The following is a 57,671-nucleotide window of genomic DNA, read 5'->3' on the forward strand; positions in this document are numbered from 1 at the left end:
CCGCCGGTCAAAATCCATTTGCCTTTGAGGTTGCCGTTATAGTGCTGGCGACCAGCTTCAACAAAGGTTTCGTAAGTGCCCTGCACGATGCCCTGTGTGCCTATGTAGATCCACGAACCGGCAGTCATTTGGCCGTACATGGCCAAGCCTCTTTTATCCAGCTCGTTGAAATGATCCCATGTTGCCCAATGCGGCACCAGATTTGAGTTGGCAATGAGAACTCGGGGGGCATCCTTGTGCGTGCGGAACACGCCAACCGGCTTGCCGGATTGCACGATCAAGGTTTCTTCTTCCGTCAGCGTCTTTAGAGTTTCGACAATTTTGTCGAAATCGTTCCAGGTGCGGGCGGCGCGGCCTATGCCACCATAAACCACCAGATCATGCGGACGTTCTGCGACATCGGGATCGAGATTGTTCATGAGCATGCGCAAAGGGGCTTCCGTCATCCAGCTTTTGGCGGAAAGCTCTGTTCCAGTCGCGGCGCGAACTTCACGAATGTTATGGCGTGGGTTGGTCATGGTCGTGTTCCCTGGATTTTAAGCTCAAGCGCTACGGCTTCCATTTTTCGGAGAATGAGTGAGAGGTGCTCGCGGAGCCGTTCTGCTTTCGCGCGATCATAGGTGAAGGGAGGTGCCTCCCTGACCAAATGGGTGATCTGCGCTAGCTCCATTTGAATGGCGTGAATGCCTGCTTGCGGCTTGCCATAGTGGCGCGTTGTCCAGCCGCCTTTGAAACGGCCATTCACAACTGAGGTATAGCCTTCCGCATCGGCAGCAATCTGGCTGGCCGCTTCTTCGATACGTCGATCACAGGTCCGACCTGAGTCCGTTCCGATGTTGAAATCTGGCAATTTGCCGTCAAACAAAAACGGGATGTGGGAGCGGATCGAATGGCAATCATAGAGTACGGCAATGCCATGCTCAGCTTTAACGCGCTCAATCTCAGCCGAAAGAGCCGCGTGATAAGGCGTGTGGAAGGTTTCGATGCGTCGGGCTATATCCTCCGCAACCGGTTCCTGACCATCGACCCAGATCGCTACACCGTCGAAATCTGTAGTTGGAACAAGTTCAGTGGTATTCTGACCTGGATAAAGGCTCACGCCGGAAGGATCACGGTTTGCATCGATCACATAGCGATGAAATGTGGCGCGCACCGCTGTGGCATCTGCCAAAAGCCCTGAATAAAGCTCATGGATATGCCAATCGGTATCGGCAAGCAGCTTGCCGTTGTCGTTGAGCCGATTCCAAATCTCCGAGGGAACGTCTGTTCCCGTATGGGGGAAGGCAAGAATAATAGGGGAGGAGCCCTGCGTGATTTCAAACACCGCCACGACACTCAGCCCTCCAACTTGGGCAGGATGTCAGCTGAAACACTACCCGTCAGGCCTCCGTTAGCGACAAGGCGGCTCGCCGTCTCCAAATCGGGCGCCATGTAGCGATCTTCTTCCAGTGTCGGGACGACAGAACGCAGAGCAGCAATCGCTTTTTTCAATTCCGGGCTGGTGGAGAGTGGAGCACGAAATTCCACGCCTTGCGCCGCCGTCAGAGCCTCGATACCGACGATGGAGAAGAGGTTATCCGTCATCTGAAGCAGGCGGCGCGCACCATGGCAGGCCATGGAAACGTGGTCTTCCTGATTGGCCGATGTTGGCGTGGAATCAACCGATGCCGGATGGGACATCTGCTTGTTCTCGCTCATCAGGGCGGCTGACGTGACTTCGGCAATCATGAGGCCGGAATTGAGGCCAGGTTTCTTGGCTAGGAAGGCAGGAAGACCGTAGGACAGGGCGGGATCGACCAGCAAAGCGATCCGGCGTTGAGCAATCGCTCCGATTTCACAAACGGCAATGGCAATCTGGTCCGCCGCGAAGGCAACAGGTTCCGCGTGGAAATTGCCCCCAGACACAACGCTGTCATCCGATAGAACAAGAGGGTTGTCGGTAACTGCATTGGCTTCGATTTCAAGCGTTCGGCCAGCCATGCGCAGGAGGTCCAAGCATGCGCCGTCCACCTGTGGCTGGCAGCGGATGCAGTAAGGGTCCTGTACGCGTTCATCGCCTTCGAGATGGCTCTCGCGGATGACCGAACCCTCCAACAGCCGGCGGAGCGATGCGGCCGTGTCGATCTGCCCCTTATGGCCACGAAGTGTGTGAATATCTGCGGTAAATGGCGCAGAAGATCCCATGGCTGCATCAGTGGATAAGGCACCAGTGACGAGCGCTGCCTGAGCAGCGCGGTGTGCACGGAACAGACCCGCAAGCGCGAGTGCAGTCGAAGCCTGTGTGCCGTTGATGAGTGCAAGCCCTTCTTTCGCTGCCAGCACAACGGGTGTTAACCCCGCCCGTTTCAATGCCTCGCCGCCCGAGAACTTCTCACCTTGAAAGAACGCTTCCGCCTCACCCATCATGACGGCTGCCATATGCGCTAGCGGTGCGAGATCTCCCGACGCACCGACCGAACCCTTTTCAGGAATGAGCGGCGTGACGCCTTTTTCCAACATAGCTTCGATCAGGCGGATGAGTTCCAGCCTTACACCAGATGCTCCGCGACCAAGTGATATCAGCTTAAGCGCCATGATCAGGCGAACGATATTTTCCGGCATCGGCGCGCCCACGCCGCAGCAGTGCGACAGAATGAGGTTGCGCTGCAGCGTTGCGGTGTCTGCCGCGTCGATTTTAATGGAGGCAAGTTTGCCAAAGCCAGTATTGATGCCATAGACAGGCGCATTGCCTGCAGCGATTGCAGCAATACGGGCCGCCGCCTTTTCAATTCGCGTATCAAAGCTGCGATCGAGAACTGCTGTCTCGCCATCCCAATAGATGCGGGCAAGGTCGGCCAGTTCAACGCTGCCTGGGTGGAGAACAATGGTCATTCAAATCGCTCCTGACATGAAATTGGATGAGATGTGGCCGTTAAAAACCCTGGCTTGAAGTGGGTTGAAGCCCATCCGGTAAACAAGCTCTGCGGGACGCTCGATGTCCCACAGGGTAAAATCGGCGGCCTTTCCAGCCTCCAGCGTTCCAGTCTCGCCGGAAAGCCCCAGTGCAGTAGCTGCTTCACGGGTTACGCCAGCCAAACATTCTTCAACCGTCAGCCCGAACAGCGTTGCACCCATGTTCATGGTGAGAAGCAGGGAGGTCAGCGGAGATGTTCCCGGATTGCTGTCCGTTGCCAGTGCGATGGATGCGCCTTCTCTTCGAAGGGCCGCGATCGGAGGATACTGCTTTTCCCGCAGCGTATAGAAAGCGCCGGGTAGCAGCACTGCAACGGTCGCTGCTTCAACCAAGGCTGCTACATCGCCATCCGCGAGATATTCCAGGTGATCGACAGATAGAGCACCATAGGACGCCGCAAGTTTGGCACCCTTGAGATCGGACAGTTGTTCCGCATGGAGTTTTACAGGCAGGGAAAGCCTTCGCGCCTCATCGAATACGAGTGCGATTTCAGCAGGCGAAAAAGCTATACCTTCGCAAAAGCCATCAACCGCATCGACCAGACCTTCCGCATGCGCAGCAGCCAAGCCGGGGAGCACAACGTCGCGTAGATAGTCGTCGTTGCGCCCTTTATATTCCGGCGGGGTGGCGTGTGCTGCAAGCCAAGTCGTCGCGATGCGAACCGGCCGAACGTCTTGCAATTCGCGCGCAGCGCGCAGCATATTCAACTCGCCCTCAATATTGAGCGCGTAACCGGATTTGATTTCCACGGTAGAAGTGCCCTCGGCGAGCAAGGCATCGAGTCTCGGCAGGGCTTGCTCGACCAGTTGCTCGACCGTGAGTGCGCGAGTCGCCTTTACTGACGAGATAATACCGCCGCCAGCGCGAGCCACGTCTTCATAGCTTGCTCCGGCAAGCCGCATTTCAAATTCCATGGCACGGTTGCCGCCATAAACGAGATGGGTGTGGCAATCGATAAAGGAAGGCAAAATCCAACGGCCCTGGCAATCGATCCGGCGGATATCTGCAGGGAGCATGGTAGGGAGATCATTTTCCGAACCAACGTAGATCAAACGGCCATTCTCAACAAGAATGGCTCCCTTTTCTATCGGTGCGGCCCCTTTTACCATGGTTGCGATATGCGCATTGACCCACAAAGAAGAGGTTCGCGTCATGGCCTCCCAAGCCTGCTTTGAGCGTTCTTTTTCCATCGGCTTCACCTTCCATTTGCGGATAATGTATAGACATGATAATGCTGTGCGCAAGTCAATTTTTTTTGCGTCATTGCCGGAGATGCCCGCCATGGACATAAGCCTTCACATCGAAAATCTATATTGTTCAGAGGGTTGGAGAAAAAATGTGAGGCTTCGTATTGTAAAGGGGAGCATCGCTGCGATCAAAGAAGGTGTGCCGGTTGAGAAGGATGATGAGCGCCATCACACCGTAGTTCCAGCCATGCCCAACCTGCACAGCCATGCGTTTCAACGCGCAATGGCGGGTCTGGCTGAAACAAGAGGTCCGGGCAGTGATAGTTTCTGGAGTTGGCGCGAGCTTATGTATCGGCTGGCGCTCAACTTCACGCCGCAACAGGCTGAGGCCGTGGCTGCTCAACTGTATATGGAGATGCTGGAAGCCGGTTTCGGGCGGGTAGGTGAATTTCACTATCTGCACCATGATACCAATGGTGCGCATTATGCGAACATCGGTGAAATGGCTGAACGGATCGCGGCCGCAAGCGAAGCCGTTGGCATATCGCTGACGCTGCTGCCGGTTTATTATGCCCATTCCGGTTTTGGCGGTCAGGCACCCACAGAAGGTCAGCGCCGTTTCATTCATTCCATCGATGAATTCGACAAACAGATAGACGCATGCAAGCACATCGTCTCGCACTTGCCGCAGGCGAAGCTTGGCATTGCGCCCCATAGCCTGCGCGCCGTAACTCCTGAGGAGTTGAGGAGCATATTGCCGCTAGCTGAAGGCGGACCGGTCCATATCCACGTGGCAGAGCAAACGCGAGAGGTTGACGATTGCCTTCTCCATTTGGGCAAACGTCCGGTTGAATGGCTGCTTGATACCATGCCGGTTGATGCCCGATGGTGCATGATACATGCAACGCATATGACAGCATCTGAAACCACGGCTCTTGCTCAAAGCGGTGCGGTGGCAGGTCTCTGCCCCATCACAGAGGCAAATCTTGGCGATGGCATTTTTGATGGCATCCGCTTTGAGAATGCGGGTGGAGCATGGGGCGTGGGTTCTGACTCGAATGTTCGGATTTCAGTTGCGGAAGAGCTCCGCCAATTGGAGTATTCGCAGCGCCTGGGTGAGCGTGTGCGCAATGCCATGGCAAAACCAAACGAATCCACGGGTCGGGCGCTTTTCAATGCCGCGCTCAATGGCGGGACACGAGCACTGGCTGGTGCAAAGCCATTGGAAATAGGTTCACCTGCCGATTTGGTCTCTCTCAATAGCACTGGCGCACCCTACCTAAACGGCGACCAGATTCTGGACGGATGGATTTTTGGGCAGGGTGTATGCGTGGACCGCGTGTGGGTGAATGGCATTGAACGTGTGCGGCAGGGTCGCCACCTCAAGAGAGAAGCGATAAGCAGGAACTTCAAGACAGCCATGCAGGAGCTTTTGCAAACATGACCGCAGATAAGGAAGGAACGCTGCACAGCCGAATTCTGGGCGACATTGAGCAGAAAATCCTATCTGGCGAGTGGCCACCCGGACATCGCCTGCCATTTGAGGTGGACCTTGCCGCGCAATATGGTTGCTCGCGCATGACAGCAAACAAGGTGCTGACGCAGCTTGCGCGTGCCGGAATGATTGAGCGGCGGAAAAAGTCCGGCAGTTTCGTTTCACAGCCGATTGCGCAAGCAGCAGTTCTGGAAATCCACGATATAGAGACCGAGGTTCGGTCTCTCAAACAAGCCTATGGCTACAAGCTTCTTTTGCGTGAGGTAAGACAGGCTGACAAGGCTGACCTTACGAAGCTGGATGTGGAGGAGGGTTCGCCCCTTTTGCAGTTGTGCTGCCTGCATTACGCCGGGGCCAGTATTTTTTGCGTGGAAGATCGACTGATCAATCTTTCTACGGTTCCTGATGCAGAAACGGCAGATTTTGAAAACAATGTTCCCGGCCCCTGGCTTCTAGCCCGCGTTCCGTGGAATGCGGCGGAACATCGCATCCAGGCGACTGCCGCTAGCGCTGAAATGGCTAAGCGTCTTCAAATCGTCAAAAATGCGCCGTGTCTCGTCATTGAACGCCGCACTTGGGGTGCTACCGGCCCCGTAACTCAGGTCCGGCTAACCTACCACGGTGAGCGGCATCAACTGGTAGCCCGGTTTCAGCCGGGTGAATCCGACCGAGCCGGATGATCGGATCTACCCCGATTAGCTAAACAGACCGACAAGATAATAAAAGCTGGCGGAAATCAGCGCGGCTGCGGGCAGGGTGACAATCCATGCAATGACGATGTTGCCAGCCAGTCCCCAACGCACTGCCGACACCCGGCGCGCGGCCCCGACACCAATGATCGCGCCCGTGATTGTATGCGTTGTCGATACAGGTATCCCAAGCCATGTTGCGCCAAACAGCGTCAAGGCGCCGCCGGTTTCCGCGCAGAATCCTTGCATTGGGTTCAGGCGTGTGATCTTCGAGCCCATGGTGTGTACAATGCGCCAGCCGCCGAAGAGCGTGCCAAGCGCCATTGCGGACTGGCAGGAGATTACCACCCAGAAGGGTACATAAAACTTATCGCCCAACTGGCCCTGACTGAACAACAGGACTGCAATAATGCCCATGGTCTTTTGTGCGTCGTTGCCGCCGTGACCGAGTGAATACAGTGACGCTGACACGAATTGCATGATGCGGAATGTGCGGTCTACCGCAAATGGGGTCTGGCGTACAAAAAGCCACGAAACGATAAGCACCAGCACCAGCGCCAGGAAAAAGCCGATAGCGGGAGACATAAAGATGGCGCTGACCGTCTTCAACAGCCCGCTCCATACGATGGAGTTAAAGCCTACTTTGGCTAGCCCGGCACCCACCAGTCCGCCGACGAGTGCGTGCGATGAACTGGAAGGGATGCCGAAAATCCAGGTAACGATGTTCCAGATGATGGCTCCCATCAACGCGGCAAAAATAACCTGCGGTGAGACGATGGATGGATCGATGATGCCTGTTCCCAGCGTTTCGGCCACGTGAAGGCCAAAGAAGAGAAACGCGATGAAGTTGAAGAAAGCGGCCCATGCTACGGCATATTGGGGGCGCAATACCCGAGTGGAAACAATGGTGGCGATTGAGTTGGCAGCATCATGCAGGCCGTTGAGGAAATCAAAAAACAACGCGACTGCAATCAAGCCAGCAAGCAGGGGCAGGGCAAGTTGCGCGTCCATCACACGTTCTCGATCACGATGCCACTGATTTCATTGGCGACGTCTTCGAAACGATCAACCACCTTTTCAAGCTCTCCGTAAATTTCGCTGCCAATCATGTAGGCCATCGCGTTTCCGCTTGCGCCATGGCGTTTGAAAAGGTCCTTCAGTCCCTGATCATGCAGGTCGTCCGAACGACCTTCCACACGAGTGATCTCCTCGGTGATGGCCGCGAGCCGCTGCGCATTGCTGCCCACCTTGTCCAAAAGAGGAATAGCCTCAACGATGAGATGGGCGGCTTTGACGATTTCCTCGCCCATCTGCTGCATCAGGGGATCAAAACTTGATTGTTCGAACAGGCGGATCGTTTTTACCGTTTTGTGCATCATGTCGATCGCATCATCCATGGATTGGATGAGATCCTTGATATCGCCACGGTCAAATGGCGTAATAAAGCTGAGGCGGACAGCAAGCAGCACTTCGTGGGTAATTGCATCAGCATCGTTCTCGAGCTTGACGATACGCTCGCAATTGCCGCTGACATCCTTGCCGTGGAGAAGTTCGTTCAAAGCTTCCGCTGCGCCTACGACAGTTGTGGAATGCCGGCAGAACATGTCTAGAAACTTATCTTCGCGCGGCATCAACTTACGGAAAATGCTCATCATGACCTTCAACCTTTCCAGGGCGACTTGCTGTCTTAAATGTGTCATGAAGCAAAGGAGAGCAATCGCAGCTTGCACAGAATCTAGCGTTATCCAGTGATATGAACCCATCCAAGAAGACCCGGAAAAGCGGTCCAGCAAAGCCGCGCTCTCTCCTTCAGCAGCTTGCAGGCGTTTCCGATAAGCTTTTTACAGGCGGTTTTCGGCAACAATATGCGGCCCTTTGCTTTCGCCGTGTCGAGAAAGACATCGAAATCCTCTTGGTGACGACGCGGGATAGTGGACGTTGGGTAATTCCCAAAGGCTGGCCGATGAAAAACAAAAAGCCGCATCAGGCCGCAGCCACAGAAGCTTGGGAAGAGGCTGGCGTACGTGGTGAGGTGAAGAAAAAGCCCGTCGGTCGCTATACCTACCTTAAACTGTTGGACGATGGCGAAGTCGTGCCCTGTGTTGTCGATGTTTTCCAGGTTGAGGTTGAGGAAGTCGAGAGCGGCTTCAAAGAGAAGGGCCAGCGAACAATTGCCTGGGTAAGCCCGGACGAGGCCGCGCGCCGGGTGCGGGAAATTGAGCTGAAGTCGCTTCTCGTGGAATTCAAGCCAAAAAAATCAAAGCGCCCGGCTACACCTGCATCTTAATCTCGACCTCTGGCTTGCCGACTTTCGCCTCAGGCGCATTTTACCTATAAGCGAGAACGTCTCGTTAGACGCCATATGCATGAGCAGGAGAAATGTCATGGAGTTTCATTCGCCCTTCAGCCACGGCTTTGTGCGTTGTGCCACATGCACACCAGCCAGCGAAGTGGCTGACCCACATTTCAATGCAAACTCCATGCTGGAACTTGCGCGTGAAGGACACGAAAAACTCGTTTCGCTCATGGTTTTTCCGGAACTTGCGCTTTCAGGCTACGCCATAGACGATCTTTTCGGCCAGGATGCTTTACTTGACGCAGTCGAGGAAGCCATTGCCCGTATGGTAGAAGAAAGCCGGCGCCTGAACCCGGTCCTGCTAGTTGGCGCACCTTTGCGGCATGAGGGCCGGCTATTCAACTGCGCGGTTGTCATTCACTCCGGCAAGATTTTAGGCATCGTTCCAAAAACGCATTTGCCGAATTATCGGGAATTCTATGAGAAGCGCTGGTTTGCCTCAGGCAGATCGATCCGCGAAGCGGAGATGGTCATAGCAGGACAGGTCGCGCCATTCGGCATCGATCTGCAATTTGCTGCCAGCAGCGTGAAAGATTTCATTTTCCACGTGGAAATCTGCGAGGATCTCTGGGCTCCAGCGCCACCTAGCGATTTTGGCGCTCTCTCGGGTGCTCTTATTTTGGCTAATTTGTCTGCCAGCAACATTACTGTGGGCAAGGCAGAAACACGCCGTCTGCTGTGTTCAGCGCAGTCATCGCGCACATGGTCTGCCTATCTCTATTCCGCGGCAGGCCCTGGTGAATCGACCACTGACCTTGCCTGGGATGGACAAGCATGCATCTACGAACTGGGCGAACTGCTGGCCGAAACGGAGCGTTTCCCTTCCGGCTCGCAAATGTGTATGGCGGATATCGATCTCGAAAGGTTGCGCCTTGAACGGCTTCGCACCGGCACATTCAACGATGCGGCAACACTGCACTTGACGCCGGGCAAGACGTTCCGCCGCGTGATGTTTAACTTCGTCCCGCCGAAGAATGCGATGGATCTCATTCGTCCGCTAGCGCGCTATCCGTTCGTGCCTGCAGATCACACAAAGCTGGATCAGGATTGCTACGAGACCTTCAATATCCAGGTTCAAGGCCTGATGAAGCGACTGCGCGCAACCAACATTCGTAAACTCTGCATTGGCGTGTCGGGCGGCCTGGATTCCACCCATGCACTGCTGGTGGCAGCGCGCGCCTACGACCAACTGGGCTGGCCACGTTCCGACATTCTTGCATTCACCATGCCGGGATTCGCAACCGGCGATGAAACCAAGGGCAATGCCTGGGCATTGATGCGCGGCCTCGGCGTAACGGCGGAAGAGGTCGATATTCGCCCACTGGCGACCCAGCTTTTGAAGGATCTCAATCATCCATTCTCAAATGGTGAGCCTGCCTATGATGTGACATTCGAGAATGTTCAGGCTGGATTGCGAACAGACTTCTTGTTCCGTGCGGCCAATCAGCGAAACGCACTCGTGCTTGGCACCGGCGATCTTTCGGAAATCGCATTGGGGTGGTCGACCTATGGTGTCGGCGACCAGATGAGCCACTACAATGTCAATGCGTCGGTTTCAAAAACGCTGATCCAGCATCTCATCCGCTGGGTTATTCGCTCCGAACTATTTGACGAAGAGACCGGTGAAACGCTGGGTCGTATCCTGGATACGATCATCTCGCCCGAATTGGTGCCAAAGGATGAAAGTGGGGCGATGCAGAGCACGGAGGATAAGATCGGCCCTTACGATCTGCATGATTTTTTCCTGTTCTATATTACACGCTTCGGGTTGAAGCCGTCTAAGGTCGCTTACCTCGCGCTTCAGGCATGGCAGGACGCGGAACGCGGACATTGGCCTGCCTATTTCCCCGATGAAAAGAAGCGTGAATTCGATCTGGCGACCATTCGTCGGTGGCTGGAAACCTTCCTCTTCCGCTTCTTCACCATTAGCCAGTTCAAGCGCTCCGCCTCTCCCAACGGTCCAAAAGTTACATCTGGGGGATCGCTGTCGCCGCGTGGGGACTGGCGCGCTCCTTCCGATGGAAACGCTCGCATCTGGCTAAAAGAATTGCAGGATAACGTACCGAAGAACTGATCTTCGAACTTTCAACTCCCTTTCTGGTTTATGTCCGGCAAGGGAGTATTGGATGAAAATCAACGAAAATTGGCGCCATCTTTGTATCGACGTGCAGCGCATGTTTGCAGAAGAAACGCCTTGGCATGTGCCTTGGATGGGCAAGGTGCTGCCTCAGATAACTGAAGTCGCGGAGCGGCATAGCGAGCGCACAATCTTCACCCGGTTCATTCCGCCCCGCTCGGCCGAGGCTGCCGCTGGTGCGTGGTGTGATTACTATCAAAAATGGTGGATGATGACCGGCCAGCATTTGCAAGCCGAGATGGTAGAACTTGTGCCAGAGCTTCAATCCTTTGCACCGCCAGCCCGAGTTATAGACAAGATGGTCTATTCACCCTGGCTAGAGGGCGTACTCTATCAACAGCTGGTGCGTGAGCGGGTCAGCACGCTGGTCATTTCCGGCGGGGAGACAGATGTCTGCGTTCTCTCCACGATCCTTGGTGCAATCGATCTCGGGTTTCGCATTGTCGTCCTGACCGATGCCGTGTGTAGCGGCACGGACGAAACCCATGATGCGGCGATCGGCCTGTTGGCGCAGCGCTTTTCCGTGCAGCTACAAATGGTGACGACAGAGGAATTTCTATCGGTGCAAGAGGCACCAAGAACAACAAGTTAAATAAGGCGAATCTAATACTGGAACCATCTACCCGACTTTCCGTTCCTCCGGCGTTTTTCGCTCAATGCAGAGGCTCATCGTGACAGAGGTTCAGGACACTGGTTCCACAGCACATTCGCAATCCATAACTGAAACTCAGTCAAAAAACCCGAGTGAAGATAAAAAGGCCGACAAAACCCGGGATGAAAAACCGTCCATTCTTCGCAGACATCCGATAGCCATCCTTGGATGCGTTGTTGTGCTCATCATTCTTGGAGTTGTCGGCTACTTTCTCTGGCTAAACTACTCCTACCCGTACGAGTCCACTGATGATGCTTTCGTTGATGCGCGAAGCTATTCGGTTGCTGCAAAAGTTTCTGGTTATGTCTCGGAAGTTCGAGTCGGCGACAACCAGCACGTCGAGGCCGGTACTGTCATCGCAAAAATCGATGCCAAGGATTATCAGATCGCTCTGGATCAGGCCAATGCACAAGTAGAAGCGGCACAGGCAGGAATAGCCAATTCGGAGGCGCAAATTTCCGTCGCTCAAGCTTCTATCGATGAAGCACGCGCAAAGGAAACATCTGCACTGGCTGCACTTAAATTTGCGCAGGATGAAGCAAAACGACAAGAGGAATTGCAGAAAGGTGGCGCGGGCAGCCTTCAGACGCTTCAACAGGCGCAGAGCAACTTGAGGCAGAGCCAGGGGTCCTATGGTGAGGCACAGGCAGGCGTTATGTCTGCCATGAAAAACAAGGCCGCCGCCGAAGCCCAACTCAACAGTTCCAAGGCTAATTTGCGCCAAGCAGAAGCTCAGAAAGAAAGCGCTGAACAGAACCTGAACTACACCACGGTTACGGCGGCGGAACCGGGGCGGATCGTGAAGTTAAGCGGCGCAAAGGGCCAGCTTCTTGAAGCGGGGCAGGCGATTGCCACATTCGTTCCCGACGATATCTGGGTAACCGCGAACTTCAAGGAAACACAGCTTGTTTACATGCGCCCTGGACAGGAAGTGGACGTCACGATTGACGCTTATCCCGATCACAAGATGCGAGGCAAGGTAGATTCTATCCAGCCTGGCTCTGGCACGGCTTTCTCGCTGCTGCCTGCGGAAAATGCCACGGGCAATTACGTAAAGGTGACCCAGCGCGTTCCAGTCAAGATTACTGTTGAACAATGGCCGCAGGATGTATCGATAGGCCCAGGAATGTCGGTGCTGCCAACCGTAACCGTCCACCCGGATCGCTAACATGCCAGGATCGGCAGCTGCCAGAGGCGCTCAATCAACCCGCAAAACCAATCCTTGGATCATCGCGATTGTTGTCGCCGTGGCAGCATTCATGGAAGTGCTGGACACAACCATTGCCAACGTGGCGCTGCGTTACATCTCTGGTGGATTGGCTGTCAGCTCCGATGAGGCATCCTGGGTGGTAACCACTTACCTTGTTTCAAATGCCATTGCCCTTATCGCATCAAGCTTTATCGCTCAACGCTATGGCCGTAAGCGTTTCTACATGGTGTGTCTCGCAACCTTCACCATCGCCTCAATCCTGTGCGGACTCGCGTGGGATTTGCCATCGCTAATCGTCTTCCGCATGATCCAGGGTTTTGCCGGTGGCGGCATGGTGCCTGTGTCGCAGTCAATCCTCACAGATGCCTTCCCGCCCTCTAAGCGCGGCCAAGCCTTCGCCGTTTTCGGCATTGCTGTCGTGGTCGCACCTGTTATTGGCCCGACGCTCGGCGGTTACATTTCCGATAACTTCTCTTGGCACTGGTGCTTTCTCATTAATGGTCCTGTTGGTGCACTTGCGTTAGCGCTCGTCTACTTTCTGGTGAATGAGCCAGAGGAAGCCCATAAAAAACGTGAGGAAATGCGCAAGAATGGTGTGCGCTTCGATATCGTGGGCTTCCTGCTGCTAGCCACTTTCCTGGGTGCGCTGGAACTTGCTTTGGACCGCGGCCAGGTGGAGGATTGGTTTGATTCCACCTTTATCATTATCGCGACGAGCATTTGCATACTGGCGCTGGGCTTGGCTATCCCGTGGCTTTTGTGGAAGCGCAATCCTGTGCTGGACATCACCATGCTGGCCCGCCGTCAGTTTGGCTCCTGCTTTATCGTGATGCTTGCAATCGGTGCTATCCTCATTGCAACGACGCAGTTCGTGCCGCAAATACTTCAGGAAAATTACGGATATACGGCCACTTGGGCGGGTCTTGCGCTATCTCCGGGCGGTCTTGTAACGATGGTGATGATGTTCATTGTTGGGAGGGCAACATCCATCGTCCAGCCCAAGTACCTCATCGCTTTGGGCGGTGGGATAATTGCCTACGCAATGTATCTTATGACAAATGTCTACGCAGACCTGAACTTCGGTTTCTTCGTCTGGGCGCGTTTGTTCGTCGGGCTGGGCCTGCCGCTGATCTTCATCCCTATCACCGCAGCTTCCTATGACGGCTTGAGACCGGACCAAACGGATCAGGCCTCCGCGCTCATCAATGCTGCGCGCAATACCGGCGGCTCGATCGGCGTTTCCATTGCGTCAAACGTACTCGCGCATCGTGAGCAATGGCATCAAAGCCGTCTGGTTGAGAATATTACGCCTTCCAACCCTGCCTATTACGAAACCTTGCGTCAGTTACAGCATTTCTTCGAACAACAGGGCTCTGCCGCCGCACAAGCGAAGGAGCAGGCTATGGCCCTGATTGCGCAAAACGTGCAACAGCAATCGAGCTTTCTTGCCTATATCGATGTGTTCCACACTCTCTCGCTGATCTCGCTTGCCGTCATCCCGCTCGCGCTGATCCTTCGCAACGTCAATCTCAAGGCGGGCGGCGGAGGCGGAATGCATTGAGCCATTACAACCCGCCCATGCAGAGATATTTCATGTCAAGATAATCCTCCAAGCCGTGGCGCGAGCCCTCTCGACCAATACCGGATTGCTTCATTCCGCCGAATGGAGCAGCTTCCGAAGACATGCGTCCGGTATTGATGCCCACCATGCCGTATTCGAGCGCTTCAGCCACATGCCAAACCCGCTTGAGGTTCGATGCATAGAAATAAGCTGCCAAGCCATAGATTGTATCGTTGGCCTCCGCCACAACCTGATCCGCATCCTCGAACCGGATGATCGGCGCAAGGGGGCCAAAGGTCTCCTCCTGGGCAAGGCGCATGTCTCGTGTCACTTCTGTGATAACAGTTGGTTGGAAAAATGTGCCATTGGCACTCACAGGTTCCCCACCGCACCGGACCACAGCACCTTTTTCAAGGGCATCAGTAATGTGAGACTGCATCTTGGCAAGAGCCCGCGCATCAATCAGTGGACCGATGGAAACACCGGGATCGAAGCCGTTGCCAACGCGAAGTTCCTCAACTTTGGCCGTGAATTTCTCCGCGAATTGCGTGAACACACCAGACTGCACATAGAGCCGATTTGCCGACACACATGTTTGTCCAGCATTCCGAAACTTTGCTTGAATAGCCCCATCGACAGCAGCATCGATGTCGGCGTCATCAAACACGATAAACGGCGCATTGCCTCCGAGTTCGAAACTTACCCGTTTGATTTGCTCTGAGCACTGGCGCATCAACAAGCGCCCAACTTCCGTTGACCCGGTAAAGCTGATCTTGCGCACTTTCGCATTGGTGCAAAGTTCACGGCCAACATCTGCGCCTTCTGACGCGTAGATAAGATTGAGTACACCGGCGGGAAAGCCTGCCATGCGCGCCAAAGCGAACATTGCACCAGCGACAAGCGGCGTTTGTTCGGCAGGTTTCACCACGACCGCGCATCCGGCAGCCAAAGCAGGCGAAATCTTTCGCGCTATCATGGAAGCTGGGAAATTCCACGGAGTGATAGCACCCACGACACCGACGGGTTGCTTTATGACAATCATTCTTCGGTCAACGGAAGGGGCAGAAATCGTCTCGCCGTAAATGCGATTGGCCTCTTCTGCGTACCATTGAAGATAGGCTGCGGCATGAGAGACTTCGGATTTGGCTTCCGCGAAGGGTTTGCCCATTTCCGCAGTCAAAATGGAAGCTAGATCCTCGCTATGCTGCAGGATCAAACGGTGCCATTCCCACAAAAGATCAGATCGTTGCCTCGCGGTCAGTGCCGCCCATGAGCCTTGTGCTGCATGAGCCCTGTCGATAGCGGCAGAAACTTCCGAGACTCCCATATCCGGAAGTTCTGCCAATAAATCCCCTGTCGCTGGATCGAATATACGAAAGAGAGGGAGATTGTGAAAATCGCCTTCAGGAACGCGCGCGAGATCAGAAAACAGCTCAGGCTTTTTGAGGTGCTTTGTGAGTGCTGAAGTGGTCGTCACGAGGTCGTCCTTTCATTCGTACCGCCCTGTTGGTGTATGCATCAGGGCTTAGCTTTGCATACCCCTCTTCTGCGTGGGCTTCCAATCAGTTGCATTGATATGGTCCATCGGTTTGCGTGACAAAATGATGAGACCGCGCGTCACTATCAAGCGACGCGCGGTCCCTCGGAATGGCTCTTACTCCGCTGGAGAGAGAGCGGGAGCCGTCTCCGAAGTATGACGCGCTAGCGGCCTTTCACCTGTGACTTTACGGGCCAGCAGATAGAAAACCGGCGTCATGAAGATGCCAAACAATGTAACGCCGATCATGCCGGAGAAAACCGCGATACCCATTGCCGAGCGCATTTCCGCACCTGCGCCTGTGGAGACGACGAGCGGCACGACACCCATGATGAAGGCCATCGACGTCATGAGGATGGGGCGAAGACGCAAGCGACTGGCTTCAATCGCAGCTTGTCGTGGTGTTCTACCCTCAAATTCCAGCTCTCTTGCGAATTCTACGATGAGGATCGCATTCTTTGCCGATAGCCCGACTAACACCACAAGCCCGATCTGGGTGAAGATATTGTTGTCTCCGCCTGTGAGCCAGACTCCGGCGAGGGCTGCCAGTACTCCCATGGGCACGATCATAATGATCGCGAGAGGCAGAGTGAGGCTTTCGTATTGCGCGGCCAGCACCAGGTAGACCAATAAAAGTGCAAGCGGAAAGACGATGAGGCTGGAATTGCCTGCAAGAATTTGCTGGTAGGTCAAATCTGTCCACTCATAGTCGATGCCGGATGGCAACGTCTCGCTAAGGATTTTCTCAATCGCCGCCTGCGCCTGCCCGGAAGAGTAGCCGGGAGCTGGCGCACCATTGATATCGGCAGACAGGAAACCGTTGTAACGCGTGGTGCGCTCAGGCCCTGCCGTTTCCTTCACTTTCAGAAGCGCGGCAAGCGGAATCATCTCTCCGTTTTGCGAACGCACCTCCAACCGACCAATGTCGTCTGCCTTGGCGCGATATTTCGCATCTGCCTGGACACGTACGCTGTAAGTGCGGCCAAAAGCATTGAAATCGTTCACGTAAAGTGAGCCAAGATAAATTTGCAGCGTCTCGAAGACATCCGTAACGGATACACCTAGCTGCTCAGCCTTTGTCCGGTCCAAATCGGCGTAAAGCTGCGGCACATTGATCTGGAAGCTGGAGAAGATGCCAGCCAGTTCCGGTGCTTGATAAGCCTTGGCTGTCACAGCTTTGGTTGCCTCATCAAGTGCCTGATAGCCATAACCGGAACGATCCTCAATCTGAAGCTTGAACCCTCCAGTCGTGCCTAATCCATTGACGGGTGGCGGTGAAAAGATAGCGATGAAAGCATCCTTTATACCGGCATATTGCTGATTCAACGCCATGGCGATCCCATCGCCGGATAGCTCTGGCGATGTGCGGTTTTTGAAATCATCGAGGACTGCAAAAACCACGCCCGAATTCGACCCATTGGTGAAGCCATTGATGTTGAGGCCAGGGAAGGCGATGGTATGCTTCACACCGGGTTGCTTCAAAGCGACTTCGCTCATCTGCTTAATCACTTGTTCTGTGCGGTCGAGCGAGGCGCCATCCGGCAACTGGGCGAAGCCAACGAGGTACTGTTTGTCCTGGCTTGGCACGAAGCCGCCCGGCACTGCATTGAACATGCTGTATGTGAGCCCGACCAGTGCCAGATAGATGACCATGACAATGCTCTTGCGAGAGAGCAAGCCACCAACCGTGCGCCCGTAGCCCTTGGATGCTGCGCCAAAGGCGCGGTTAAAGCCTCGGAAAAAGCGACCGAACAGGAAATCCATGATCCGCGTCAATCCGTCTTTCGGCTCATGGTGGCCCTTCAACAGAAGGGCAGCCAAGGCTGGAGACAAAGTGAGTGAATTGATGGCGGAAATAACCGTAGAAATTGCAATGGTCAGCGCGAATTGCCGGTAGAATTGACCCGACAGACCTGAGATGAAAGCCAAGGGAACAAAGACAGCAACCAGCACCAGTGCAATCGCAATAATTGGACCGGAGACTTCCCTCATCGCTCGATAGGTTGCTTCTCGGGGGGAGTGGCCGTTCTCGATGTTCCGCTCGACATTTTCAACCACCACAATTGCATCGTCTACTACAATGCCGATTGCGAGCACCAGACCGAATAGGGTCAACGCATTTACTGAGAAGCCAAAGAGGTACATGACGGCAAAAGTGCCGATCACTGAAACCGGAACTGCCAGAAGTGGAATGATTGAAGCACGCCATGTCTGGAGAAACAAAATAACAACCAGAACCACGAGAGCAATCGCTTCAAGCAGAGTGTCGATGACCTTCTCGATAGAGGCTCGAACGAATTCCGTCGTGTCGTACACAATTTCATAGTGTACGCCTTCTGGCATCGCTTTCTGCAATTCGTTCATCGTTGCGTATACAGTGTCGGCAATTTCGATGGAGTTTGAGCCGGGGGCCTGCAAAACCGGAATGGCAACAGCCGGCTGGCCGTCCAGTAGGGAACGAAGCGTATAATCTGCAGCGCCCAACTCAATACGAGCCACATCACGCAGACGCGTGATTTCACCATTTTCACCGGTTTTCACAATGATGTTGCCGAATTCTTCGGGCGTTTGAAGACGACCTTGAGCATTGACGTTCAGCTGTAGATCGACCCCGGGGAGACTAGGTGACGCGCCGATAATACCAGCCGCAGCCTGCACATTTTGTCCACGGACAGCATTGGTTATATCACTGGCGGCAAGCTTATGCTCGGCTGCCTTTTGCGGGTCGATCCAGATACGCATGGAATAATCGCCGGAACCGAAAACCTGGACCTGACCCACACCTTGGATGCGTGCCAATCTGTCCTTGATATTCAAGGTCGCGTAATTGCGCAGATACGTCAGATCATACCGATCCGTATCGGATACGAGGTTGACGACCATGATGAAGTCAGGCGAGCTTTTAACAGTCGTAATGCCCAGCGCGCGCACTTCCGAAGGAAGACGCGGTTCTGCTTGCGAAACGCGATTCTGGACCAGCTGTTGAGCTTTGTCTGGATCTGTCCCGAGCTTGAAGGTAACCGTCAGCGTCAACACGCCGTCAGACGTGGCCTGGCTGGACATGTACAGCATGTTTTCCACGCCGTTAATCTGCTCCTCGAGTGGTGTCGCCACAGTCTGAGCAATCACGGTTGGATTCGCGCCAGGATATGTCGCCCGAACGACGACCGATGGCGGAACAACTTCAGGATATTCTGAAATCGGAAGCGCGCGCATGCCTAGCAGGCCAGCCACCAAGATGAATACCGACAGCACCCCAGCAAAGACTGGCCTGTCGATGAAAAACCTAGAAATGTTCATGTTTAACCCTCTCTCCAGGGTAGCTTCAGGCCATAGTGAACATGTCCCGCTTCTTGAAAGCGGGCACACGTTCAGGCTTTTCTTCGGAATGAAGCCGTTATCGAAAAACGGCTTAAATTCTATTTGGCAGCCAGTTGCTGCGTCTCAGGAGCGACGAGTGCGCCAGGGCGAATCCTCTGAAGACCGCTGACTACAATCCTGTCGCCGGGAGCTAGGCCATTCTCCACGATGCGCATGCCATCGACGGCAGCACCGAGTTGCACCGGGCGGTAAGCCACCTTGTTGGCACCATCGACGAGGAAAACAAACTTCTTATCCTGGTCCGTACCGAGTGCCTTCTCGCTCACCAACAGTTTTTCCTCCTGCTTAGGCTGACCGAGACGAACACGAACAAATTGTCCTGCGATAAGCCGACCGTCCTGGTTCTGCAATTCAGCACGAACCCTTATCGTGCCGCTGGCAGTATTGACCTGATTGTCGATCAATTGCAGTTTGGCTTGGAGCGGCGTTGCCTTCGCATCGAGCGTGGTGATTTCAACCGGTACTTGGCCCAGATCAGGTATACCGTTCTTCGCTGGCACTTCAGAAAGAATACGGGCAATCAGGTCTTCGCTGGCGTCGAAGCTCGCATAAATGGGATTGACGGAGATGATGTTCGTGAGCGGCGTTGAGCCCGCGCCCGCGGCGACCAGATTGCCAATAGTGACATCAATCTTGCCAACACGACCAGAAATTGGCGCGCGAATCTCAGTGTAGCCTAGGTTCAATTTTGCAACCTGCAACGTAGCCTGAGCAGATTGAAGACCAGCCACCGCAGCTCTTTCATTGCTCTTGCGCTGTGCCAATTCGCTTTGGGAAATGGTATTCCTTCCCGCCAGAGTCTCACCACGCTGCAGCTCGGTTTGTGCCAGTTCCACCTTTGCATTCGCTGACGATACCTGTCCTTCTGCCTCTTGAACGGCGGCTTCATACGGAGCCGGATCGATCTTGAAGAGGAGGTCGCCCTCCTGCACAAGGCCTCCTTCATGGAAGTGTACAGACTGGATCGCGCCTGAAACCCGCGGTCTCAATTCAACTCGATCAACCGCCTCCAGACGGCCGGAAAATTCCTGCCATGTCGTTACGTTGCGGGGTTGAACAGATGTTACAGTGACAGGAACCGCTGGCGCTTCAGCGGCAGCAGGCGCCGCAGTCGCACCTCTTGGTGTGTCTAGATAGAAAGATGCTCCGGTTATCAGCGCAGCAGTGCTTAATCCGGTGCCCCAAAGGGCCCAGTTCAAAAATCGCGTTTTCATTTTTCTCTCCTGACGGCAAAGCCGCCAAATGTAAGCCTCGTCTCAGGCTCACAGGGTTTGTCATGGATACAGGCAAGCCATTCCCGCGGCTTATGCAGCAAGGTGGTCGCATGATTTCAAGATGAGAGCTGGTGAACCAGCACCAAGAAGGATTAAAGGGTCGTCTTACAGTACTTCATCGAGGTCTCCTTCGACCGACGAGCGCTAGGTGCCATGTGTTATGACTACCGTGCAGCTTCAGTGAATGCTTTTAGTTCTGCGCACAGTGGTTGAAGCCAAGCTCCAGTTCCACTGCTATAAAGGTTTGTCCAACCGAGCCCTGCCGGAAGAACATAATCACGAACCTCCACACCGTTGACTTTCAGACGGTTGGAATAATTTGCCACTTCATCATGCAAAGGGTCATCTAGTGATGTGACTATCAGGGCAGGGGCAACATTCGCCAATCGCGAACATATGCAAGGCGATGCATAGGGATGTTGCATAATCGAGCCCAGATAATGGCTCCATCCGTCCGACCAACTCTCCCGCATTCCAATATCGTCTGCGCCGCGAAAGGATACCGATGTCATTTGCGGATCGACCATTGGCGAAAATAGCATCTGGCCGCTAAGCTTGCCTGGAAGAAGATCTCGAGCTTTCAAGGCTACCCCAGCCGCAATATTTCCGCCCGCCTCATCACCTGCAACGAACAGCGCGGATTTTGAACTTGCGACAGCATTTCGCCTGCTTGAGATGCATGCCAATGCTTCAAAGGCGCATTCCATTGCTTTTGGAAAAATGCTCTGCGAGGCTTGGGCATAGTCCGCTTCGATGACTACGGCGCCCGTTTCTGCAAGAGCTTTACCAATGGGTCTCTCAGCTTCACTGCGATCCCGATTCAGAAAAGATCGACCGCGGAGATAAAGAACGATTGGCGGCGTGCGACCACTCCGCAGGCCCTCATAGAGGCGCAAGGGTACGAGTTCAGCCGCTCCCTCAAACCTTATGTTAGACCATTGTGTCATCGCCAGCTCAGCCAAATCTGGTTGCCAATATTGTGAGATCCATATTATTGTTCCCTCAAATTTGCACAAGCGTGCCAAAAGTGGCATCACTGTTCCGTTTTCACGGATAATATGGAGTTTTCCACCATGGATCAGCTTTCTGCAATGCGTGTTTTCGTACGTGTGGTGGAAACGGGAAATTTCACCCGTGCAGCAGGCGCATTAGGGATGCCTAAAACTACCGTGACAAACCTGGTGCAATCGCTGGAATCTCACCTCAGAACTACTTTGTTAAATCGCACAACAAGGCGCGTCATGGTGACGACTGATGGCGCGCTTTACTATGAGCGCGCCGTGCAAATTCTTTCGGAAATCGATGAACTGGATGGATCTCTTTCCAATTCCCAAACGCAGCCATCCGGCCGATTGCGCGTGGAAATGGCAGGGGCTTTTGCGGATCTCCTGGTTATCCCAAACCTCTGCGATTTCTATAAGCGTTATCCGCAAATCCAGCTGGATATCGGGGTGGGTGACCGGCTGGTGGACTATATAGCCGAGAACGTCGATTGCGCGCTACGAGGCGGAACGCCCACGGACCAATCTTTAGTCGCGCGAAAAGTAGGTGAGGTGAAAATGCGCGCCTACGCATCGCCAAGCTACATCGAGAAATTTGGGATGCCTACGCATCCAAGCGAACTGGACCGTTCTCATTTTTCCGTTGGTTATCTAAACGCAACATCAGGCCGTGTTCTCCCGATGGAATTCTCCAAAAATGGAGAGGTGATAGAAGCCGGAGCTCGATACATCGTGTCCGTCAATGATGCACGCTCCTATGTGAACGCAATCGTTTCAGGCGTAGGAATCGGCCAAACCGCAAATTTTATGGCAGCCGAGTCCTTATCACGTGGAGAGCTGGTGGAGATTTTTGCAGACTGGGAGTGCGAGGTGCTTCCGCTTTACATCGTCTACCCTCAGACCCGCCACCTTAGCAACAAGGTTCGCGTATTCGTAGACTGGTTGGCCAAACTTGTTCAGAGTTTGAGGGAGGAAGAGCCTGCCCTGCGGAAATTAGAGAAGGCATAGAAACTATCCCAAGATAAACCCCCGGCAAAGCCGAGGGTCCATCGTCGTCTGAAAAAGTCGTGCTCGATTTGTTTAACGCTTGGACAACGGAACGTAATCGCGTTGCGGAGCGCCTGTATAAAGCTGGCGAGGACGGCCGATACGCTGCTGCGGATCTTCGATCATTTCCGCCCACTGGGCAATCCAGCCCACGGTCCGAGCCAACGCGAAGAGCACGGTGAACATCGTCGTCGGGAAACCCATGGCTTTGAGCGTAATGCCGGAGTAGAAGTCGATGTTCGGATAGAGCTTCTTCTCGATGAAGTAGGGATCCGTCAAAGCTATCTTTTCCAGCTCCATCGCGACCTGCAACAACGGATCGTCGGTGTGGCCGAGTTCCGCCAGAACTTCATGCGTTGTCTTCTGCATGATCTTGGCGCGTGGGTCATAGTTTTTGTAGACGCGGTGGCCAAAGCCCATCAAACGGAACGGATCGTTCTTGTCCTTCGCGCGGGCGATGAACTCAGGAATGCGATCCGGCGTACCGATTTCCTGAAGCATGTTGAGTGCTGCTTCGTTCGCACCACCATGTGCTGGACCCCAGAGGCAGGCAATGCCCGCAGCGATACAGGCAAAGGGGTTGGCACCGGAAGAGCCAGCCAGGCGGACCGTGGAGGTAGACGCATTTTGCTCATGGTCTGCGTGCAGGATGAAGATACGGTCCATGGCACGAGCCAGAACCGGGTTCACCTTGTACTCTTCGCAAGGTACAGCAAAGCACATGCGCAAGAAGTTGGATGCATAATCCAAATCGTTCTGCGGGTAAACGAATGGCTGGCCGATATGATACTTATAGGCCATCGCAGCAATCGTTGGCATTTTCGCGATCATGCGAAGCGAGGCAACCATGCGCTGATGCGGATCGGTAATATCTGTAGAGTCATGGTAAAAGGCCGACAGAGCGCCAACCGTACCAACCATGACCGCCATCGGATGTGCATCGCGGCGGAAACCTGTGAAGAACCGGCTCATCTGCTCATGCACCATCGTGTGGTGCGTTACGCGATAATCGAAATCCTTCTTCTGGGCAGCTGTTGGCAGTTCACCGTAGAGAAGCAGATAGCAAGTTTCCAGAAAATCGCCATGTTCTGCAAGCTGCTCGATCGGGTAGCCGCGGTGCAGCAGAACACCTTCGTCACCATCGATGAAAGTGATCTTTGACTCGCAGGAGGCCGTGGAGGTGAAGCCGGGGTCGTATGTGAAGGCTCCGGTGTTCTTGTAGAGCGCGCCAATGTCGATAACATCCGGCCCGATAGTGCCCTTTCGCACAGGAAGATCGACTTTGCTCTCTCCCAATCCAAGGTGTGCGTTCGTGTCCGTCATACTGATCCTCCGATAGGCGGAATGGCGCAGGACGCGCCAGAAAAAACAGAAGCGTTGAAATTAGCTATATGATCTAACGCGCCGTGCCAAGCGTTCCAGACCATGTTTTGTGCGCCGCGAAAGCGAGATGTATCTGCGGGATGAGGATACAGTAAAGACGGCCCGCGCAGATTGTGTTGGATTAAATCGATCCAATATACGAAAGTGTAGGAACCAGCTTTGTCAATGCGTTGACCAATGCACCCTTGCTGTGCAAATCCTCCTTCCAAGACCTTGATCGGCGGGCGGGGGCAAGTTCCGATTGGCACCACCGGCACATGAATCCTTTTGGCAGAATGCTGAAACAGGCCCGCCCAGCGCAACTGATTGGCTGCCAGCAGCGCGACGTGGATCGGGCTCGCCTTTCATGTCGTTTCAGGAGCCCGAATCTCAGAAAGTTGATCAGCTTGCAGAGGTAAAATGCGCCAGTCGGTCTTCTCGCTGGATGCAGCAGGAGGCTGAGAACGGTCTCCTCTTCCTTTTGATTCCAGTCGCGCTCGGAATGGGTGCCATCATCTGGTTCTCTGTCGATAACCGGCCAAGCTACAGCCTTCTCCTCAGCGCCTTGCCGTTTCTGGCGGCAGGCCTTTATTTTCGCCAACGCATCCAAACTTGGGTCTCAGCCTTCGCGTTCCTTATCGGGATTGGTATCTTGGGAATGGTGAGCGCAGCCTGGGAAGAATGTCGCCTTGCAACGGTTATCCTAGACAGTGCCGTCACTACGACGGTGGAAGGCGTAGTGGAAAGACGTGAAGCGGTTGGAGAGAACCGCTGGCGTTACGTTCTGGCAGTGCGCGCAACTAGCCGACCGAAGCTAGGACGCGCACCAACGCGCTTAACACTTACGGTTCGTGGCGCGGCTAAACCGTTTCGCATGGGAGACATTCTTAAAGGAAGAGCAAGGTTATCTCCACCATCCGGCCCTGCTTTGGGAGGACTGAGTGATTTTGCCTTTTCCTCCTATTTTGAAGGCATTGGCGCCAGCGGCTTCTTTTATGGCGTACCAGAAAAGCTTGGCGAGTCTGTCGACGCTCCGGCTCAGGTTGGCTGGCTTAACCTGCTCTATGATTTCCGCAGTCATGTGGGGGATCGCATCCGTAGCCTTGTGCCCGGAGATAAAGGCGCCTTCGCCGCAGCCATCATTACCGATGAGCGGCGAGCTATTTCAGCCCCCGTTCTTGAGGCTTTGCGTGAGGCTGGACTTGCCCACATTGTAGCGATTTCAGGCCTGAACATGGCTCTTGCAGCGGGCATATTTTTTGTGGGTGCCCGTTCCCTGCTGGTTCTGATACCCGGCGCTTCTCAACGGGTTTCGGTGAAAAAGCTGGCGGCTTCTGGCGCTATCGTTATGGTTACCGCCTACTATCTCATATCCGGCTTCGGTGTATCTGCAGAACGCGCGTACATCATGATGGTGGTTATGTTGACAGCTGTTCTGTTCGATCGCCCATCAATCAGCCTCCACAATATAGCCTTGGCAGCGACGCTCATACTTCTGCTCCACCCGTCCAGCATTATGGGTGCGAGTTTCCAGATGTCGTTCGGCGCAACCGCAGCTCTGGTTGCCGGATACAACATCTGGTCAAAACGCAGGCAGGCGCAGGATGGGCTGAGCGCCAATGGCCCCGTTGCTATCGCAGTCTCTTCCATTGCGGCCATCATAGGGGGCACAATCATGACCTCCCTGATTGGAAGTCTCTCGACAGCCATTTTTTCGATTGCCCATTTTAACCAGCTGAGCGGCTATGGCCTAGTTGCCAACCTCGCGACAATGCCATTCATTTCGGCCGTTGTTATGCCAGCTGGATTGCTGGGCATGTTGGCCATGCCCTTTGGGCTTGAAGCGCCTTTCTTTGTTGTAATGGGTTGGGGACTTGAGATCGTCATCAAGGTGGCAACGTTTGTTGCTTCTTGGGAAGGTGGCATAAGCACGGGCAGGGCGCCGCCTTATTTTCTGGCAATGACGTCCCTTGGGTTGGTCCTCGTTATTTGCCTGAGATCGCCACTGCGTTTTGCCGGTGTGTTCCTCCTCGCTAGCGGGATGCTTATCATGCTCTCAGGTATCGGTCGCAATGATCCAGACATGGTTATTGCGGAAGATGGAGAGACGCTGTTGATCCACCGCAAATCCAGTTCCTTCACAAATGAATCAAAATCATCGGGATTTCTGTTCGATAGATGGCGCAACAGCTTGAAGTTGGGCGAGATATTGCCCTCGGCTCGACGTCCCATCGATTTGGAAGTGGACAACGCCATGGAGAGGGCTGAACACGACAAGACGGAAGACACAGCTCCATCAGTGCCACTCGGTAAAACTACGCGACTGCGCTTAACTGAGGAGCAGATCAAAGCGGTCGACAGTGCCGTTCGAAGTGGTCTAAAGGCGATACCGAATGACCAATTCGTTTGCCTTCCCAAATTGCTGTGCCTAACGCAGACAATGGAAGGAGCAAAGATTGCTTTGGTTCAAGATACCCGCTTCTTGGGCTATGCCTGCGATCGTGTCAATTTGGTCATCGCCGCCCGAGCGCCATTCACCAAATGTCGATCAGGCGTCCTCCTAGTGACCACAGCCATTTTGCGAAGAACAGGAACCATCGAGATCCTGTTCAATGGGCAGGCCAATCCTAAGAGCTGGACCTATTCCCCGGCATTCACATCAACGGCAAGAGCATGGGAACTTCACCGCTCCTATGACTGGCGTTCACAGACATATGCCGCAACCGACGACGCAAATTTGGTTCAAACGTGGCTTAGTGGTAGCGGCGGATGAGACCAACCAGACGCCCCTGAACCTTCACCCGTTCTGGAGGGAAAATTCGTGTCTCATAAGCGGGATTCGCTGCTTCGAGTGCAATCGATGCACCCTTGCGTCGGAAACGCTTCAACGTCGCCTCTTCGTCATCCACGAGGGCAACGACAATATCGCCAGGGCTGGCCGTGCTGCCATTGCGGATAATAACCGTATCGCCGTCTAAAATGCCGGCTTCGATCATTGAGTCCCCTCTCACCTCCAAGGCGTAATGTTCTCCCGGTCCAAGCATTTCCATCGGGACGCTGATGGCGTGGGTGTTATTCTGGATCGCCGAAATGGGAACACCCGCCGCGATTCGACCCATTACAGGTATAGAAGCTGAATTGCTCTCATCCGCAGCAGCCTTAACTGGTTGAGGGGTTGCTGGAGCGGGTGGCGCTTTACCTAGAGACCCTTCAATAACGCTAGGAGAAAAGCCTCTTTTGGGGGCCGCACCTGCGCCGAAAGGTTCCGGAAGTTTGATCACTTCCAATGCGCGTGCACGATTCGGTAACCGGCGGATAAATCCACGTTCTTCCAAAGCGGTAATCAGGCGATGTATCCCCGACTTGGAGGCAAGCTCAAGCGCATCCTTCATCTCATCGAAAGAGGGCGGAACACCAGATTCCTTCATGCGAGCGTGAATAAAAAGAAGCAGTTCTTGCTGTTTGCGTGTAAGCATATCCGGCAACCCCATCGGGAAACAAATCCAGAACGGACCCTATATGTTCCAGTTGTGTTCTGCAAGGGCAACTTCGTGCACTTGTATGGAGTGACTCAAGACTCCAAAGTCGACGGACCAGCAAAGCATGGAAAAGAATGATGCGTAACCTCGACCATCTAGTTCTACCTGTTCCGTCACTTACGGCGGCAAGTCGTTTCCTTGGGCGTTTAGGCTTTAATGTCGCGGCTGAAGGTCATCATCCGTTCGGCACATCAAATGCGTGCGTGTTCTTTCCGAACGGCACGTATCTAGAACCTCTTGCAATGAGGGACGAGGGTCTTGCCAGGGCGGCTGCGAATGAGGGGAATGTGTTCACACAACGGCACCTGGAGCAAGGTAGACTTGGCAAGAAGGTAGGCTTGTCTGCATTTGTCCTGGCATCCGATGATGCAGTGGCAGATCATGCCTATTTTGAGCGGCAGCAGTTATCCGCAGGCTCGATGCTAACATTTTCGCGCGAGGCAAAATCTGCCGACGGCAACGCTGTGACCGCAACCTTTAAATTGGCCTTTGCCGACCTGCGTTCTGCCGATCTGTTTGCCTTCACCTGTCAACGAATCAATTCAACGTTGCCTGGCGGCGCGCTTCTTGAGCATCCAAACGGCGCGCTGGGCGTGGCCGAGGTTGTGCTTACAGCTTCTGACTCTGCGGAGGCGTCAGGTCGGATTGAAACCGTCTTGCAGAAGGAACCTGAAGCACAGGAAACCGATATCACGTTTAGGTTGGGGAACAGCTTAATTCGCATTGTGCGCGAGACTTCAGATTACTCCATCTCAAACCAAGATCGATCTTTTCGCGACCTGACGGCCTTGGGGTTTGTCATTGCGGTGAAGAGTCTGACGTCTATCAAAGGCATTCTCACAGCAACCAATGTGTCTTTCGAAAGGAAGGCCGACAGGCTGATTGTCCATTCGCAGCCTGAATTTCCGACAGTCTTGGGCATTGTCGAGCGATCCGACTCGCCTTGATTCTCTCGTGGAGCAATGAAGTTGATCAAGAAGCATGAAGCTAAAGAGCCAGATAGCAATGAAGCGCATCAGCGGCTTTTACGGCTCAATCAACTCCTACTTAACTGTGATAGCGCCACCTTTGCACTGGATGCTTGGTGTACGGAATACGGATCGCAAACGAGTGGGGTCTATGCCGAGCGTTTGGCTGATGAAACGGAAGTCATCGATTCGCAGGTGATAGCCCTTCTTGAGGTGTCTGAGGGCGAGGCACTTGCTTATCGCAGGGTGTATCTGATGTGGGGTGGTGTTGTCCTTGCGGAAGCTGAGAATTGGTACCGCCTCCAAATTTTAAGCAGCACCATGAAGAAGCGTCTTGAGCATACTTCGATTGCATTTGGACGTGCTGTTGAGTCCTTAAATTTTCGCAGAAAACTTCTATCTGCAGAACTGCTCTGGCCTTGTGGTGAAAGCCCTTTGCCGAAAAATGTTCTTCGCCATTCCGCCGTTCTGGAAACTGGGGCAGGCGTTCCCTTCAGCCTTGTCAAGGAGACATACTGCAAGTCTGTTCTCTTCATTTGAGACCCTTGCTAGGCCGTTTGGTGGCTCCCTTGGTGACATCAGCAAACGTCCCTGTTATGGACAAACCGCTTTAGGGCGGCAGTTGCCCGCTAACAAGGAGGGGTTCGATGAGCGTTCACGCCAATGCAAATGTAATAGTGGGCGAGGGTGCTTCTCAGGTTGTATTCGGCAACGATAAGCGCCTCTCGTTGATTTGCGGCCCATGCCAAATGGAAAGCCGCGAACATGCTTTCATGATGGCAGGTGCGATTAAGGACATTTGCGATAAGCTGAACATCGGCCTTGTTTACAAATCATCTTTCGACAAGGCCAACCGCACTTCGCTTTCTGGCAAGCGCGGTATCGGCCTTGATATGGCAATGGAGATTTTCGCCGATCTGAAAAAGGAATTCGGCTTTCCAGTGTTGACTGATATCCACACGGAAGAACAATGTGCGCTTGTCGCTGAAACTGTCGATGTTCTGCAAATCCCAGCGTTCCTTTGCCGACAGACGGATCTTCTCGTTGCAGCCGCCAAAACAGGCCGCGCAATCAACGTGAAGAAGGGCCAATTTCTGGCACCATGGGATATGAAAAACGTCCAGGCCAAATTTACGGAAAGCGGAAATCCGAATGTGATGCTGTGTGAACGCGGCGCATCGTTCGGCTACAATACACTCGTTTCCGATATGCGCTCATTGCCGATCATGGCGTCGCTTGGGTCTCCGGTTATCTTTGATGCTACCCATTCCGTTCAACAACCGGGCGGGCAGGGCGGTTCCAGCGGTGGCCAGCGGGAATTCGTGGAAACTTTGGCGCGCGCTGCAGTGGCGGTTGGCGTTGCAGGTGTATTCATTGAAACTCATGAAGATCCGGACAATGCGCCATCTGATGGCCCGAATATGGTGAAGCTTGAAAACCTGCCTCGGTTGCTTGAAACGCTGCTGGCATTCGATGCTGTTGCAAAGCAGGGTTCAAGATGAAGATGCGGCGGGACCTGTCATGTTCCCGCCATTGTATTTTGCGTTTCTTTTAGTAAGACAATCCCATACATTTCCTTCCCACCACGTAACAGGATAGGCTCATGACAGCTATTACCGACATCATCGCGCGCGAAATTCTTGACAGTCGCGGCAACCCGACGGTCGAGGTGGACGTGCACCTGGAAGATGGCAGCATGGGTCGTGCAGCCGTGCCGTCTGGTGCTTCCACCGGCGCGCACGAAGCCGTAGAACTGCGTGATGGCGGCAAGCGCTACCTCGGTAAGGGCGTTGAAAAGGCGGTCGACGCCGTCAATGGCGAAATCTTCGACGCTCTTGGCGGTCACGATGCTGAAAACCAGATCCTGATCGACAACCTCATGTGTGAGCTAGACGGTACGCCGAACAAGTCTCGCCTTGGTGCAAACGCGATCCTTGGCGTTTCTCTTGCTGTTGCAAAAGCTGCCGCCGAAGCTTCCGGTCTACCGCTTTTCCGCTACGTTGGCGGCCCGAATGCGCGCCTACTGCCAGTACCGATGATGAATATCATCAATGGTGGCGCGCACGCCGATAACCCGATCGACTTCCAGGAATTCATGATCATGCCGGTGGGTGCTGAAAACATCCGAGAAGCCGTTCGCATGGGTTCGGAAGTCTTCCACGTTCTCAAGAAAGAACTGGCGGCTCAGGGTCACAACACGAATGTCGGCGATGAGGGCGGCTTTGCTCCAGGCCTCGAAAGTGCTCCTGCTGCACTCGACTTCATCATGAAGTCGATTGAAAAGGCGGGTTACAAGCCGGGCGATGACATGCACATTGCTCTTGATTGCGCATCCACCGAGTTCTTCAAGGACGGCAAGTACGTTCTGGAAGGTGAAGGTCGCACCCTCGAGCCGGAAGCCATGGCCGATTACCTGGCGGAACTTGCAGCCAAATACCCCATCATCTCCATCGAAGACGGCATGGCAGAAGATGACTGGGACGGCTGGAAGGCGCTGACGGACAAGATTGGATCCAAGGTTCAACTCGTTGGAGACGATTTGTTCGTCACGAATTCCGCTCGCTTGCGGGACGGGATCAAGATGGGCGTCGCAAACTCCATTCTGGTCAAGGTCAACCAGATTGGTTCGCTGACCGAGACGCTGGATGCCGTGGAAACCGCGCACAAGGCGCGTTACACAGCTGTTATGTCTCACCGTTCGGGTGAAACGGAAGACTCGACGATTGCGGACCTCGCCGTTGCGACAAATTGCGGACAGATCAAGACAGGTTCTCTCGCTCGTTCTGACCGGCTCGCCAAGTACAACCAGCTGATCCGCATTGAGGAAATGCTGGGGCCGCAGGCCTCCTTCGCAGGTCGTTCAATTCTTCGCGCCTGAGTGGCGGCTCGAAACCTGAAGTTGAGGCGGTGATCTTTCTGGTCGCCGCCTTTTCTATTTTACCCGCCGGGCCATGGAAGCGTGGTCAACGATTGGTTAAGCAAGTTCTGTCAGTTTACGCTTGGTAATGCGTGATAGGATTCTTGCATGTGGACGAAGCACCATAAAGAGCGAAAACTGGGACGGTTTGTCCTGCCCGCAATAACGATCGCATTCGTATCCTATTTCAGCTACCATTCCATCCACGGCGAGCTTGGGTTGATCGCAACTGAAAAGTTTGAGCACACTCGAGTTGAGCGCGCTGCAGCACTTGAGAAGCTGGTTGCAAAGCGAGAAGCCCTAGAGCGCCAGGTACGGCTTTTGAGCGATGGCTCGCTGGAAAAAGATATGCTGGATGAGGTTGCTCGTTATCAGCTAAACGTCTCACGTGACGATGAAATAACGATTTTCAAAAACTATTTCTGATTAACCGAAAACTTGTTAATCCAATAATTGTTTATTTATTTCAATAACTTGAACAACATGTGAGCCATGCAAATATAGCATTGCTGGCGCGCATAAACTTCCCTATGGTACATTCAACCAATCAAACACGCAGGGAGGTTATGAATGGCGCTGAAGCAATCCGCGTCCGCATCCGGTCGCAAGACGGCGGCGAAGCCTGCAAAGAAGGACTTCAACGGCGGTACCATTGTTGAGTTCACCAAAGAGCAGGAACTTAGCGCGTACCGTGAAATGCTCCTCATCCGTCGATTTGAAGAAAAAGCTGGCCAACTTTATGGCATGGGCTTCATCGGCGGTTTCTGTCACCTCTACATCGGTCAGGAAGCTGTCGTAATCGGCATGCAGATGGCGATGAAGGAAGGCGACCAGACCATTACCGGATACCGTGATCACGGCCATATGCTTGCAACGGGCATGACAGCGCGCGGCGTTATGGCTGAGTTGACAGGGCGTCGTGGCGGCTACTCCAAGGGTAAGGGTGGCTCCATGCACATGTTCTCGAAGGAGAAGCATTTTTACGGCGGTCACGGAATCGTCGGTGCTCAGGTTTCGCTCGGCACGGGTCTTGGCTTTGCGAACAAATATCGCGGCAATGACAACGTATCAGTCGCCTATTTCGGCGACGGCGCGGCAAACCAGGGCCAGGTCTATGAAAGCTTCAACATGGCCAACCTGTGGAAGCTCCCGGTCATTTACGTGATTGAGAACAACCGCTACGCCATGGGGACATCGGTTGCTCGTGCGTCTGCTCAGACGGACTTCTCGCAGCGCGGTGCGTCCTTCGGCATTCCTGGCTTCCAGGTGGATGGCATGGATGTCCGCGCCGTCAAGGCGGCGGCGGATGAGGCGACGGAACATTGCCGTTCGGGCAAGGGTCCGATCATCCTCGAAATGTTGACCTACCGTTATCGCGGTCACTCCATGTCCGACCCTGCAAAATATCGGTCAAAGGACGAAGTGCAGAAGATGCGGTCCGAGCATGATCCGATTGAGCAGGTTCGCGCGCGCCTCCTTGAAAAAGGTTGGGCAAGCGAAGAAGATCTGAAGGCAATCGACAAGGATGTTCGCGATATCGTCGCTGACAGCGCCGATTTTGCTCAGAACGATCCGGAGCCGGATGTATCCGAGCTCTACACCGACATCCTGCTGTAATCGGGGAGGGAACCCATGCCAATTAATATTCTCATGCCCGCCCTTTCTCCGACTATGGAAGAAGGCACCCTTTCCAAATGGCTGAAAAACGAAGGTGATAAGGTCACCTCCGGCGATGTCATTGCAGAAATTGAGACTGATAAGGCTACCATGGAAGTGGAAGCCGTGGACGAAGGCGTTATCGGCAAGCTTTTGATTGAAGCCGGCACTGAAAACGTCAAGGTGAACACGCCCATTGCAGTTCTGCTTCAGGACGGTGAAAGTGCTGATGCCGTTGATGCGGCTACGAAGCCCACAGCCGCGAAGGCCGATGCTGATACGCCAGCAGCGACGAGCGATGCCGCTGGCGGCAAAGCGCGTCAGTCTTCTGAAGAGCCTACGTCTTCTGCAGACAGCAAGGTGCCCGCAGCGCCAAAGGTTGATGTCGCCTCGGATCCCGATATTCCATCAGGTACCGAAATGGTGATGACCACGGTTCGCGAAGCGCTTCGCGATGCCATGGCTGAAGAAATGCGTCGTGACCAGGACGTCTTCGTCATGGGCGAAGAAGTTGCTGAATACCAGGGTGCATACAAGATCACTCAGGGCCTGCTGCAAGAATTCGGTGCTCAGCGTGTGATCGACACACCGATCACCGAGCATGGTTTTGCAGGCGTAGGCGTTGGCGCAGCCATGGCTGGTTTGAAGCCAATCGTCGAGTTCATGACCTTCAATTTTGCCATGCAGGCAATTGACCAGATCATCAACTCGGCTGCCAAGACGCTCTATATGTCTGGTGGTCAGATGGGTGCGCCCATGGTGTTCCGCGGCCCCAATGGCGCTGCCGCTCGCGTTGCGGCACAGCACAGCCAGGATTACGCCGCATGGTACAGCCACATTCCGGGTCTGAAGGTTGTCGTGCCCTACACGGCTGCTGATGCCAAGGGTTTGTTGAAGGCTGCCATTCGTGATCCGAACCCGGTGATCTTCCTCGAAAACGAAATTCTCTACGGTCAGTCTTTCGAAGTGCCGAAGCTGGATGATTTCGTTCTGCCGATCGGCAAGGCACGCATCCACCGCAAAGGCAAGGATGTGACGCTAGTCTCATGGGGCATCGGCATGACCTATGCGGTCAAAGCTGTCGCTGAACTGGAACAGGCTGGCATTGATGTCGAGCTGATCGATCTGCGGACCATCCGTCCAATGGATATTCCGGCCATTATCGAATCCGTCAAGAAGACAGGCCGTCTGGTTACCGTCGAAGAGGGCTTCCCACAGTCATCCGTTGGCGATTTCATCGCCAACACGGTCCAGCGCGAAGCGTTCGATTACCTGGATGCGCCAGTCATCACCGTCGCGGGCAAGGATGTTCCAATGCCTTACGCAGCCAACCTTGAAAAGCTGGCTCTGCCGAATGTCGGTGAAGTCGTGCAGGCTGTTAAGGCTGTTTGCTACAAATAAGCGGAGGGCAGGCTCATGCCGATCAATATCACCATGCCCGCTCTCTCTCCGACTATGGAAGAGGGCAACCTTGCCAAATGGCTTGTGAAGGAAGGCGATAAGGTCAAGTCTGGCGATGTCATCGCCGAGATTGAGACCGACAAGGCAACCATGGAAGTGGAAGCCGTGGATGAAGGTGTTGTGGCCAAGATCGTTGTTCCGGCAGGTACGGAAGCGGTCAAAGTCAACGCAATCATCGCCATTCTTGCCGAAGACGGCGAAGATGTCTCCGCTGCGGCGTCGTCTGGCGCAGCCGCTCCAAAGGCAGAAGCAGCGCCTGCTGCTGCCAAGGCAGAAGTCCCGGTTGCAGAAAAGCCTGTGGAAGCACCGAAGGCTGAAGCTGCGCCTGTTGCTATGTCCGGCGAACGGGTCTTCTCGTCGCCGCTTGCTCGTCGCGTCGCCAAGGAAGCCGGCGTGGATATCTCAAAGGTATCCGGCTCGGGTCCCAAGGGTCGCGTCATCAAGTCGGATGTTGAAAAGGCCGCGGCTGGCGGTTCTGCAAAGCCTGCGACAGCGGCATCTCAGGGCCCTGCTGCACCTGCTCCAAGTCTTGCCAAGGGAATGTCGGAAGACGCTGTTCTCAAGCTGTTTGAGCAGGGTTCTTACGAGCTTGTTCCGCATGACGGCATGCGCAAAACGATTGCAAAGCGTTTGCAGGAGTCCAAGCAAACCATTCCGCACTTCTATGTCTCGGTTGATTGCGAACTCGACGCGCTTCTTGCACTTCGTTCACAGTTGAACGCAGCTGCTCCTGAAAAGGATGGCAAGCCGGTCTATAAGCTTTCGGTCAACGACATGGTGATCAAGGCGCTTGCTCTTGCTCTGCGTGATGTTCCAGATGCCAATGTTTCCTGGACCGATAGCGCAATGGTCAAGCATAAGCATTCCGACGTTGGTGTTGCAGTATCGATCCCTGGCGGTCTGATCACTCCGATCATCCGCAAGGCAGAGACAAAGAGCCTGTCTACCATCTCCAATGAGATGAAAGATTACGGCAAGCGCGCCAAGGAGCGGAAGTTGAAGCCCGAAGAATATCAGGGCGGTACGACGGCAGTCTCCAACATGGGCATGATGGGCGTCAAAAACTTTGCGGCAGTCGTCAACCCACCCCATGCAACCATACTGGCGGTTGGTGCCGGTGAGGAGCGTGTTGTTGTGAAAAAGGGCGAAATGAAAATCGCCAACGTCATGACGGTTACGCTCTCTACCGATCATCGTGCAGTCGATGGGGCGTTGGGTGCTGAGCTTCTGGGCGCATTCAAGCGTTACATCGAAAACCCGATGGGCATGCTCGTCTAAGCGGGGAAGGCAAACAATGCGCTCCGTTCTCGCCTATGGTGATAGCCTGACATGGGGATACGACCCAGAGAATCTGGGTCGTCATGCCTACGAAGACAGGTGGACAAGTGTTCTACAGAAGTCGCTTGGCCATGGAGTTAGGGTGATTGCTGAAGGATTGAACGGGCGCACCACGGCCTATGACGATCACTTGGCTGACTGTGATCGCAATGGCGCTCGGCTTCTGCCGAGCGTTCTTGCAACACATAAGCCGCTCGATCTGATCATTATCATGCTCGGCACGAACGATATGAAACAGGGGATCGCAGGTTCCGCAATCCTCGCTGCCAGTGGCATGAAAAGGCTTGTGGAGCTTGTTCGCCATCATATCTGGGGTTTTGATTACGATGCGCCGGACATTCTAATCATGGCACCGCCTCGTATTTGTGAAACCGCCAACAGTGCTTTTGCTGCGATGTTCAAGGATGCGCTGGAGGAGTCTGCCATGCTGGCAACTCTTTATCGAGATCTCGCCGATGAAACTGGCTGCGGTTTCTTCGATGCTGGTTCTGTAGCACAGACAACGCCGCTGGATGGCATTCATCTGGATGCCGAAAATACGCGCGCCATCGGACGGGGAACCGAGCCCATGGTAAGAATGATGCTGGGCCTTTGAAGGCACCAGGTAAAGATTGATCAGGGTCAAGGAGCCTCAACGAAAGATCACGCTAGCATGAGACCGAAATCTTAAGACGGAGGTTCATCATGTCACACACGCCGCACCAACTCGCAGAAGATTTTCCTGAGCATTTGACGAAGATCCGTCATCTTCGGGAAATTGATGGCCACTTTCATCGCCTGTCAAAGGACTATGAAGAGGTGAACCATCGAATTCATCTTGGCGAGACGGATATAGAACCGTGTGATGATCTTCATATGGCTGAGCTGCGAAAGCGGCGCATGGCTTTGAAAGACGAATTATACGGGATGTTGATGCGCACAGAGCCGCTTGTCGCGGATGCCGAAGTCTAAGGCAACGTGGTGCTTCTACTCCCGGAGATAAACAGAAAACGGCGTCAAGCCGGTTCGCTAATCTGAAGGAGTGGAAGCGCCTATGGCTCAATCCTATGACGTCATCATCATCGGCTCCGGTCCCGGCGGCTATGTTACGGCTATTCGTTCGGCTCAGTTGGGTTTGAAGACAGCCATCGTCGAGCGTGAGCATCTGGGCGGCATCTGCCTCAACTGGGGCTGTATTCCAACGAAAGCTTTGTTGCGCTCCGCCGAAATTCTTGACCATGCGAACCATGCCAAATCCTACGGCCTAACGCTGAATGGTACAATGACAGCCGATGTCAAGGATGTCGTGGCGCGTTCCCGCGGCGTTTCGGCTCGCCTCAATGGAGGCGTCGCCTTCCTTATGAAGAAAAACAAGATCGACGTGATCTGGGGCGAAGCCAAACTCACCAAGCCAGGTGAAATTGTCGTCGGCAAGATGACAAAGCCGGTTGTTCAGCCACAGAACCCAGTACCGAAGGGCGTGCTGGGCGAGGGTACGTATACCGCCAAGCACATCATTGTGGCGACAGGCGCGCGGCCACGCGCGCTTCCTGGTATTGAGCCTGATGGCAAATTGATTTGGACCTATTTTGAAGCCATGAAGCCGGACTTCATGCCGAAGTCGATTGTCGTCATGGGTTCGGGCGCGATCGGTATCGAATTCGCTTCCTTCTACCGCTCCATGGGCGTTGATGTCACGGTCGTCGAATTGATGCCCAACATCATGCCTGTCGAGGATGTCGAAATCTCAACCTTAGCACGCAAGCAGCTTGAAAAGCGCGGGCTCAAGATCATTACGGAAGCCAAGGTTTCAAAGGTCGAGAAGGGTGCCAACTCCATCACAGCCCATGTCGAAACGAAGGACGGTAAGGTTCAACAGATCACAGCTGACCGCTTAATCTCTGCCGTTGGCGTACAAGGCAATATCGAGAACCTTGGCCTTGAAGCTTTGGGCATCAAGACCGACCGCGGCTGCATCGTCATCGATGGCTACGGCAAAACCAATATTCCTGGAATCTATGCCATCGGCGATGTTGCTGGTCCGCCTATGCTCGCTCATAAGGCCGAGCATGAAGGCGTTATCTGCGTTGAGAAGATCGCGGGCGTTCCGGGCGTTCATCCGATGGAAAAGAGCAAGATTCCGGGCTGCACCTACTGCAATCCTCAGGTTGCCTCTGTTGGACTGACGGAAGCCAAAGCCAAAGAAGCGGGGCGTGATATACGCGTCGGACGCTACAGCTTCGGCGCCAACGGCAAAGCCATTGCACTTGGTGAAGATCAGGGCATGATCAAGGTCATCTTCGACAAGAAGACCGGTGAGTTGCTGGGTGCGCATATGGTAGGCGCTGAAGTGACCGAACTTATTCAGGGATTCGTGGTTGCCATGAACCTGGAGACGACGGAAGAGGAGCTGATGCACACGATTTTCCCGCATCCCACGCTTTCCGAAATGATGAAGGAAGCCGTTCTGGACGCCTATGGCAAGGTTCTTAATGCCTGATCAACTGGCTGCGCCCCGCTATTGTAGTGGGGCACAGCAACGGCCATATGTGCTGCAAAACGGAGTGCGGTGTATGGAAGGCTTAGGTTTCTTCGGAACGATCATTATCGGCGGGTTGGCGGGTTGGCTTGCAGGAATGCTGATGGACCTGCGCTTCGGCGTCTTCATGAATATTATTCTTGGTGTGGTCGGCGCCGCGCTCGCGACAGCAGTGTTGGAACGTGCGGGTATCTGGGTTGAACCAGGTGTCTGGGGTGGCCTGATCAGCGGTTTTCTTGGCGCTTGCGCTCTGCTATTTGTCGCGAAATTGGTGAGACGCTGATCCACGTCATGGATTAAGGAAAGCATTTTGTCATGGTAACAATCCTCGATCGCATTTCGCCTGATGATGCGAAGCGCGTCCGTCATCCTGAAAAGGCGCATCGCCCGGATACCGAGGTTTTGCGCAAGCCGGAATGGATTCGCGTTAAGGCACCCACGTCCAAGGGATATCAAGAAACCCGTGAGCTTGTTCGTAGCCATAAGCTGGTAACTGTTTGCGAGGAGGCTGGCTGCCCGAACATCGGCGAATGCTGGGATAAGAAGCACGCGACCTTCATGATCATGGGTGAGATTTGCACCCGTGCCTGCGCATTTTGCAATGTCGCCACCGGCAAGCCCAATGCGCTTGACTTGAATGAGCCGGAAAACGTTGCCAAAGCAGTAAAACAAATGGGCCTTAGCCACGTGGTGATCACATCCGTTGATCGTGACGATCTGGATGACGGCGGCGCTGAACATTTTGAAAAGGTCATATGGGCTATTCGTGCGGCTTCACCGCAGACGACCATCGAAATTCTGACCCCTGACTTTTTGAAGAAGCCGGGCGCCTTGGAACGGGTGGTGGCGGCAAAGCCTGATGTTTTCAACCACAATATGGAAACGGTTCCCGGTAACTACCTGACTGTTCGTCCGGGTGCGCGTTACTTCCATTCCATCCGCCTCCTGCAGCGGGTGAAAGAGCTTGATCCAACGATGTTCACCAAATCCGGCATCATGGTCGGCCTTGGCGAAGAACGAAATGAAGTGCTTCAGCTAATGGACGATCTGCGCACGGCAGATGTCGATTTCCTGACGATTGGCCAATATCTTCAGCCGACGCGCAAGCATCACAAGGTCGAAAAATTTGTAACTCCTGAGGAGTTCAAGTCCTATGAGACAGTAGCCTATACGAAAGGCTTCCTGATGGTTTCTTCCAGCCCTCTGACGCGCTCTTCGCACCACGCCGGTGACGATTTCGCGCGTTTGAAAGCGGCACGCGAGAAGAAATTGATTGCGGCCGTATAATCCGGAGGCTCCTCGGTCGATGATAGCAACACAAGAGCCTGTTTCTTCGCTTTCGCTCGTTCAGAATTGAATGGGTGAGGCGCGGCGAACTGTCTCTTGTCAATTCGCGTATGCACGACTAGCTGATATCTATGCCAAAGTTCGAAAATCACCGCCCGGTACGCCACTCACCTGAGGATATGTTTGCTCTGGTGGCAGACGTTGAAAAATATCCCGAGTTTCTGCCGCTTTGCGAAGCATTGACCATCCGATCGCGCAAGGAGCGTGATGGTAAGACACTGCTTGTTGCCGATATGACGGTTGGCTACAAAGCCATTCGCGAAACCTTCACAACTCAGGTCCTGCTCAATCCCGCGGAACTGGCCATCGACGTAAAATACATCGAGGGCCCGTTTAAATATTTGGACAATGAGTGGCGGTTTCGACCAAGCCCTGATGGCTGCGTTGTAGACTTCTCAATCGACTACGAATTCAAAAGCCGCATTCTAGGTGCACTCATGGGATCGATGTTTGACCGTGCATTCAGAATGTTCGCAGAAGCATTCGAGGCTAGGGCAGATAAGGTCTATCAATCAGCTAGCTCTGAGAGCAATTGAAGCGCAGTCTTTATCGTCGCTAAACGAACCTGCTCGCGACCAATATCTCCGTAATGCATTTCTCGGTGGATGATGCCGCCTTCCCTGGCTGTGGCGGCGACGTGAACGAGCCCTACGGGTTTCGAAGCTGATCCACCACCCGGACCAGCGATACCAGTTACGGCGACCGCCATATTTGCATGAGATCTCATCAGCGCACCCTTCGCCATTTGAAGTGCTGTTTCTTTTGAGACAGCGCCAAAGGTTGAGAGGGTGGATAGCTGGACGCCAAGCAGTTCATGCTTTGCCTCATTGCTATAGGTGATGAACCCCCTGTCAACCACAGCAGATGAGCCTGCTACCTCAGTCAAAATGCCGCCGATTAGCCCACCTGTGCAGGATTCCGCTGTTGCCAATTTAAGGCCACGCGCTTCGTATTTGCGAATAAGGGTTTCGGACAAGGCGGCCAGTTCCTCAGGAAACAAGCTCATTGCGGCAATGTCCCGTAGACTACCGTTGCCGTCGCAATGGCAGCAATACCTTCTTTGCGCCCGATGAAGCCAATCTTTTCATTGGTAGTGGCCTTCACTGAGCACCGGTCGATTGAAATTCCTAATACCTCCGCCAGGATCGCTCGCATTGCATCGCGGTGCGGTGCAATCTTTGGAACCTCAGCAATCAATGAAACATCGGCATTGGTGATGATGCCGCCCTTGGCGCGAACAATCTCTGCCGCGTGCGCGAGAAAAATACGAGAGGCCGCCCCCTTCCACTGCGGGTCGGACGGCGGGAAGTGGTCCCCGATATCACCGGCGCCGCATGTCGCCAGCAAAGCGTCGGTCAGTGCATGCAATGCTACATCTGCATCTGAATGGCCATGAAGTTTCAGCTCATGTGGAATAAAAACGCCACACAGTGTCACTCCATCGCCCGGCACAAGTTGGTGAACATCGTAGCCATTACCGGTGCGAACGTCTGGCAGAGGTGATCCGGAATATTTGGCATCAGCCATGGCAATATCCTGTGCTGTCGTGAGTTTTGTGTTTTCCGATGTACCGGGCGCAATAATAACGGCAACGCCATCCCACTCCGCAATCGCGGCATCATCGGTGAAATCGAAGCGGCCAACCGATGCGGCTTTCTCATGCGCTTTCAAAATAGTGGCAAACCGAAAGCTTTGCGGTGTCTGGGCAGCGAACAAGTTCGTTCGCGAAACCGTATCCTGAACAAGCCCCTCTGGAGACGCGCGTTTCAAGGTATCTACTACGGCAGTAGCAGGAAGAACAGCATCATTGCCGGCGAATAAACGCTCCGCAATGCCATCCAACAATCTCGCATCGATGAATGGGCGTGCCGCATCATGAATCATGACATGATCTGGCTGGAGCGGCCCCAAAGCGCGCAGGCCCAAAAGAACAGATTCCTGACGTGTCGCCCCGCCAAACACCTTTATGATACGCTCAGCCCCGCATAGACCTTCGAGCGCCTGGGCGAAAAGAAGTTCATCATCCCGATGAATGACCGTGATCAAGAATTCTGCCTTCTTCCATTGGAGGAAAGCGCGCAAGGTGCGGCGAAGCACGGGCTCTGCGCCGATCAAGCGGTATTGCTTAGGGCCCTGTTCTGGCGATCCAGCTCGCTCTCCACGGCCTGCAGCCACGATCACCACAGCTATCGACATTTCTAGGTTCCCGCTTGGTAAAGCCGCGATTCTTCATTCTCGGCGATTGACTGGGCAGAACTATAGACTCAAAAACGGCTTTTCCACCCGCGTGCACTTTCTGTTGGCAATTATTCTCGGGTTGCTCGAATTGCCCTTGGCAAATTGGTTTTCAGTGAATAAAAATAGGGCAGAAAAAGAACCTGCCCGAAAGATGATCACTTGAGTCATTTCGACCCCTCCACGCCGTTTTTTGTTGGGCCTTTGGCAATTCGCAACAGGGTGGTGCTGGCACCAATGTCTGGCGTGACTGATCTACCGTTTCGGCAGATTGCGTGGCGCTTTGGTGTTGGCCTGGTCGTCACGGAAATGGTGGCCAGCCGCGAGCTCGTTCACAATCGCGGCGAATCCTGGGAACGTTTGCGCAGCACCGGCATCAAGCCTCACATGGTCCAACTGGCGGGGCGAGAAGCGCATTGGATGGCTGAAGCCGCCAGGATCGTCGAGGGCGAGGGTGCGGATATAATCGATATCAACATGGGTTGTCCTGCGAAAAAGGTAACGGGTGGCTATTCCGGTTCCGCCCTTATGAGAGATCCAGACCACGCGCTTTCTCTGATTGAGGCTGTGGTGAAGGCGGTTCGGGTGCCTGTCACCGTTAAGATGAGGCTTGGCTGGGATAGCGAGACCCTCAATGCACCGCACATTGCCAAGCGTGCGGAAGACGCGGGCGTAGCCCTTGTCACAGTTCATGGCCGAACTCGCATGCAGTTCTATGAGGGCCGCGCAGATTGGGACGCTATCCGTGCAGTTCGCGATGTCATTTCCATTCCGCTGATCGCCAATGGTGATGTGCTTTCCAGCGCTGACGTCAGAGAAATTTCTCGTCGTTCAGGTGCTGATGCGGTCATGCTGGGGCGTGGCGCGCAGGGCAGGCCGTGGCATCCGGGTGTCATTGCAGGTGCGCCTGAGCCTTCCAATGCGGAAAAGGCGCAGGTTGCTTGTGAGCACTATTCCATGATGTTGGATTTCTATGGCCGGGAGGCGGGTCTTCGCCATGCACGCAAACACGTGAACTGGTATCTGGAGCAGAACGCAAGTTCCACTCCTGCGACAGTCAGGGCAAACTTGATGACAGAAAAAGACCCTGAGGTTGTGCTGCGTGTTCTCGAAGAGGCATTGCTGAATTCTGAAAACAGCAGTCAAAAGGTGGCAGCATGAGTCCGCACCTGCAGGATAGTGTTGCCATGGCCGTTCTGAATTCCGTTCAGAACCCGGTGATAATGGTCGATCTGGAAGGGCATATTGCATTCGCCAACTGGGAGGCAGAAGCCTTTTTCGGTGCAAGCGCGACGCACCTTGCACGCAATAAGATTTCCACCTTCATTCCTTTTGGAAGTCCGTTGCTTGCCTTGATCGATCAGGTGCGTGAGCGGCGCGCTCCGGTCAATGAGTATCGCGTTGATTTGTCATCGCCACGCCTCGGCCAAGAAAAACTGGTTGATCTTTACGTAGCGCCGGTTGTCAGCGAGGCGGGTGCTGTGGTCATCGTATTTCAGGAGCGCAGTATGGCGGACAAGATTGACCGCCAACTGACGCACCGTGCAGCTGCGCGTTCTGTAACCGGCCTTGCATCCATGCTGGCTCATGAAATCAAAAATCCGCTCTCTGGCATACGGGGAGCCGCCCAGCTTCTTGAAAGCTCGGTACCAGATGAGGACAGACCACTAACCCGTCTCATTTGCGATGAGACCGACCGCATTGTGTCACTCGTCGACCGCATGGAAGTATTTTCGGATGAACGGCCCGTCGATCGTGTTCCTCTCAATATTCACTCAGTACTGGACCATGTGAAGGCTGTCGCAAAAGCGGGCTTCGCGCGTGATCTGAAAATTTCAGAGAATTACGATCCTTCGCTTCCACCCGTTTACGCCAATCGCGATCAACTGGTGCAGGTATTTCTCAACCTCATCAAAAACGCAGCCGAGGCAATTGGCGGACAGGCGGACGGTGAGATCATGCTGACCACCGCCTATCGGCCCGGCATTCGCCTTTCTGTTGCAGGAACACGCGAGAAGATTTCACTACCGCTGGAATTCTGCGTCGTCGACAACGGCCCAGGCGTGCCGACGGATTTGCTCCCTCATTTATTTGACCCCTTCATCACAACGAAGACAAACGGCTCCGGTCTTGGCCTTGCGCTTGTTGCCAAAATTATTGGCGCGCATGGTGGCATTGTGGAATGCGACAGCCAAGCCAGGAAGACTGTTTTCCGCGTTTTGATGCCAATGCATAAAGGCGACGGCCTTCAGGATTGAAGGCTGCTTCCGAACCCGACAGGACGTTTGAAATGACAGCTACCATCCTTGTCGCAGATGACGACGCCGCCATCCGCACAGTGTTGAACCAGGCCCTGACCCGCGCCGGCTACGATGTTCGTATCACGTCCAACGCCGCAACCCTATGGCGCTGGATTTCAGCTGGCGACGGAGACCTTGTGGTTACGGACGTCGTGATGCCGGATGAGAACGCGTTCGATCTTCTGCCGCGCATCAAGAAGGCGCGTCCGGAACTGCCGGTTTTGGTCATGAGTGCCCAAAATACATTCATGACGGCGATCAAGGCTTCAGAGAAGGGGGCTTATGATTACCTCCCAAAGCCATTTGATCTGACGGAATTAATCGCAATTATAGGTCGGGCTCTTTCTGAGCCGAAGCGTAAACCTGCAAAACTTGATGATGATACGCAGGATGGCATGCCGCTCGTCGGTCGCTCTGCTGCAATGCAGGAAATATATCGTGTTCTGGCTCGTCTCATGCAGACGGACCTGACGCTCATGATTACAGGCGAATCCGGTACCGGCAAAGAACTGGTGGCGCGGGCGTTGCATGATTATGGCAAGCGGCGCAACGGCCCCTTTGTCGCAATCAACATGGCGGCGATACCACGTGATCTGATCGAATCCGAGTTGTTCGGCCATGAAAAAGGAGCCTTCACTGGCGCTCAGAACCGTTCCACGGGTCGTTTCGAGCAGGCAGAAGGCGGCACGTTGTTTTTGGATGAAATCGGTGACATGCCGATGGATGCGCAAACGCGCCTCCTGCGCGTTTTGCAGCAAGGCGAATACACAACTGTCGGTGGGCGCACACCCATTCGCACTGACGTTCGCATCGTGGCTGCGACCAACAAAGATTTAAAACAGCTCATCAATCAGGGGCTTTTCCGGGAAGATCTTTATTATCGCCTGAACGTTGTCCCGCTAAGGCTGCCGCCTTTGCGCGACCGTGCCGAAGATATCCCAGATCTGGTTCGCCACTTTATGCAAATGGGCGAAAAAGAAGGCCTGGATGGCAAACGTTTCGATAATGACGCTTTGGATATGATGAAGAGCTATGCCTGGCCAGGCAATGTTCGCGAACTGGAAAATCTCGTACGGCGATTGATGGCGCTCTATCCGCAGGAGGTAATTACCCGCGAGATAATTGAATCGGAACTTCGCTCGGACGTGCCGGATAGCCCCATCGAAAAGATGGCAGCTCGAACAGAGAACCTGACGATTGCACAGGCTGTCGAAGAAAATATGCGGACCTATTTCGCCAGCTTTGGTGATGAGCTTCCTCCGCCGGGTCTTTATGACCGTGTGTTGACCGAGATGGAATATCCTTTGATTCTGGCCGCGTTGACAGCAACTCGTGGTAATCAGATCAAGGCAGCAGACCTTCTAGGCTTGAACCGAAACACGCTCCGTAAGAAAATTCGTGAACTTGGTGTTTCGGTCTACCGCAGTTCGCGCACTGTTTAAGCCGCTACTGCTTGACACAGGTGCAAGCTTCGTTGCATTTTCGCCACAATGCGTTGCTCAATAGCAACGCACGCGTAGCGTTATGGACGCACAATCTCGGAGCGCAGTCACCTGAGTGGTTCTTCCGGCCTGTCGGGACAGGGGAGTAAGGTTGCATGACAGAGCGGTCTGTGCCGGTCGCTTTCGACGAGGTGGCAGCCTCGATCCAGGACCGACGGGCATCCTTTGCTCTTCCGGGTCTGTTGCTGGCGGGCGGCGCATTGCTATGCGCAGTGGCAACTCTTTTCATCTTGCTGGGTGCCACGCCAATTGCTCCCACAACGAATGTCGTTATTGCATCGGCCGTGGTCAACACGCTTTTCGTGCTGGGCTTAATTTATCTGATAGCCCGCGAAGTGGGCCGTTTGGTAAAGGCTCGCAAACGTGGACGTGCAGCAGCGCGGTTGCATGTTCGTATCGTGGTTCTGTTTTCCATCGTCGCCATTACGCCTACAGTTCTTGTCGCATTGTTCGCCAGCGTCACCTTGAATGTCGGTCTTGATCGCTGGTTCTCGCTTCGCACCCAATCCATCGTCCAGTCCTCTCTTGATGTTGCACGCGCATACATGCTGGAGAACGCCAGCTACCTGCAGGGACAAACGGCATCCATGGCCAACGATCTTGAGCGAAATAGAGCTATGTTCTATCTCGACCGCACTGGCTTCGTGGACCTGATGACGCGACAGGCCAAGGGCAGAGCACTGCTAGGGGCATTTCTCGTTCGTGAGGACGGCGAAGCGATTGCGCAAGCTGACATCAAAACCGAGAAACCACTTCCGGCCATTCCAAAGGATGCCCTTGCAAGCTCTGCTGCAGGAACACCGACACTGATCCCCCCAGGGATCACGAACCTTGTCGGTGCGGTCATCAAGCTTGACGCCATTCCCGGTTCATTCCTTTACACCATCCGTGCTGTTGACCCAAAAGTCATGGCCGCCATGCGCTTGATGGAAGATAATCGCGCAGAATATCAGGCAATGGAAGCAGGGCGTATGAGCCTTCAGGTTGCATTCGCAGTGCTCTACCTGGGCTTTGCGCTGATCGTGCTCTTGGCTGCCATCTGGACTGCAATCGCTGTCGCTGACAGAATTGTTCGTCCCATTCGCTTGCTCATCAGCGCCGCAGATAATGTCGCCACCGGCAATTTGAATGTTGTAGTGCCTGTGCGATCGGCAGACGGTGACGTCGGAAACCTCTCGCGTACATTTAACAAGATGATTTCGCAGATCCGCAGTCAACGAGACGAAATTCTCGAGGCCAAGGATGAGGTGGATGATCGCCGTCGCTTCATCGAGGCGGTGCTATCGGGCGTTACTGCTGCCGTGATTGGCGTGGAGGACGATCATCGTATCGCCATCGTCAACACGTCCGCTGAGGAATTCCTGGGGGCGCCAGCCGAAAATCTGGTGGGCCAGAGGCTAGAAGAAATGGCTCCTGAGATCGAACAGGTTCTGCGCGAAGCAACCGGACGTGGGCGAGGGGACTTCCGCAAGGAAGTCAATCTCATGCGAAACGGCAAGGAGCGCACTGTTAGTGTCCAAGTCACGCGTGAGGAACAACGCAGCGCTAGCGATTCCTATGTGATTACACTTGATGATGTAACTGACCTAGTTATCGCTCAACGCTCTACCGCCTGGGCGGATGTTGCTCGTCGCATCGCACACGAAATCAAAAACCCGCTCACACCAATCCAGCTTTCTGCGGAACGTCTTAAACGCCGTTACGGCAAGCAGATTGATGAAAGCGACCGCGCCGTTTTCGATCAATGTACCGATACCATCGTGCGTCAGGTGGGGGATATTGGACGAATGGTAGATGAATTTTCTGCCTTTGCTCGTATGCCGAAGCCGACCAAGGAAATCACTGACCTTCGGGATATCCTTCGCGATGCTATATTCTTGAGAGAAATGGGCGCCAGCCATGTCAACTTCCAACGAGAGCTGGGAGACGATCGGCTGGAAGGCCTGTTTGATTCGCGCATGTTGGGGCAGGCCTTCGGTAACCTCATCAAAAATGCAGTCGAGGCCATTGAAGCCGTTCCAAGCGATGCGGAGCGTGATGGCCGTAAAGTTCTCGTTCGTTCCACGTTCGATACGGCCAAGGATCAATTCCAGGTGGACATCATCGACAATGGCAACGGCCTTCCTGTCGAGAACCGTCACAGAATTCTCGAACCCTATATGACGATGCGCGAGAAGGGCACCGGCCTTGGCCTGGCAATCGTCAAGAAGATCATCGAAGAGCACGGCGGCCAATTAGAGTTGCACGATGCGCCTGCGGATTTCGATCATGGCAGAGGCGCCATGATCCGCGTGCTGCTGCCGCATGCGCAGGCTGCAGCGCTTCCGCACCCAGAGAAGAACAAGGAAATGTCCTATGGCGTCTGATATTCTTGTTGTGGATGACGAAGCCGATATCCGTGATATCGTCTCAGGAATTCTTTCGGACGAGGGGCATGAAACCCGCGTGGCGCATGATAGCGATAGCGCGTTAGCCGCAATTTCCGACCGTGTGCCGCGTCTGATCTTCCTTGATATCTGGATGCAAGGCAGCAAGCTGGATGGCCTGGCTCTACTCGATGAGATCCGGGCACGCCATCCGGACCTGCCGGTGGTGATGATTTCCGGCCATGGCAATATCGAAACGGCCGTTTCCGCCATTAAGCGCGGCGCTTTCGATTTTATCGAAAAGCCGTTCAAGGCCGATCGTCTGATCCTCATCGCCGAACGTGCTCTGGAAAATTCCAAGCTTAAGCGTGAGGTGACTGAGCTGAAAAAACGGACAGGCGACGCTGCTGAACTGGTTGGCACCTCTGTCGCGATTTCACAGCTGCGGCAAAACATTGAGAAGGTCGCGCCTACCAATAGCCGCATCATGATTCTTGGCCCCTCCGGTTCTGGTAAAGAACTGGTGGCGAGAATGATTCACCGCAAGTCTTCGCGCGCAGGCGGCCCTTTTGTAGCCCTCAATGCAGCAACCATTACACCGGACCGGATGGAAATCGCGCTTTTCGGAACGGAGGGTGGTCCAGGGCAACCGCGCAAGATTGGCGCTTTGGAAGAAGCGCATCGTGGCATACTTTACCTTGATGAAGTGGGTGAAATGCCGCGCGAAACGCAGAACAAGATTTTGCGTGTTCTTGTGGATCAACAGTTCGAGCGGGTAGGCGGGTCGAAGCGGGTGAAAGTGGATGTTCGCATCATCTCCTCCACGGCCTATCATCTGGAAAGCCTGATAGCCGAAGGCATTTTCCGCGAAGATCTTTATCATCGTCTGGCAGTGGTTCCTGTAAAGGTACCCGCACTTGCTGAACGTCGCGAGGATATCCCCTTCCTCGTGGACATGTTCATGCGCCAGATTTCTGAGCAAGCTGGTATACGCCCACGTAAAATCGGTGATGATGCCATGGCTGTGCTGCAGGCCCATGATTGGCCGGGGAATATCCGCCAGCTAAGAAATAATATTGAGCGCCTCATGATTTTGGCTCGCACCGACGGACCAGACACTCCGATTTCTGCCGATATGCTGCCAACAGATTTGGGAGACATGCTGCCCAAGATTTCCACCAAGGGTGATCATCACATCATGACGCTGCCACTGCGCGAGGCGCGGGAAATGTTCGAGCGAGATTATCTGGTCGCCCAGATTAATCGTTTCGGCGGCAATATCTCGCGCACTGCTGAATTCGTCGGCATGGAACGCTCCGCACTTCACCGGAAGCTCAAATCCCTCGGTGTTTGAGCAAAAACCGCTAAGCGATTTATCCTGAACTCTGAAATCTTCTGTGGATGACGGAGGAGGATCAACACCATCAATGCACGGCAAGCGAGCGGGTTTGCGTTCCGGCATTTCATTATCGTGATATATGAAAGCATTTTCAAATAGATGCAGGTGGGACCTCTCATGGAAATGAGGCAGCGATTGGGCGTTGCGTTCATAACGGCTATTTGGTAACCAAATAGTGGGATAGCGGAGGCAGGAGAGGGTGTGCCACTGCTGTTTCAAGCGTGATCAATATCCCGGCATTGAGTACCGGCAAAAAAGAAAGAAGCGACGCTATGGCGGAACGTTCTCAAAACCTGCAGGATCTGTTTCTTAACACGGTTCGCAAGCAAAAAATCTCGCTGACAATCTTTCTGATTAATGGTGTCAAGCTGACGGGCGTGGTGACATCGTTTGATAACTTCTGTGTACTTTTGCGCCGGGATGGACATTCACAACTCGTTTACAAGCATGCGATCTCCACGATCATGCCTGGCCAGCCCATGCAGATGTTTGAAACTGAAGAGTCTGCCGCTTGATGGCTGAATGCCTGCCGAGGTTGAAACCCTGTGACAGGCACCCCATATCGGCTCTAACCGATTAAACTCGATGATCTTCGACCGCCGAAACGTTCGGCGGTTTTTGCGTTTTTCCTGGGAGCCCTGCAACCACGTGCTGACGCTTCCGCGCAATGACGATGTTATCTTAAGCGAAGGACGACGACCATAGTCAGCCGCGACACCACCACTGAATCCCTGATTCCAGATGCAGAGAAGCGCCGTGACGACATGCGTGCGCTGGTTCTCGTGCCAGTTCTAAAACAAGCGAGAGCAGCACATCACGCGAAATCCGAAGGCAGCATGCCTGCTCCCAAACGATCGGACGATGCACGTCTCGAAGAAGCGGTTGGACTGGCGCGCGCTATTGATCTGACGATAGCCCATGGCCTGATCGTTTCGATCAGCCAGCCACGGCCGGCAACTCTGATGGGTACGGGCAAGATTGCTGAAATCAAGCAGATGCTGGATGATAACGATTGCGGTTTGGTCATCATCGACCATCCGTTGACGCCTGTTCAGCAACGAAATCTCGAGAAGGAGTGGCACTGCAAGGTCATTGACCGGACGGGTCTCATTCTCGAAATTTTTGGCCGTCGCGCATCCACCAAGGAGGGCACGCTTCAGGTAGACCTTGCGCATTTGAACTACCAGAAAGGGCGCCTGGTCCGCAGCTGGACGCACTTGGAGCGTCAGCGTGGTGGTGCTGGTTTCATGGGCGGCCCGGGTGAAACGCAGATCGAAGCCGACCGTCGCCTTCTACAAGAGCGCATTCTGAAGCTTGAGCGTGAGTTGGAGCAGGTGGTGAGAACACGCCAGCTTCATCGCGCCAAACGCAGAAAGGTGCCACACCCCATTGTGGCATTGGTGGGGTATACTAACGCTGGCAAGTCAACTCTATTTAACCGGATAACGGGCGCGGGCGTCCTCGCAGAAAACATGCTGTTTGCGACACTTGACCCTACGCTTCGGCGCATGAAGCTGCCCCATGGCCGCACGGTCATCCTGTCCGATACGGTTGGCTTCATTTCTGACCTCCCGACCCATCTTGTCGCTGCTTTTCGAGCGACGCTGGAGGAGGTGCTGGAAGCTGATCTCATTTTGCATGTGCGAGACATGTCAGATCCCGACAACGCTGCGCAATCGGCCGATGTTTTGCGCATTCTTGATGATCTTGGAATTGACGAGAAAGAGCGGAACGAACGGATCATAGAGGTCTGGAATAAGATCGATCGTCTTGAGCCTGAAGCACATGAGGCTGTGGCTGATAAGGCTAAGGGACGTGAGAACGTCATGGCTGTTTCGGCCATTACCGGCGAAGGTGTTGATCCGCTTCTGGATGAGATTGCGCAGAGGCTAGCGGGAGTCGTGACGGAGACTACAGTCGTGCTGCCGCCTGAAAAGCTCTCCCTGATTTCTTGGATCTATGACAATGCGATGGTGGATGGTCGAGAGGACCGGGAAGACGGTTCTGTGGCGTTTGATCTGCGTCTGTCAGACCAACAGGCCAATGCGCTCGAGCGGAAGCTTGGTCTCATACAGCCTGCTGAAAAGGAAGATTGGGAACGCTAAAGTGGAATGCGGTGGCCGGAGCCATGGAGCCGGCAACCGTCCTCACATAACCACATAGGTCAGACATTGACGATCAGTCGAACCTTGTTAGACAAAACGTCGCCTTCCTATTTTTCCGTTCCTTTTGCTTGCTGCCAGAGCGCTTCCATTTCCTCCAGACTTGCAGCGTCCAGGAATTTTTGCCGCTTCTCTAGTTCCTGCTCAATATACCGGAAGCGTCGGCGAAACTTGGTGTTCGTTCCGCGAAGAGCCTGCTCCGGCTCAGCCTTAATGTGACGTCCTATGTTCACCAGTGCGAATATAAGATCGCCCAATTCGTCCTTGATTTTATCGCTACGGCCAGCTTTCAAGGCTTCGCGCAACTCGGCAATCTCTTCTTCTATTTTGTCAAGGATGGGCTCCGGTTCAGACCAGTCGAAACCGACTTTGGCGGCCTTTTCCTGCAGCTTCAGGGCTTCCGTCAATGCTGGCTGACTGCGTTGGACGGAGCCGAGGAAGCCGGATTTACTATCCTCTGCCAGTCCGTGCCTTGCCCGGCGCTCCGCACGGTCCCTTTTCTCGACCGCCTTGATCTCATCCCACTGCAGCTTAACCGCGTCTGGTGTATTGACCTCTGAACGGGCAAAGACATGAGGATGACGGCGGATCATCTTGGTCATGACGGCTTCAACAACGTCTTCAAATGAAAACGCGCCCGCTTCTTTTGCCATTTGAGAATGGAAAACGACTTGAAACAGCAGGTCACCAAGTTCGTCTTTCAAATCCTCCATATCGTTCCGCTCTATCGCATCGGCAACCTCGTAGGCTTCCTCAATCGTGTAGGGCTTGATGGTCTCGAACGTTTGCTCAACATCCCATGGGCAACCCGTCTCTCGGTCACGCAATGCCGCCATCAGATCGAGAAGGCGATTGATTTCTTTTGAAGGCTGCATGTGAAATGGCTCAACTAATTCAGAGGAATGCTATTACCGGCTTTCGAAGCTTGGTAGCTGTTGGACAGCTGGTCATAACGCTCTTTTATGCGCCGAACCTGCGTTCGTAACTGCTGCCTTTCATGATCTGGTTTTGTCTCCACAACATCGGTGATGGAATACGCATTCCAGAAGGCATTGTGGCGTCGATAGCCGCCGGGCTCTAGGTCGAATACTTCCTTCATAATTTTCAAATCGTGAGGAATGGAAAAAGCATCACGCGAATCTTCATGGCTGAAAAAGTAGTAGAAGTTATTGAAGCCCGCCCATGTGATGGCAGACATACACATTGTGCAGGGTTCGTGCGTAGAGAGGAAAATCAAATCCTGCGTGCTCGGTTTTTTGGCCAATTCGTAGAAACCTTTTAGCGCGTGAACTTCCCCGTGCCACAATGGATTTTCAAGCTCGTTGTTGGTTTCTGCGAGAACAAGTGACAGGTCGGATTTCCGCAGGATTGCAGCACCGAAAACTTTGTTACCGAGAGCGACGCCCTTCGAAGTCAAGGGTAGGATGTCCTCTTCAATCACTTGTAGAAGTCGCGATGGATCTACGGGCAATTCCACTCTGTTTCCTCACATATCATCGATGTCTCATTCGAACATAAAGCCTATCTAGAACGGATGAAACCGGGAATCTGGCTGATATTGGACTGGCCTGTTTCACAACACATCAGAGGGTTTTTCTGTTTCAAGGCGGTCTGCCGGAATGAAAATATACGCATCGCGCAAAGCGGGAACAGGCATTCCTTCATCTTTTCATCACGATCTGGCATAGTCTTCCGGATGATTTGGCTGCATACGAACCAGTGCAGGGTTTAAGCGGGAATTTGAAAAATGGCTGATAAGGTTTTGACTGCAAACCGTCTGGCAGATGGCATTGCTGTCTGGCTCAATGCGGGTGGGCAGTGGACTGAGAACCTGCAGGAAGCTCTGATAGCCCGCCATACGGAAGCCGCTTCCGCTCTTGAAGAGATTGGTAAGCGTGATTTTTCCGCCAACCTCGTCGTAGACGTGAACGTGATTGATGTCGAGGAAGAGAATGGCGTAATACGGCCAGTACGTCTGCGAGAGCGTATCCGCGCCGCTGGCCCAACTATGGAATATGCACAGGGTTACAAGCCAGCCGATCCTGCATTTATCGCCGCCTGAGGACTGAAATGTATCGTTATGATGAGTTTGACCATGCTTTTGTAGCAGGTCGCGTGGAACAGTTTCGTGATCAGGTGGCGCGTCGGCTATCGGGTGAATTGGCGGAAGATGCGTTCAAGCCTCTGCGCTTGATGAACGGCGTGTACCTTCAACTGCATGCGTATATGCTGCGCGTGGCCATCCCTTACGGCACATTGAACAGCCGACAGATGCGAATGCTTGCGCATATCGCGCGGAAATATGATCGTGGCTACGGGCATTTCACCACCCGTCAGAACATTCAGTACAATTGGCCTCGTCTTGCCGATACACCGGATATCCTGGCAGATTTGGCGACCGTTGAAATGCATGCTCTGCAGACCTCTGGCAACTGTATCCGCAACGTTACGGCAGATCACTTTGCTGGTGCGGCCGCTGATGAAGTCGCTGATCCGCGACCTTACGCCGAAATCCTGAGGCAATGGTCTTCCGTCCATCCGGAATTTTCCTTCCTTCCGCGCAAGTTCAAAATCGCTGTTACTGGTGCGGAACGCGATCGTGCAGCTATCCAAGTCCACGATATCGGCCTGCATCTGAAACGGAACGAACAAGGGGAAATCGGCTTCGCGGTCTATATTGGCGGCGGGCAGGGGCGCACCCCGATGGTTGCCAAGAAAATCCGTGATTTCCTTCCGGAACAGGATCTGCTCTCTTACACGACGGCTATTATGCGCGTGTACAACCTGCATGGCCGTCGGGACAACAAATACAAGGCGCGCATTAAAATCCTCGTTCATGAAACAGGTACAGAAGAGTTGGCGCGCCAGGTCGAGCAGGAGTTCGCTCACCTGCAGCACACCGAGTTGAAGCTCCCTGATGCAGACATTCAGGCCATTACGTCCTATTTCGCACCGCCCGTGCTTGAAGCCCGCTCCGAAGGCTGGGCGCAGCTTGCAGGCTGGAAAAAGGCTGATGCTGATTTCGCGCGCTGGGTAGATCAGAACGTGCAGCCGCACAAACATCCTGACTACGGCATGGTGACAATTTCGCTCAAACCCATTGGTGGCATTCCGGGCGATGCTACGGATGTTCAGATGGAGGCTATTGCCGACATCGCCGAAGAGTTTGCGCTGGATGAAATTCGTATTAGCCACGAACAGAATGTCATCCTGCCTCACGTCGCCCTGGCTGATCTTGAGCCGGTATATCGTGCATTGGCCGCTCAGGGCCTGGCAACGGCAAACTCCAACCTGATCACGGATATCATTGCCTGTCCAGGGCTTGATTACTGTGCTTTGGCGAATGCACGCTCGATTCCTGTGGCACAGGCGATATCTGAGCGGTTTGGTTCGGCTGAAAGGCAAGCCGAAATCGGCGAGTTGAAGATCAAGATTTCCGGCTGCATCAATGCGTGCGGGCATCACCATGTCGGCCATATCGGCTTGCTTGGCGTTGAGAAGAAGGGAGCCGAACTGTATCAGATCACCCTTGGCGGTTCGGCAGATGAAAACACCTCTATTGGTGAAATCATCGGGCGCGGCTTTGAGCCTGATAAGGTGACTGACGCGGTGGAAACTATCGTCAACACCTATCTCGGATTACGGCTCTCGCGCGAGGAAACTTTCCTGGAAGCGTACCGGCGTGTTGGTCCGCAGCCATTCAAGGATGCGTTGTACGGTCAAACGGCGGAAGCTGCATAAGGAATTGGTGATGACGCGTATTTGGAATGAAGCCGGTTTCGTTGAAAATGATCCGTGGGTCCTGGAGACTGAAGAGCAAAAAGCCGGTGAAGATCAGCAGGCACTTCTTTCACTCGATGAGTTGATTGAGCTTGCTGACAATAGCAACGAAGTCGGCTTTGGTGTCTTGGTGAAACCGGCTGACGATGTTGGAAGGCTTGAACCTTATCTTTACCGGATAGCTCTGGTTGCAGTGCAGTTTCCCGCCTTCAACGATGGGCGTGGTTTTAGCCACGCATCACTGCTGCGTCAGCGCTTGGGCTACACAAATGAACTCCGGGCCGTGGGCGATGTGCTAATCGACCAGATACCGTTGATGCTGCGTTGCGGCTTCGATAGTTTTTCCGTCTCGAATGCTACCGCGTTGAAGCGGCTTGAAGAAAAGCGATTGCCGGGTATTGATGTGCATTATCAGCCCACTGCTCGACCTGCCAACGGTGGTGAAGCCTATAGCTGGCGTCGCAGATCCGCCTGAAATTTCGATCCGTGCAGCGTTGCAAGCGAGGTTGGATTTTCCGTTTGCAGCGCAACAACATGCGCACCATATCTTCAATTGCACCTGCGATTGGTATATTTGAATGGCCCAAAGCCATCCTGTGGAATGAGACCGAAATAATGAACGCTCCTGCCAAGAATGACGATTTCGTACAGAAGCCTGCGTCAATCCCTGATGGGGTTTATGCTGAGACCGTATTGGCGGTCGAACATTACACGGATCACTTGTTTCGCTTCCGCATGACGCGGCCCCCAGGATATCGCTTCCGCTCCGGCGAATTTGCGATGATTGGCCTGATGGTTGGCGATAAGCCTATCTATCGAGCTTATTCCATCGCCAGCCCATCTTGGGATGAAGAACTGGAGTTCTTCTCGATCAAGGTTCCAGATGGGCCGCTAACGTCGCATTTGCAGAAAATCAAGCCGGGCGACACCGTGCTGATGCGCAAGAAGCCGACGGGAACCCTGGTTCTTGACGCCCTGACGCCGGGCAAAAGACTTTATATGTTCTCGACAGGTACCGGCATTGCGCCCTTCGCCAGCCTCATTCGCGACCCGGAAACCTATGAGAAATTTGATGAGGTAATCCTTACTCATACATGCCGGGAAATTGCAGAACTGAAGTACGGCTTCGACCTCATGGAAGAAATTCGCAATCACGAATTCCTCGCCGAACTGGTTGGCGATAAGCTGAAGCATTATCCCACGGTCACGCGTGAGGACTACCCGTTCCAGGGTCGCATTACCGACCTGATCGAGAGCGGGAAGATGTTCACCGATCTTGGCGTGCCGCCGCTAGACCCGGCAGTGGATCGTGGCATGATTTGCGGATCAACCGCCATGTTGAAGGACACCAAGGCACTTCTCGAAAAGGCGGGCTTGACCGAGGGTGCCAATAACAAGCCTGCTGAATTTGTGATTGAACGCGCCTTCGTAGGCTAGAGCACAGGAACTTTGACAGTCAAAAAGGGGCAGTTATCGCTGCCCTTTTTGCACGGTTGGATCTAATGGTTGTCTAATCGCCTTTCCTAATTGTACTCAGCATCTGCCACATGTCCGCGCCGGTTTCGAACACAGCGGCGTTTGCCTTGAAGGTATTTTCAGCGGTCAGCAGCGTCGTCATGTCTGACAGAAGGTCGGGCGCAGAACCATTCCTTGACGTATCAGCATCTCGCAATAGCTTTGCTTCAACACCGCCACTCTCTGTCGAACTTAATGAAGCATCCAGACGTGCGTAGTCAGGTGTCATCGCATTGGCGATGTTGTTTGCGGCAGCCTCGACACGCCGGGTTTGCGCCTGCATTCCAGATCGAGAAATCGCTAGAATGGAAGAAATGGTCATCGAAGATCCTCACAGCCTATCCATGTCCATTCTAGCAAAGCTTATCCTCAGTATCGCTCACGCTTGAAAACAGGCTTGCTTAAAGGTTAATCAGCTCAACCAATGAGCCAAACCAGGAAGCCGCCGACAATTGCAAATGCGGCTATCCCTAAAACGAAGCGTCCCGTACCGGTTTGGGAATCGACGTTGAAGTATTTATCCCATTGGGATTCCCGCGGTGCATCCTGCATCTCAGCCTCCATCAAATGTTATGATGTCACGGAATAGTAGACAACAAAGCCCATTCCGTGACCAAAGCTGATAAGGTATCTGTAAGCTAGCTATTTTGGCGTAACGGTGAAGTTCGCCTTCATACCGGATTCGTAATGGCCCTTGATGTTGCAGAGAAGGACATAGCTTCCAGCGGCGAGCTTCACCTTCAACTGTCCATCTTTTCCGGGCTTCAGGTCGGCTACTTCGCCTAGCGATTTCAGCTTCGATTCATCCACTCGGTGCTTCGCCGCA

Annotated in this window: 53 protein-coding genes (2 of these 53 cut by a window edge); 34 read left to right on the forward strand and 19 right to left on the reverse strand. The window is 53.9% G+C overall.

The features are described 5' to 3' along the window. The 4 genes in view from hutU to hutI are tightly spaced (at most 5 nt apart) and all read right to left on the reverse strand, a layout consistent with a single transcriptional unit that may run on beyond the window. On the reverse strand, window positions 1-518 hold the start of the coding sequence (gene hutU / locus AC0JZ1_RS02065) for a urocanate hydratase (RefSeq protein ID WP_471880779.1). It extends 1,156 nt beyond the left edge of the window; only the first 518 of its 1,674 coding nucleotides appear in the window; its start codon is at window positions 516-518; the stop codon falls past the left edge of the window. Next, window positions 515-1,330 carry an N-formylglutamate deformylase gene (hutG, locus tag AC0JZ1_RS02070; RefSeq protein ID WP_471880780.1) on the reverse strand — a complete coding sequence of 272 codons (816 nt, stop codon included), beginning with the start codon at window positions 1,328-1,330 and terminating at the stop codon, window positions 515-517. The genes hutU and hutG overlap by 4 nt, the downstream gene beginning before the upstream one ends. Window positions 1,331-1,335: 5 nt before the next feature. Further along, complete coding sequence (gene hutH / locus AC0JZ1_RS02075) at window positions 1,336-2,871, reverse strand: histidine ammonia-lyase (protein WP_471880781.1); 1,536 nt, start codon at window positions 2,869-2,871, stop codon at window positions 1,336-1,338. Beyond that, complete coding sequence (hutI, locus tag AC0JZ1_RS02080) at window positions 2,872-4,143, reverse strand: imidazolonepropionase (protein ID WP_471880782.1); 1,272 nt, start codon at window positions 4,141-4,143, stop codon at window positions 2,872-2,874. A gap of 91 nt (window positions 4,144-4,234) precedes the next feature. On the opposite strand from hutI, the gene AC0JZ1_RS02085 reads away from it, so the two are divergent. Together AC0JZ1_RS02085 and hutC are read left to right on the forward strand one after the other, a co-directional pair. Continuing rightward, window positions 4,235-5,584, forward strand: a complete 1,350-nt coding sequence (locus AC0JZ1_RS02085; RefSeq protein WP_471880783.1) for a formimidoylglutamate deiminase — start codon at window positions 4,235-4,237, stop codon at window positions 5,582-5,584. Next, a complete protein-coding gene (gene hutC, locus AC0JZ1_RS02090) occupies window positions 5,581-6,315 on the forward strand; it encodes a histidine utilization repressor (protein ID WP_471880784.1) in 735 nt (244 codons plus the stop codon). Before AC0JZ1_RS02085 ends, hutC begins: the two co-directional genes overlap by 4 nt. A gap of 15 nt (window positions 6,316-6,330) precedes the next feature. On the opposite strand, the gene AC0JZ1_RS02095 is transcribed toward hutC, so the two are convergent. Continuing rightward, on the reverse strand, window positions 6,331-7,335 hold the full coding sequence (locus AC0JZ1_RS02095) for an inorganic phosphate transporter (protein WP_471880785.1): 1,005 nt from the start codon (window positions 7,333-7,335) through the stop codon (window positions 6,331-6,333). Then, the gene (locus AC0JZ1_RS02100; protein WP_471880786.1) at window positions 7,335-7,979 is read right to left on the reverse strand and encodes a DUF47 domain-containing protein; all 645 of its coding nucleotides are present in this window, start codon (window positions 7,977-7,979) and stop codon (window positions 7,335-7,337) included. The genes AC0JZ1_RS02095 and AC0JZ1_RS02100 overlap by 1 nt, the downstream gene beginning before the upstream one ends. Before the next feature lie 98 nt (window positions 7,980-8,077). Between AC0JZ1_RS02100 and AC0JZ1_RS02105 the strand changes: the two genes are divergently transcribed. The 5 genes from AC0JZ1_RS02105 (at window position 8,078) to AC0JZ1_RS02125 (ending at window position 14,240) form a co-directional block, all read left to right on the forward strand. Beyond that, window positions 8,078-8,611 (forward strand): NUDIX hydrolase, encoded by a 534-nt coding sequence (locus tag AC0JZ1_RS02105; protein WP_471880787.1) that lies wholly within the window; start codon window positions 8,078-8,080, stop codon window positions 8,609-8,611. 97 nt (window positions 8,612-8,708) lie between these two features. After that, window positions 8,709-10,754, forward strand: a complete 2,046-nt coding sequence (locus tag AC0JZ1_RS02110) for an NAD(+) synthase (RefSeq protein ID WP_471880788.1) — start codon at window positions 8,709-8,711, stop codon at window positions 10,752-10,754. Between the two features lie 52 nt (window positions 10,755-10,806). Next, the gene (locus AC0JZ1_RS02115; RefSeq protein ID WP_471880789.1) at window positions 10,807-11,409 is read left to right on the forward strand and encodes a cysteine hydrolase family protein; all 603 of its coding nucleotides are present in this window, start codon (window positions 10,807-10,809) and stop codon (window positions 11,407-11,409) included. Window positions 11,410-11,647: 238 nt separating this feature from the next. Then, on the forward strand, window positions 11,648-12,637 hold the full coding sequence (locus AC0JZ1_RS02120) for an HlyD family secretion protein (RefSeq protein WP_471880790.1): 990 nt from the start codon (window positions 11,648-11,650) through the stop codon (window positions 12,635-12,637). A gap of 1 nt (window position 12,638) precedes the next feature. Further along, complete coding sequence (locus AC0JZ1_RS02125) at window positions 12,639-14,240, forward strand: DHA2 family efflux MFS transporter permease subunit (protein WP_471880791.1); 1,602 nt, start codon at window positions 12,639-12,641, stop codon at window positions 14,238-14,240. A gap of 4 nt (window positions 14,241-14,244) precedes the next feature. Here the strand turns inward: AC0JZ1_RS02125 and AC0JZ1_RS02130 are convergent, their stop codons facing one another. The 4 genes from AC0JZ1_RS02130 to AC0JZ1_RS02145 form a co-directional block, all read right to left on the reverse strand. Next, complete coding sequence (locus AC0JZ1_RS02130) at window positions 14,245-15,672, reverse strand: NAD-dependent succinate-semialdehyde dehydrogenase (protein WP_471880907.1); 1,428 nt, start codon at window positions 15,670-15,672, stop codon at window positions 14,245-14,247. Window positions 15,673-15,894: 222 nt separating this feature from the next. After that, window positions 15,895-19,077, reverse strand: a complete 3,183-nt coding sequence (locus tag AC0JZ1_RS02135) for an efflux RND transporter permease subunit (protein WP_471880792.1) — start codon at window positions 19,075-19,077, stop codon at window positions 15,895-15,897. A gap of 119 nt (window positions 19,078-19,196) precedes the next feature. After that, entirely contained in the window at window positions 19,197-20,372 is a 1,176-nt protein-coding gene (locus tag AC0JZ1_RS02140; protein ID WP_471880793.1) for an efflux RND transporter periplasmic adaptor subunit, read from the reverse strand. Between the two features lie 224 nt (window positions 20,373-20,596). Beyond that, window positions 20,597-21,466 (reverse strand): alpha/beta hydrolase fold domain-containing protein, encoded by an 870-nt coding sequence (locus tag AC0JZ1_RS02145; protein WP_471880794.1) that lies wholly within the window; start codon window positions 21,464-21,466, stop codon window positions 20,597-20,599. 39 nt (window positions 21,467-21,505) lie between these two features. Between AC0JZ1_RS02145 and AC0JZ1_RS02150 the strand changes: the two genes are divergently transcribed. Beyond that, window positions 21,506-22,441, forward strand: a complete 936-nt coding sequence (locus AC0JZ1_RS02150; RefSeq protein WP_471880795.1) for a LysR family transcriptional regulator — start codon at window positions 21,506-21,508, stop codon at window positions 22,439-22,441. A 72-nt stretch (window positions 22,442-22,513) separates the two neighbouring features. Here AC0JZ1_RS02150 and gltA read toward each other — a convergent pair whose 3' ends face one another. Next, window positions 22,514-23,803 (reverse strand): citrate synthase, encoded by a 1,290-nt coding sequence (gltA, locus tag AC0JZ1_RS02155; RefSeq protein ID WP_471880796.1) that lies wholly within the window; start codon window positions 23,801-23,803, stop codon window positions 22,514-22,516. Between the two features lie 406 nt (window positions 23,804-24,209). Here gltA and AC0JZ1_RS02160 point away from each other — a divergent pair, with 406 nt between their 5' ends. Then, window positions 24,210-26,615 carry a ComEC/Rec2 family competence protein gene (locus tag AC0JZ1_RS02160; RefSeq protein ID WP_471880797.1) on the forward strand — a complete coding sequence of 802 codons (2,406 nt, stop codon included), beginning with the start codon at window positions 24,210-24,212 and terminating at the stop codon, window positions 26,613-26,615. Here AC0JZ1_RS02160 and lexA read toward each other — a convergent pair. After that, entirely contained in the window at window positions 26,596-27,318 is a 723-nt protein-coding gene (gene lexA / locus AC0JZ1_RS02165; RefSeq protein WP_471880908.1) for a transcriptional repressor LexA, read from the reverse strand. The two genes, AC0JZ1_RS02160 and lexA, sit on opposite strands and share 20 nt — an antisense overlap. Window positions 27,319-27,458: 140 nt before the next feature. On the opposite strand from lexA, the gene AC0JZ1_RS02170 reads away from it, so the two are divergent. The 14 genes from AC0JZ1_RS02170 (at window position 27,459) to AC0JZ1_RS02235 (ending at window position 40,122) form a co-directional block, all read left to right on the forward strand. Beyond that, on the forward strand, window positions 27,459-28,328 hold the full coding sequence (locus AC0JZ1_RS02170; RefSeq protein ID WP_471880798.1) for a VOC family protein: 870 nt from the start codon (window positions 27,459-27,461) through the stop codon (window positions 28,326-28,328). Between the two features lie 21 nt (window positions 28,329-28,349). Next, window positions 28,350-28,889: a hypothetical protein gene (locus AC0JZ1_RS02175; RefSeq protein WP_471880799.1), complete on the forward strand. Its 540-nt coding sequence runs from the start codon at window positions 28,350-28,352 to the stop codon at window positions 28,887-28,889. Window positions 28,890-28,996: 107 nt separating this feature from the next. Further along, complete coding sequence (gene kdsA / locus AC0JZ1_RS02180) at window positions 28,997-29,851, forward strand: 3-deoxy-8-phosphooctulonate synthase (protein ID WP_471880800.1); 855 nt, start codon at window positions 28,997-28,999, stop codon at window positions 29,849-29,851. A 101-nt stretch (window positions 29,852-29,952) separates the two neighbouring features. Further along, a complete protein-coding gene (gene eno / locus AC0JZ1_RS02185) occupies window positions 29,953-31,227 on the forward strand; it encodes a phosphopyruvate hydratase (protein ID WP_471880801.1) in 1,275 nt (424 codons plus the stop codon). Between the two features lie 147 nt (window positions 31,228-31,374). Beyond that, window positions 31,375-31,692, forward strand: coding sequence for an FtsB family cell division protein (locus AC0JZ1_RS02190; protein WP_471880802.1), 318 nt, complete (start codon window positions 31,375-31,377; stop codon window positions 31,690-31,692). A 144-nt stretch (window positions 31,693-31,836) separates the two neighbouring features. After that, window positions 31,837-32,883 (forward strand): pyruvate dehydrogenase (acetyl-transferring) E1 component subunit alpha, encoded by a 1,047-nt coding sequence (pdhA, locus tag AC0JZ1_RS02195; protein WP_471880803.1) that lies wholly within the window; start codon window positions 31,837-31,839, stop codon window positions 32,881-32,883. Between the two features lie 15 nt (window positions 32,884-32,898). Next, a complete protein-coding gene (locus AC0JZ1_RS02200) occupies window positions 32,899-34,323 on the forward strand; it encodes a pyruvate dehydrogenase complex E1 component subunit beta (RefSeq protein WP_471880804.1) in 1,425 nt (474 codons plus the stop codon). Window positions 34,324-34,338: 15 nt separating this feature from the next. After that, entirely contained in the window at window positions 34,339-35,661 is a 1,323-nt protein-coding gene (locus AC0JZ1_RS02205) for a pyruvate dehydrogenase complex dihydrolipoamide acetyltransferase (protein ID WP_471880805.1), read from the forward strand. A gap of 16 nt (window positions 35,662-35,677) precedes the next feature. After that, complete coding sequence (locus AC0JZ1_RS02210; protein ID WP_471880806.1) at window positions 35,678-36,316, forward strand: SGNH/GDSL hydrolase family protein; 639 nt, start codon at window positions 35,678-35,680, stop codon at window positions 36,314-36,316. A gap of 89 nt (window positions 36,317-36,405) precedes the next feature. Then, window positions 36,406-36,672 carry a YdcH family protein gene (locus tag AC0JZ1_RS02215; protein WP_471880807.1) on the forward strand — a complete coding sequence of 89 codons (267 nt, stop codon included), beginning with the start codon at window positions 36,406-36,408 and terminating at the stop codon, window positions 36,670-36,672. Between the two features lie 82 nt (window positions 36,673-36,754). Then, complete coding sequence (gene lpdA / locus AC0JZ1_RS02220) at window positions 36,755-38,200, forward strand: dihydrolipoyl dehydrogenase (RefSeq protein ID WP_471880808.1); 1,446 nt, start codon at window positions 36,755-36,757, stop codon at window positions 38,198-38,200. A 73-nt stretch (window positions 38,201-38,273) separates the two neighbouring features. Then, window positions 38,274-38,522: a GlsB/YeaQ/YmgE family stress response membrane protein gene (locus AC0JZ1_RS02225; protein ID WP_471880809.1), complete on the forward strand. Its 249-nt coding sequence runs from the start codon at window positions 38,274-38,276 to the stop codon at window positions 38,520-38,522. 32 nt (window positions 38,523-38,554) lie between these two features. Continuing rightward, the gene (lipA, locus tag AC0JZ1_RS02230; RefSeq protein ID WP_471880810.1) at window positions 38,555-39,526 is read left to right on the forward strand and encodes a lipoyl synthase; all 972 of its coding nucleotides are present in this window, start codon (window positions 38,555-38,557) and stop codon (window positions 39,524-39,526) included. 131 nt (window positions 39,527-39,657) lie between these two features. Continuing rightward, window positions 39,658-40,122, forward strand: a complete 465-nt coding sequence (locus AC0JZ1_RS02235) for a type II toxin-antitoxin system RatA family toxin (RefSeq protein WP_471880811.1) — start codon at window positions 39,658-39,660, stop codon at window positions 40,120-40,122. Here AC0JZ1_RS02235 and AC0JZ1_RS02240 read toward each other — a convergent pair. Next, window positions 40,095-40,592 carry a CinA family protein gene (locus AC0JZ1_RS02240; protein ID WP_471880812.1) on the reverse strand — a complete coding sequence of 166 codons (498 nt, stop codon included), beginning with the start codon at window positions 40,590-40,592 and terminating at the stop codon, window positions 40,095-40,097. The two genes, AC0JZ1_RS02235 and AC0JZ1_RS02240, sit on opposite strands and share 28 nt — an antisense overlap. Beyond that, window positions 40,589-41,812: a bifunctional 2-C-methyl-D-erythritol 4-phosphate cytidylyltransferase/2-C-methyl-D-erythritol 2,4-cyclodiphosphate synthase gene (locus AC0JZ1_RS02245; protein ID WP_471880909.1), complete on the reverse strand. Its 1,224-nt coding sequence runs from the start codon at window positions 41,810-41,812 to the stop codon at window positions 40,589-40,591. The genes AC0JZ1_RS02240 and AC0JZ1_RS02245 overlap by 4 nt, the downstream gene beginning before the upstream one ends. A 171-nt stretch (window positions 41,813-41,983) precedes the next feature. Between AC0JZ1_RS02245 and dusB the strand changes: the two genes are divergently transcribed. The 7 genes from dusB to hflX all read left to right on the forward strand — a co-directional run bounded on the left by dusB (window position 41,984) and on the right by hflX (window position 51,493). Beyond that, complete coding sequence (gene dusB / locus AC0JZ1_RS02250) at window positions 41,984-42,982, forward strand: tRNA dihydrouridine synthase DusB (RefSeq protein ID WP_471880813.1); 999 nt, start codon at window positions 41,984-41,986, stop codon at window positions 42,980-42,982. Beyond that, complete coding sequence (locus AC0JZ1_RS02255) at window positions 42,979-44,079, forward strand: two-component system sensor histidine kinase NtrB (RefSeq protein ID WP_471880814.1); 1,101 nt, start codon at window positions 42,979-42,981, stop codon at window positions 44,077-44,079. Before dusB ends, AC0JZ1_RS02255 begins: the two co-directional genes overlap by 4 nt. A gap of 32 nt (window positions 44,080-44,111) precedes the next feature. Further along, window positions 44,112-45,563: a nitrogen regulation protein NR(I) gene (gene ntrC / locus AC0JZ1_RS02260; protein WP_471880815.1), complete on the forward strand. Its 1,452-nt coding sequence runs from the start codon at window positions 44,112-44,114 to the stop codon at window positions 45,561-45,563. A gap of 155 nt (window positions 45,564-45,718) precedes the next feature. Then, on the forward strand, window positions 45,719-47,989 hold the full coding sequence (locus tag AC0JZ1_RS02265) for a sensor histidine kinase NtrY-like (RefSeq protein ID WP_471880816.1): 2,271 nt from the start codon (window positions 45,719-45,721) through the stop codon (window positions 47,987-47,989). Continuing rightward, window positions 47,979-49,343 carry a nitrogen assimilation response regulator NtrX gene (gene ntrX / locus AC0JZ1_RS02270; protein ID WP_471880817.1) on the forward strand — a complete coding sequence of 455 codons (1,365 nt, stop codon included), beginning with the start codon at window positions 47,979-47,981 and terminating at the stop codon, window positions 49,341-49,343. Before AC0JZ1_RS02265 ends, ntrX begins: the two co-directional genes overlap by 11 nt. A gap of 317 nt (window positions 49,344-49,660) precedes the next feature. Then, on the forward strand, window positions 49,661-49,903 hold the full coding sequence (hfq, locus tag AC0JZ1_RS02275) for an RNA chaperone Hfq (protein ID WP_250940784.1): 243 nt from the start codon (window positions 49,661-49,663) through the stop codon (window positions 49,901-49,903). A 249-nt stretch (window positions 49,904-50,152) separates the two neighbouring features. Beyond that, entirely contained in the window at window positions 50,153-51,493 is a 1,341-nt protein-coding gene (gene hflX, locus AC0JZ1_RS02280; RefSeq protein ID WP_471880818.1) for a GTPase HflX, read from the forward strand. A gap of 107 nt (window positions 51,494-51,600) precedes the next feature. On the opposite strand, the gene mazG is transcribed toward hflX, so the two are convergent. Then, window positions 51,601-52,425 carry a nucleoside triphosphate pyrophosphohydrolase gene (gene mazG, locus AC0JZ1_RS02285; protein ID WP_471880819.1) on the reverse strand — a complete coding sequence of 275 codons (825 nt, stop codon included), beginning with the start codon at window positions 52,423-52,425 and terminating at the stop codon, window positions 51,601-51,603. 14 nt (window positions 52,426-52,439) lie between these two features. Next, complete coding sequence (locus tag AC0JZ1_RS02290) at window positions 52,440-53,027, reverse strand: deaminase (protein ID WP_471880820.1); 588 nt, start codon at window positions 53,025-53,027, stop codon at window positions 52,440-52,442. 270 nt (window positions 53,028-53,297) lie between these two features. Here AC0JZ1_RS02290 and AC0JZ1_RS02295 point away from each other — a divergent pair, with 270 nt between their 5' ends. The 4 genes from AC0JZ1_RS02295 to AC0JZ1_RS02310 all read left to right on the forward strand — a co-directional run bounded on the left by AC0JZ1_RS02295 (window position 53,298) and on the right by AC0JZ1_RS02310 (window position 56,767). Beyond that, window positions 53,298-53,612: a DUF2849 domain-containing protein gene (locus AC0JZ1_RS02295; protein ID WP_471880821.1), complete on the forward strand. Its 315-nt coding sequence runs from the start codon at window positions 53,298-53,300 to the stop codon at window positions 53,610-53,612. An 8-nt stretch (window positions 53,613-53,620) separates the two neighbouring features. Further along, window positions 53,621-55,291, forward strand: a complete 1,671-nt coding sequence (locus tag AC0JZ1_RS02300) for a nitrite/sulfite reductase (protein ID WP_471880822.1) — start codon at window positions 53,621-53,623, stop codon at window positions 55,289-55,291. Between the two features lie 10 nt (window positions 55,292-55,301). Further along, window positions 55,302-55,805 (forward strand): DUF934 domain-containing protein, encoded by a 504-nt coding sequence (locus tag AC0JZ1_RS02305; RefSeq protein ID WP_471880823.1) that lies wholly within the window; start codon window positions 55,302-55,304, stop codon window positions 55,803-55,805. 140 nt (window positions 55,806-55,945) lie between these two features. Further along, window positions 55,946-56,767, forward strand: a complete 822-nt coding sequence (locus tag AC0JZ1_RS02310) for a ferredoxin--NADP reductase (protein WP_471880824.1) — start codon at window positions 55,946-55,948, stop codon at window positions 56,765-56,767. Window positions 56,768-56,840: 73 nt separating this feature from the next. On the opposite strand, the gene AC0JZ1_RS02315 is transcribed toward AC0JZ1_RS02310, so the two are convergent. The 3 genes from AC0JZ1_RS02315 to AC0JZ1_RS02325 all read right to left on the reverse strand — a co-directional run. Further along, a complete protein-coding gene (locus AC0JZ1_RS02315; protein WP_471880825.1) occupies window positions 56,841-57,167 on the reverse strand; it encodes a flagellar basal body protein in 327 nt (108 codons plus the stop codon). A gap of 95 nt (window positions 57,168-57,262) precedes the next feature. Continuing rightward, entirely contained in the window at window positions 57,263-57,397 is a 135-nt protein-coding gene (locus AC0JZ1_RS02320; protein ID WP_471880826.1) for a hypothetical protein, read from the reverse strand. Between the two features lie 90 nt (window positions 57,398-57,487). Next, window positions 57,488-57,671, reverse strand: partial view of a plastocyanin/azurin family copper-binding protein gene (locus AC0JZ1_RS02325; RefSeq protein WP_471880827.1) — the final stretch only. The gene runs 248 nt beyond the window's last position; only the last 184 of its 432 coding nucleotides appear in the window; its start codon lies off the right edge, out of view; the stop codon is at window positions 57,488-57,490.

Source organism: Affinirhizobium capsici, from assembly GCF_977018625.1.

Excerpts from the sequence above, each read along its gene's own strand:
- hutH (WP_471880781.1), bottom strand. The coding sequence starts at position 2,871 with ATGACCATTGTTCTCCACCCAGGCAGCGTTGAACTGGCCGACCTTGCC.
- hutI (WP_471880782.1), bottom strand. The coding sequence starts at position 4,143 with ATGGAAAAAGAACGCTCAAAGCAGGCTTGGGAGGCCATGACGCGAACC.
- AC0JZ1_RS02085 (WP_471880783.1), top strand. The coding sequence starts at position 4,235 with ATGGACATAAGCCTTCACATCGAAAATCTATATTGTTCAGAGGGTTGG.
- hutC (WP_471880784.1), top strand. The coding sequence starts at position 5,581 with ATGACCGCAGATAAGGAAGGAACGCTGCACAGCCGAATTCTGGGCGAC.
- AC0JZ1_RS02095 (WP_471880785.1), bottom strand. The coding sequence starts at position 7,335 with ATGGACGCGCAACTTGCCCTGCCCCTGCTTGCTGGCTTGATTGCAGTC.
- AC0JZ1_RS02100 (WP_471880786.1), bottom strand. The coding sequence starts at position 7,979 with ATGATGAGCATTTTCCGTAAGTTGATGCCGCGCGAAGATAAGTTTCTA.
- AC0JZ1_RS02105 (WP_471880787.1), top strand. The coding sequence starts at position 8,078 with ATGAACCCATCCAAGAAGACCCGGAAAAGCGGTCCAGCAAAGCCGCGC.
- AC0JZ1_RS02110 (WP_471880788.1), top strand. The coding sequence starts at position 8,709 with ATGGAGTTTCATTCGCCCTTCAGCCACGGCTTTGTGCGTTGTGCCACA.
- AC0JZ1_RS02115 (WP_471880789.1), top strand. The coding sequence starts at position 10,807 with ATGAAAATCAACGAAAATTGGCGCCATCTTTGTATCGACGTGCAGCGC.
- AC0JZ1_RS02125 (WP_471880791.1), top strand. The coding sequence starts at position 12,639 with ATGCCAGGATCGGCAGCTGCCAGAGGCGCTCAATCAACCCGCAAAACC.
- AC0JZ1_RS02135 (WP_471880792.1), bottom strand. The coding sequence starts at position 19,077 with ATGAACATTTCTAGGTTTTTCATCGACAGGCCAGTCTTTGCTGGGGTG.
- AC0JZ1_RS02140 (WP_471880793.1), bottom strand. The coding sequence starts at position 20,372 with ATGAAAACGCGATTTTTGAACTGGGCCCTTTGGGGCACCGGATTAAGC.
- AC0JZ1_RS02145 (WP_471880794.1), bottom strand. The coding sequence starts at position 21,466 with ATGCCACTTTTGGCACGCTTGTGCAAATTTGAGGGAACAATAATATGG.
- AC0JZ1_RS02150 (WP_471880795.1), top strand. The coding sequence starts at position 21,506 with ATGGATCAGCTTTCTGCAATGCGTGTTTTCGTACGTGTGGTGGAAACG.
- gltA (WP_471880796.1), bottom strand. The coding sequence starts at position 23,803 with ATGACGGACACGAACGCACACCTTGGATTGGGAGAGAGCAAAGTCGAT.
- AC0JZ1_RS02160 (WP_471880797.1), top strand. The coding sequence starts at position 24,210 with ATGTCGTTTCAGGAGCCCGAATCTCAGAAAGTTGATCAGCTTGCAGAG.
- lexA (WP_471880908.1), bottom strand. The coding sequence starts at position 27,318 with ATGCTTACACGCAAACAGCAAGAACTGCTTCTTTTTATTCACGCTCGC.
- AC0JZ1_RS02170 (WP_471880798.1), top strand. The coding sequence starts at position 27,459 with ATGCGTAACCTCGACCATCTAGTTCTACCTGTTCCGTCACTTACGGCG.
- kdsA (WP_471880800.1), top strand. The coding sequence starts at position 28,997 with ATGAGCGTTCACGCCAATGCAAATGTAATAGTGGGCGAGGGTGCTTCT.
- eno (WP_471880801.1), top strand. The coding sequence starts at position 29,953 with ATGACAGCTATTACCGACATCATCGCGCGCGAAATTCTTGACAGTCGC.
- AC0JZ1_RS02190 (WP_471880802.1), top strand. The coding sequence starts at position 31,375 with ATGTGGACGAAGCACCATAAAGAGCGAAAACTGGGACGGTTTGTCCTG.
- pdhA (WP_471880803.1), top strand. The coding sequence starts at position 31,837 with ATGGCGCTGAAGCAATCCGCGTCCGCATCCGGTCGCAAGACGGCGGCG.
- AC0JZ1_RS02200 (WP_471880804.1), top strand. The coding sequence starts at position 32,899 with ATGCCAATTAATATTCTCATGCCCGCCCTTTCTCCGACTATGGAAGAA.
- AC0JZ1_RS02205 (WP_471880805.1), top strand. The coding sequence starts at position 34,339 with ATGCCGATCAATATCACCATGCCCGCTCTCTCTCCGACTATGGAAGAG.
- AC0JZ1_RS02210 (WP_471880806.1), top strand. The coding sequence starts at position 35,678 with ATGCGCTCCGTTCTCGCCTATGGTGATAGCCTGACATGGGGATACGAC.
- AC0JZ1_RS02215 (WP_471880807.1), top strand. The coding sequence starts at position 36,406 with ATGTCACACACGCCGCACCAACTCGCAGAAGATTTTCCTGAGCATTTG.
- lpdA (WP_471880808.1), top strand. The coding sequence starts at position 36,755 with ATGGCTCAATCCTATGACGTCATCATCATCGGCTCCGGTCCCGGCGGC.
- AC0JZ1_RS02225 (WP_471880809.1), top strand. The coding sequence starts at position 38,274 with ATGGAAGGCTTAGGTTTCTTCGGAACGATCATTATCGGCGGGTTGGCG.
- lipA (WP_471880810.1), top strand. The coding sequence starts at position 38,555 with ATGGTAACAATCCTCGATCGCATTTCGCCTGATGATGCGAAGCGCGTC.
- AC0JZ1_RS02235 (WP_471880811.1), top strand. The coding sequence starts at position 39,658 with ATGCCAAAGTTCGAAAATCACCGCCCGGTACGCCACTCACCTGAGGAT.
- AC0JZ1_RS02240 (WP_471880812.1), bottom strand. The coding sequence starts at position 40,592 with ATGAGCTTGTTTCCTGAGGAACTGGCCGCCTTGTCCGAAACCCTTATT.
- AC0JZ1_RS02255 (WP_471880814.1), top strand. The coding sequence starts at position 42,979 with ATGAGTCCGCACCTGCAGGATAGTGTTGCCATGGCCGTTCTGAATTCC.
- ntrC (WP_471880815.1), top strand. The coding sequence starts at position 44,112 with ATGACAGCTACCATCCTTGTCGCAGATGACGACGCCGCCATCCGCACA.
- AC0JZ1_RS02265 (WP_471880816.1), top strand. The coding sequence starts at position 45,719 with ATGACAGAGCGGTCTGTGCCGGTCGCTTTCGACGAGGTGGCAGCCTCG.
- ntrX (WP_471880817.1), top strand. The coding sequence starts at position 47,979 with ATGGCGTCTGATATTCTTGTTGTGGATGACGAAGCCGATATCCGTGAT.
- hfq (WP_250940784.1), top strand. The coding sequence starts at position 49,661 with ATGGCGGAACGTTCTCAAAACCTGCAGGATCTGTTTCTTAACACGGTT.
- hflX (WP_471880818.1), top strand. The coding sequence starts at position 50,153 with ATGCGTGCGCTGGTTCTCGTGCCAGTTCTAAAACAAGCGAGAGCAGCA.
- mazG (WP_471880819.1), bottom strand. The coding sequence starts at position 52,425 with ATGCAGCCTTCAAAAGAAATCAATCGCCTTCTCGATCTGATGGCGGCA.
- AC0JZ1_RS02295 (WP_471880821.1), top strand. The coding sequence starts at position 53,298 with ATGGCTGATAAGGTTTTGACTGCAAACCGTCTGGCAGATGGCATTGCT.
- AC0JZ1_RS02300 (WP_471880822.1), top strand. The coding sequence starts at position 53,621 with ATGTATCGTTATGATGAGTTTGACCATGCTTTTGTAGCAGGTCGCGTG.
- AC0JZ1_RS02305 (WP_471880823.1), top strand. The coding sequence starts at position 55,302 with ATGACGCGTATTTGGAATGAAGCCGGTTTCGTTGAAAATGATCCGTGG.
- AC0JZ1_RS02310 (WP_471880824.1), top strand. The coding sequence starts at position 55,946 with ATGAACGCTCCTGCCAAGAATGACGATTTCGTACAGAAGCCTGCGTCA.
- AC0JZ1_RS02315 (WP_471880825.1), bottom strand. The coding sequence starts at position 57,167 with ATGACCATTTCTTCCATTCTAGCGATTTCTCGATCTGGAATGCAGGCG.
- AC0JZ1_RS02320 (WP_471880826.1), bottom strand. The coding sequence starts at position 57,397 with ATGCAGGATGCACCGCGGGAATCCCAATGGGATAAATACTTCAACGTC.